Raw genomic sequence first — 55754 nt, 5'->3', positions numbered from 1 at the left:
TGCCCTGTTGCCGACGTTGTCGGACGCCCGCTTGTTGCGCTGTCGTCCAAAACCGCTGCGCACTTTTGGGTGACATGCACCATGTCATGGAGACGACCGTTGAACGACAAGATGTTTCCCCGACCGATCCGGCTGAAATTTGCCCCCGAGCGCGAGCGCGTGGTGCGCAGCGCGTGGGAGGGCCTGGAGTGTCTCGGCGACTGGCCGTCGGGCCAGGGCCGCAGGTATCGGGCGGCGTTGCGCAGCTGCCGGGATGCACTGGATGGCTGGACGCCGCCGCAAAAGGCGATGCAGGCGATGATCGACGCCGCGCGCGAAGCGAAATTCCTCCAATAGTCAGGAACCGGGACATGACCGAGCTGATGCTGTCGACGCCGATGCGGATCAGGCCGCATGGCTCGGACACGATCCGCGACCTCACCACGCTGCAGGATGCCAGCGAGATCCTGATCGACTGGCCGCAGGCCAAGCGTGGCGCCTTCTATCAGGCCGCGCGCGAACAGGTCGAGGCCGCGCTGGAAAACAAGGCCGGTGCTGCCCAGGCACAGGAGGCTTTCGCTGCCCTGTGCAACCACGCCGGCGTGCTGGTTCGGTAGATACTCCTCAGACGATAAAGGACAGGCGAGGCATCCCTGCCTCGCCTGTCCTTCATCGTGCGAAATCGTTTCTGATTATTGCCCGGAACCGTCGGCCTGTACGACCGGGTGGGAGGTCTCGAAGCCAAAACTCTTCGGCGCCATCAGCATCAGGGCGATGACAATGGCGATCGAGGCAAGAAACATGGCAGTGCCGGCGATATCTCTCACGGATCTCTTCCTTCGGTTCGAAGTCGTGACAGAAACGTTTCTGACAAAGCGTGGTTCCTGCCTGGCTGCCGCGCCGTCTACTGCGCCGGCGGCTGGGCCGGCACGTCACCCGGTTTGATGACCGGTGTCTTGCCTTCATCCGGAGCCGGCGTCGCCATCTCCTGGTCGCCGGTAGCGGGCGGTTTCAGCACGCCGCCGCAATCAATGAGCGTGTCCGTCAGATTGTCGCCGCCAGGCTGCTGTTTTGCGTCTTGCTCCGTCTGCACCCGGCATTTGTCGGCCTGCGGCGCTTCCTGCTGCTGGTCCGTCTGGGCCGCGGCCGGCACAGCCAGCGTCAGCATCAGACCGAATGGCACGATGGCGAGGGTTCTCATCTCGGCCTCCTTCTTCCCTTCCCTTCACAGGGACAACGCCCGTCGACGGAAAAGGTTGGCCACTTCCGCCGGCCGTGCCGGGCACAGGACCACACGGAAAAGGTTGGCCGCTTCCGCCCGGCCGTGCCGGGTAGCCACCCAGTCATTGTGAGATTTCGAGCCGGCAGACCCTCAAGGGCCGAAAGACGGCTCGGCGGCAGCCATTTCGGTGCCGAGCTGGGGCACGATGATCGAGTCCAGCGGCGCCGTAAGTGACCAGCTGACATGGCCCGGGCTGCGCTCCAGAACCGCCGAGCCGTTCAGCGATTGCGGCGCGACGCGCTGCAGGACCACGGTGCCAAAACCCTTGCGCGTGCTTTCGTCCCGCCGGTCGCCTTCATGCACCGGCATCGTCTCGTCCCAGACGAGATGGATGTCCCGCCTGCCCGAAGCGCCGGTGGCGATCTGCCAGGTGATCTCGAGCCGCCCGGCCTCGCACGCCAGCGCGCCATATTTGGAAGAGTTGGTGCCGAGCTCATGAAATGCCATGCCGAGATTTTGCACGGCGTTCGGCTGCAAGGTCAGCAGCGGTCCGGACAGCGACACCTGTTCCTCGTGGCCGAACGGCTTGAGCTGCTCCTGGATGAGGTCGAAGAGGCTGGCGCCCGCCCATTCCGAGTTCACCAGCAGGTCGTGCGACCGCGACAGCGCCATGATGCGGGAGCGGATGAGGTCTTCGAATTCGCGCGGTTCGGTCGAGCGCTTGCTGGTTTCCCTGACCATCGACAGGATCACCGCGAACTGGTTCTTAACGCGATGGTTCACCTCCCGCAGCAACAGCCTGATCCGGCGCTCGCTCTCCTTGGTCGCGGTGATGTCGCGGGCGATCTTCGAAGCGCCGATGATCTCGCCCACCGCATTTCTGATCGGCGAGACGGTCAGCGACACCGCAATGATCCCGCCATCCTTGCGTCGCCGGATCGTCTCGTAACTGGCCACCATTTCGCCATTGCGAACCCGGCCGATGATATCGGCCTCTTCATCCCTGAGATGATCGGGAATGAGCATCAGCACCGATCGGCCGACAGCCTCCTCTGCAGTGTAGCCGAACATGCGCTGCGCCGCCCCGTTCCAACTGGTGATGACGCTGTTCAGATCCTTGCTGATGATGGCGTCGAAGGACGAATCGACGATCGCCGCCAGCCTGGCGTCGGCAGTGATTCCGATCAGAGCATTGATGCTCGTCAATCCTGTCATGTCCCACCTTCCCCCATCCCGTCGCCTTCAGGGCCGGCGTGACAGATTCCGCCCATGCCCAGCAATGCGTGGTGGCGCATTTGGTTGCAATGGGCGCGCGGCATTCCGCACCTGCGGTCGAGAGGACTTCGAAGAACCCGAACCCGGCTTCAGGATCCGTTCGGTTTGGGAGTGGTCTCGTCCGGGGCGTCAGGCGGAGGATCGGCATCGGGCTCGCGTTGCGGGCAGTCCTCGTAGCGGTGGTCGCGACCGCCGCAATAGGAACAGCACATGGCCTCGCGATCCTCGTTTCCGGGTGGCCATTGCGGAGTCTCGTAGGGCTTCCTGCCGTCCATTCCCAGCAATGCGCGACGCGGCATTTGGTTGCGCCGCAAGAAGACGGCCGGCTGGCTGTTGCAGAACCGCTGGCCGGAATGCGAGTTTCGCGTGACAAGCTCACTCGACATTCGCGAAACACCGAGGTAACCGCCATGCCCATCCGCCGCCTTGCCTTGACGACAACAGCGATCCTGCTCGCCGCGACCGGCCTCGCCAACGCCCGGCCCGACACCCGCACCATGGATTGCCAGCAGCTTCGGCAGCTGATCCTGAGCCGCCACGCCGTGGTGCTGACCACCGGCCCCAACACCTATGACCGCTATGTCAGGCAATTCGGCATCGAATGCGACTGGCCGGAAGTGCCGATGTCGGCCTATGTTCCGACCCGTGACGGCCGCTGCCCGGTCTACCGCTGCGACCAGCCGATCGGCGATCTCCCGGATTGATGGCGGCGGCTTGCCGCCCATGGCCGTCGCCAGTTGCCTGTCGCACGAGGATCGCGCTGTTGCGAACCGCTGGCCGGGATGCGAGTTTCGCCTGACACGTTTGCGTGGTACGTGAAACGCTGAGGTAACCGTCATGCCCATCCGCCGAACTGCCTTGACGACAGCAGCAATGCTGCTTGCCGCGACCGGCCTCACTGAGGCCCGGCCCGACACCCGCACGATGAGCTGCCAGCAGCTCCAGCAACTGATCCAGAGCCGCCGCGCCGTGGTGCTGACCACCGGCCCCAACACCTATGACCGCTATGTCAGGCAATTCGGCAACGAATGCGACTGGCCCCACGTGCCGATGTCGGCCTATGTCCCGACCCGTGACGGCCGCTGCCCGGTCTACAAGTGCGACGAGCCGGTTGGCCGTATCCCGTGACGTCGGCTTGCCGCCAATGGCCGATCGCCGGTTGCCGATCGCAGGAAGATCGCGTTGATCCCGGCGCGCGAACCGGCTAGGGGTGTCGGCGCAGGTAGCATTATCCCGCTTCGTCTAATGGTAGGACAGCGCCCTTTGAAGGCGTGAATCGTGGTTCGAGCCCATGAGCGGGAACCAGCCAAAGCAACCGCCAAGGCATTTCCGGTCGCCTTTGGTCGAATATCCATCGAATAAACGGGCGCGACATGCGGGCTGACGCCGACGGCAATGCCGATCACGTCGGCGGGCGCTTCTGGCCTTCAGGTCCGGACGGCATCGGGCTTCTTTCGCTTCAGGAGAGTTACAAGCACGGTCCGCATTGACGAGTGCTCCGCGCTATCAAGCTCAACAATCCAATCAGCATTGCGCTTGTGCCAAGGGAACTTCGCGTTTCGCAATGCCTGCAGAAATGCCGTCGGATCAACACCAACGGTCCGAGCCATATCGGCAGCGTTTGTCAGCTTGGCCATGATGTCTCCTATGCTTTCCGCTAGCATAGAGGCGTTTGCACAAGTCGGGCAAAGAAATCGGCCGTCTCCGCAAATTTCGCACGACCTGAGATCACTGGGGAAGCGAGATGTGTGGACCATCGCTACTGTGCAGGCGCCACATTCCGGTTTGAGCAATCAGGGTTTGACCATTCCGCACACGGAGAGGGAGCATCGCCAACACTGCCATAACGTTCCACGAGTTTTGCGAATCCGTAGGCGAAGGCGCAAAGAAGTGCCAGGACAATCGCTATTCTGCCGGCCATATCGGACTGTAGCAGGTAGAGGGCGCAGCAGGCATCATCAAAAGCGACGAGATGCAGGCGCGACTGCGGACTGCATCATTTTAATGCAATCCCCAATTGGTAGACTCGCGCGATGCACCGGCAGTTAGTAGCCCCTCCGCGGGCCAGAGGAGGGAAAACGCCTGCGGAACAGGAGGAAGCGATGTCTGGGCAAAAGGAAGACTATCGAACGAACCGAGCCGACTATGCGATCGCTGCGAAGCATGGAGCGGATGGCGCTCGCGAAGAGCTGCTGGCAAGAAAAAAGATGTCCCTGTGGCTGAGAGACCGGCGATCCGCCAGATTGGCCGCAAACCCCACGGAAAGCAGGCCAGGACCGAAAGCCAGACCGCGCGGCGAATAGCGCCGCTGGCGGCCTCGATCGCGGCGTCTATCCTTGGCTCGCGCCGCCAGCCACCCGTTTTTGGCATTTGACGGCACCGGATTTGTGATCTTAGGTCCAAGGACCATGGTCCAGCTTGCGACTGGGCGGCAACAGGCGCACTCTAGGAATGAACCCGACGACAAGGGCCTGGACCGCAAATCTTTAGCGGCCAGGCCCTTTGTCTTGACGAACGCGTTGCCGCCTAATAGCGACGTTGGGGGGAGCACCGATTTGTTCATTGACTACTACGAACTTCTGGAAATCAGCCCGAACGCCAACTCGGAAACGATAGAACGGATATTTCGTTATTTTGCCATGCGCTATCATCCCGACAATCGGGACACCGGCGACGAATCCCGCTTCAGCGAAATCATAGATGCCCACAATACGCTCAAAGATCCGGTCAAGCGCGCGCAGTACGACATTCAGTATAAAGATAATTTGAATATTCGCCGCGAGCTGACCGAGGAAGCCAGCAACACCAAAGGCGTCGAACGGGATGTCGTCATTCAGGCCAAACTGCTCGCGCTGCTTTATGTCAAACGCCGACAAGACGTCAACAATCCTGGTATTGGCGATTCAGAAATCGAACGCCTGGCAGGCTGTCCACGTGAACATCTGGAGTTTCATCTTTGGTATCTGAAAGCAAAAGGCTGGATATCAAGGATCGAAAACGGGATGTACGCGATCACCGTGGAAGGTATCGATCGCGCCAACAACGAACATCGTCGTGATATCACCACCAGACTGCTGGACCATACAAGCTGAAGTTGGCCACTGTACGACGCCGTCGAAGTGCCTCGTGCATCCCAGCGCTTCACTGAGGCCGCGGGCCAACGTCACAAAGGCCCGGCAGGGCGGGCAATGCGAAGCGGTCTTTTAGCGACGGCGAAACCAAGGCCGCTCTTGCGCGTTGAGGCTCATCCAGCATGGGAGCTCAGGGAATGGATCCGGCAACCGCGGCAGTGATGCTTTTGCTTTCGTGCAGCCCGGGACAGGCTGCCATATGCAGACCCGTCGATATGGCGCCGACAATGTACACGTCGCTTGATCAGTGCCAGGCGTCACTGGCGCACAGGCTGGCAAGCTCTCCCAACGGCGAAATCGTCGGAAGGTGCAAGTCGATCGACCCCAACGTCACCGCATCGCTGCCAGCGCAATACACGACGGTCGTGGTCAAGCGAGGCATTGGCCAAGGCACCGTGACGAGCTATCTCGTGCCACGCGCGACGCAATGAAAAGAGCCGGCGCCCGATGCCCGTGGGCAACAGGCCGCGCTGAAAACAATCTTGCAAAGGCAAGACTGGGCAGGCGGCATCATCGATGATGCGGCAGCTCGCCGGGGCAGCCCCAATGCCCTCCCCAGCGAGCCTGTTGCTCCCGAACATGGAGCAACTGCTGCTCTATACGAACTCAAGCGCCAATAAGTTTCAGCTGCAGCCATTCTGAAACCATTTCGCTGACCCTGCGTTGACGACCGGGGCACCCGTCAGACCCAGGAGACATCCATGACCGTCAACTGCCGCATCTCGATCGACAACCGGCCGGAAGCCACCGATGCCGTTTTCCAGGCTGTTCCCCGGATCGGCGAAAGCGTTTCCCTGTCGATCAACGGAAATGCGCAGGACCTGCGGGTATCGCGTGTCGTGCATGTCACGAATGGCGCGCCGGAAGGCGCGGCGATCGTCGTCGAAGTGACGACCAACATCCTGTAAAGCCGGGAACAGCCGGGTTTCACAAAATGGCTTCGCCTCGAGGTAGATCCAGAATGAGCGCAATTGGCCGGGAGCAGACAGTCCGCTCCTAGGTTCTCAGGCCATCGATCCGGCTGCAGTTCTGATCTGCCGATGTTGCTTTTGATCGATCCAGTGACCACCGCGGCCTCTGCCGAATTGCATCAAGTCCGAGCCGGAGATGAAGAAGAACGGAGCCACCGCCGCACCGCTGTCTGCGTCCGTGGGTCTGGACGGATCACTTCATGCGCAATATGGATGGGATGTGGTCTGACGCGGCGCCGCCAAGGCAGTCGATGAAGACGTTGGTTCAATGACGCTGCGCCGAACGGTTTGGCCTTTCGATTTGCCGCCGCACTCGCAAAAGTGTCGATATCGGGGGATTGGTCATGAGCGACAACAGGCCAGACGTTACCAAGGATTGGCAAGCGACGCAGGGCCAGAAGTCTTCCGCGACGCGGCTGCGCCTTTTCGCTGTGCTCTGCTGGATCGTAGCCATTGGCGGCGAGATCGCCGGGATCTACCTGTTCTACCAGCACAAGTTCGACCACGGCAACATGCCGCTGCTGATCGGCTTGCTGGTCGGAATCGCGGTCTTTGCGATCGTCGGCAACTTGCTGTGGAAGGCGGCCAATAGGCACGATCCGGCCCGCGCATCCGACACGGCCAGATTCTTCTTCCAAAACCAGCTCGGCGCGATCATCACGCTGATTGCCTTCCTCCCCCTGGTTTTCCTGATATTGACCGACAAGAACATGGATCCGCAGACGAAGAAGGTTGCCGGCGGTTTGGGCGCAGCCCTTGCCGTGCTCGCGACGCTGATCGGGGTCAGCTACCAACCTCCGTCGGTCGAGCAATACACCCAGGACATGAACGTGTGCGCGACCCAGATTAAGACGGGGCAGCCAACCACAGCCTGTTCGCCCGACGTCGCCGCCCAGGCGCAAGAGATCTCCACGGACTCCGCCGCGGTAACGGCCGCTACGAAGGACGCCAATCACCCCGCCGGTCAGGATGTTGTTTACTGGATCGCGCCGGAAAATGGCGCCAAAAAGTCCACGGAGCCGCATGTTTTTCACCTCTGCGCAGCCGTGAGTCCGCTGAAAGACAAGACCGTGAACAGCGGCTCCGTGACCGAAGCCTATGCGCAGAACGCCATCCGCATTACGAAGCAGATCGAGATGGAACAGAAGCAGTGTGGGTTCACAGTTTCGCAATAGACCTGCCCACGTTCTATTGCGCCCAGCATGGGTAGGAGCCCCTTATCTGGCCTCTATCCTTAGCGCAGTCAGCGTCTCGGGCGTAATCGTGCCGGTTAAACGCTTCAATGTCCGATATGAGGCACAAAGCGTCCGTTCCTTCAGCGCGCGAAACTGAACGGATCCGTCTCAAAAGGCGACCCATTGCCGGCGGACGATCCATGCTGGCGACCGGGCCACCGCCAGCCAGCCATCATTTATTCCTTGCCGCCGTCGGCGATCCCGTTGCCGTCGGTGGGCAGGATTCCAAAATCCTGCGACTTGACCCCCTGCTCCGCCGTCAGGAACCCGTCCGACGCCAGACCGCGCCGCAGCAGTTCCCTCACCGCTGCCGAACGGCTCGGCATGCGCTTGTCGTATCGCCAGTTTTCCAGCGCGGCCAGTTCGTCGGCCGTCAGCATGATCTGCAGTCGTTCGGGGCGTTCCAGTTCAGCCATGGCGCTTCCTCGCTCAGGACTAAGAATACGTCGAGTTAGTATCTCACTCACTCGGCTTATAATTAGGATAACCCCCATAATGCGTCAAGACCCTGCGATGCGTGAACGCCGCATCCCACACATGATGCGGATCAAGCGCCGGCCACACATTTGTGTAACTATTCTAACTAACTGATTTAATTAGATATTTTGCAGATTTTACTTGCCATTGACCGGCCGCCGGTGCATGCTTCCATTTGACTAGAAAACCGATCGCTTAGGGAGGTTTCGATGCGGTACGATTACTCGGCGCAGCTGCGCGATGACGTCAGTTCAGCGGTCCACACAGCATTCGCGACGGCGGGCATCGTCAACATCACGGTGGTGGCGGAGCAGGTCAGGATCAGGAATCTGGCCGAGAATGTCGCTCTTGAGGACATTGAACATCTGGTCCTGCAGGCGGCACAACTCGTTGGCGCGGCAATCGAATTCGACGGCCTGGCCAGTCTGTTCGTGGATGGCCTGGCTGACGATGACGGCGAGCGCGCGATCGCCCCGCTCGATCTGCCTCACCCGGTTTCGATCCAATAGGCAGACAAACGGTGGCTGGCTGTGAGCGCTGGCGCAATTCGACCATGTCCGGGATGGCGGCGCTCACGAAACGGCCGCGACATTAACCACGTCGCCCATGGGCATGGACCCGGAACGGGCGTCGAACGTTTCCCATCCATGGAAAACCACCTGCACAGATTTTATTGTCACGTCCAGACGGGCGGAACCTGGGCGGTCTGGGATCGTACGACCAATGCTCCGGCGAGCCTCGGAGGGCGGGACCTGCTCGGTTGCACAGCCCAGCGAGCCAACGCCGCGGAAGGCGTGCTGACGCGGATCTATGACAACGGATTGGATGCGCTTGCCGTTCGCATCTCAGGGATAGCGAATTCGCGATCCAACTGACGCCACCGAGCCACGGGTTACTGTGGTGGCCAAACGGCACCCCACCTCCCGTGCGATCGTCTCGATCCAGACCCGTGTCGCCGATCTCTTGACGGCGATGCCCGTCGCTATTCCGCGTCGCTCATACCCACAACCTAATCGGTTCCCGATGGTGCGTTGCCGGTCGCCTGCGGCTCGTTCTTTTGGGCAAGTCGCTGTTCCCTTAGCCTGGCCGTCTTGGCTTCCCTGGCTTTGCGCTCACCATCCAATATCAGTTTGCTCTCGCGGTCCGCTCTTTCGATCTTTTCGCGATCGACGCGTCGTCTCATGACAGCCTCCTTGGTCTGACGGCCAAGAAATTACCGGCGTGAGGAAATGTTCCCGAGAAATCTTCGAGCGCTGTTGAGGGAAGCTTGCCGCCGTGCTGGCCGAACTATTAGAGCGTGCTGCGGTACAGAATTTCTCTGCGATGGAAGGCCGGCCGCCCATTTGCGAAGCGACCGTCCTTGCCCCAGCCGCAGCGACACGGCGCGGCCGTCGGGTCGAGTCCAACCCAGGCTCCGCCTAGTTGCTAGAACCGAAGCACGATCCCGGCCCGCCTGCGGTAGCACCGGACGCGCCGGCGACCATGTCGCCAGTACCTACGGCAGACCCTTCTCCAGCCCCGCCGGCGGTGGTGGCGGCGGTAATAGGGGTCGTAATAGGGGTCGTGGTAGCGCCGATGGTAGACCGGCTCCACTTCCGCCTGAGTACCTTCATCATCGAAGGTCGGTGAGTCTGGCGCGTCGAGTTCATCGAGAATGCCGCTGGCCCCTGGAACGCCGGCCACTGCGTTGATAGGCCGAACCGCGCTTGCAAAGGCCGCGGCCCCTGCAATGCCAAACATTGCTGTCAAGAAGGATCGCCGATCCATAGAAAGCCTCCCAGTGTTACACAACTCTAATGTTACCAACTCTTAAGGCGCGCGGCCGGGAAAGGCAGGCTTTGCGCCCGGTACAATTGGGTTCGCCAACCGCCGTGCGGCTCGCGAACCCTATCAGCACAGGAAGGGACGTAGCTGCGCCGATCTGCAAAAATGTCAGCCAAGCACTATTCCGACCACGAGAAAGATGACGGCGGTCCCGAATAGCGGTGCGAGCAACCAGCGTGCCTGGCTAACACTTCTATCCATCTGATTCCTCCGAGCTTTCCGGAGAAACAATAACCGTCAGCGCATGCTGTTCCACTCAAGGGCACGCATAAGACCATTGCGTTTTGCGATCAGACTTAAGCCCTACGCGCTGCCAGACCGAAGCCCCAACCCCGGAACGTTTGAGGTTATCCCAAGTTCGGCTTGGAGGTCGGCTTAGGATGTCGTGGTGCGCCGGCCGCAAGAGGAGAAAGTCATGAAAATGCATCTTACGGGCGCTGCTGCGGCGTTGTTGCTCTTCGCTGGTGTCGGCGCGGTCGCTGCTGAGGAGGTGATCATCACGCCTGAGCAGGATACGGTCATCCATGAGTATGTGAAGAAGCAGCCTTTGGCATCGGTAAAGGTTCCCGGCGTGGAACTCAATATCGGCACAGCGCTGCCCGACACTGTCGAGCTGCATGAAGTGCCCGACGTCAAATACCGCTATGTCGTAATCGACAATCGGACGGTTCTCGTGGAACCCGGCACTCGCAAGATTATCAAGGTCTATGACTGACCACACCTGTGGCTGCAGCCCGCCGCCTATGTGGTGGCGGGCTCCCCGCCGACGCCAGTTCAAGGGTGAAAGCCAGCTAGGCGCGCGCCGGCCATGCTTTCGCCACCCGGTCGAAGTCTAATTGATATCGTCTGACCCATCGAGTGACCCATCGAGGCTCCCGAGCGGAAGAATGAATTTCCCATGACTTCGACCGCAGCGTTGATCTGGTATCTGGTAATCTCCGGTCCGCAAGGCGGAATAGTCGTGCTGCCCAGCACCTTCGACAAGCGTGAACAATGCGCTGCCGCCATCGCCGAATATCAAAAGCAGCCAACACCGCCCGGTTGGTCGCTGCAGTGCATCCCGAGCGCCTCACCCTTTGCCGACAATGGGTCGGCGGAGTAAGGAGCGTCGCGGCCCCTTAGGGTGACCTTGTAGGGATACCCCACCGAGTGGAGTCTCCATCGCTATGTCCCACCCGCAATTCCTCGACCATCGATTGGAATGCCCCTACTGTCTCACAATAAGGCTGAGAATCCCGCACGACGCTCGCCCGGAGACGCCAATCGTTTGCGATGATTGCGGACAGTACCTCGGCACGTGGGATGAACTGCAGACCGACTTCGAGAAGCAAGGCGGTAACTCCGGGGTCTTCCGCCTCGAAAAGGGCCGTATTAGGCGGATCGATTAGTGACCGTTGCCAGCCCATTGCGGTGCGGCTTCTCAAAGACGCTCACGACGTGTCGCGTTCCTTCATTCGATGCTTCACTTTAGATTAGCAGGAGCGCATAAAGTTTCCAGCCGGCTGCGATGTTCGCGAGCATCCGGTCGGTTAGGCCCGGTGCCCCCGCCCCACCCAACAAGGTGCCGGGCCGCTCCGTCGAAACCCTCAAAAGGCCCGCCGCTCCATTTGGGAAGCGACGGGTCCTCGCCCCAGCCCAATCTGTGGCTATTTAAGCTATTCTCATATTAGAGATAGCTCAACTAAGACTGAAGTCCCTAGTCCGGCTACTCAGCCGCAGCGGCAACACCCCCGTGCCACATAGTGAAGGGGGTAGCCGCCACGCAAAAGCCCGCGCTCTCGGCTTAAGCGCGGGCCGATCGGAGACCCGATCTTCAGCAGGCGATGGAGGGCACCACCTGCCGCAAGCGAAAAACCTTTAGAAGTCGCTAATGTTCCATCATCAAGGTCCGATCGAAAGTCGGCTTCCAACCACTGCCAGGTCGAAGGCCCGCCGACCATTTGCGAAGCGACGGCGAGATCGACGGGCGCGCGCAGGGCGGGATTGTACGAAACTTACAGCCTGAACGAGGCGCTTTGCCGCCGATCGGGGCCAGTCATCAGTCCCACAAGCGTCTGTATCAGAAAATCTTGGATTGACGGCTCTTGGCAGTGGCGCTGCTTTGGCGCGATCTGAGGAAAGGACAAGGCTTGCGCTTAGATCGAGGGTGCCAAGCGTAGTGACCCATTGCGGGCACATGGGCCTTATGCGATCGAGAGTCGGCTTAACATTTTTTCAACATGCCTATCTTAGCATCCTCTAATGCGCTTCTCGGTTCTGCTTTTTGGCTGGGCTGCATTCTTCGGTTGGGACTTTGCCACTAATCAAGGCGAGTTCACCATTGGTCTCGGTATGCGAGTTGCCCACCTAATCCACCTGTCCGGGCTTATGTAACGGTAGATCGAGCGGGCGCTGGATGCTCTGAGGTTCTACCAACAAAACCCACCGCTCGGCTTGTCGGTCTCCCCTGGTCAATGAAAGCCCGCGCCTCTGGCGGAGAACGCGGGCCGATCAGGGCAGTGCGTACCTGATCTACGGCAGGGATGGGGTGAAGCACCCTGCCGTAAGCGAGAAACTTTTAGAGGTTGCTTATGTTCCGTTAAGCCCGCTTCCTGGGCGCTAGCTAGTTGGGCGACATGTCGTTGCCGTCCTCATCCAGATCGTCATCCAGATCGAAAGTGAATGGCAGTACCTCTTCGTAAAGACTGTGGTACTCGATCACAGCGTGGTACTTCCGCAGTAGCAAGCGCGTTTCATCGCTGATGCCGGCGCGCTTCAACTCGTCCTGCGCATCGAGATACGCCTGCCTCAAACTCTTGGCCATGCCGCACTCCATGATCGCGCGTCGCACAGGAGATCCCTGCGGGTGAGGTCGGCGCCCCACCTTCCCGTAGAAAGCCCGCGCCACGGAGGGGACCAGATGACGCGGGCCTCTGCTGATGTATGCCCACCAGCCTTGCGACGGAGCCAAGCAGCGGCATCCGCAGCATCAAATCAACTACTCGAGACGGCTAATGTTCCATCAAGCGTGGCCTGCACCGGACCGAACCGAGCATCCTTGCCGGTAATCATCGCTGCTAGGGGATAGAAGCGATTGGACGATGCTCTTGTGAAGCCGTTCCGCCACCCTCAGAAAGCGGCCGATTTTACCTTGTGAAAGCTGCTTGTGAAGTTTGCTTCTGGCCATAGGCGAACTCCGTTGAAGGTCGCCGCAACGAGAGGATCATCTTCCTGGTATCGAGGGACCTGGCAAGGCGCGGTGCTATGGAAAAGCCCGCCGCCAAGGGCGGTGTTCCCCAAGATCTCCTATTGCCCGGCCCGACCGGGCTTTCTCTGCTCTCAGCCACAAGCCTTTACCTAGCTGAGGGCCTGCGATCTAGGCCGCTGAATGGACCAATGTCGCCACGGCAGTGCGACGAGGCTTCCTGCGGTTGAAGTAGTCCATAAAATCGAGGGCAGAAACTGGTTTCGAAAAGAGCCAGCCCTGTCCGAAGCCAACCTGGTGCTCGACCAGATAGTCGAGTTGTTCCTTGGTCTCTATGCCTTCGGCCACAATCAGCAGGTTGAGCGCTTTCGCCATTTCGATAATGTGTAGGGTGACCGCGCTCGTAGCCGTGTCTTTGCCGATCGTATCAACGAACGATTTGTCGATCTTAAGGGCGTCGAGGGGCAGCTTGGCAAGGTACTGGAGGCTCGAATAGCCCGTGCCGAAATCGTCGATCGCGACTGCGTGACCAAGCGCTCTGGCGCGAGTGATCGTCTGAACTGTAGGCTCCAAATCGAGGCATCCCCTCTCGGTTGCCTCAAGCCAAATCTGCTGCGGTTCGATACCGGTTCCATCCAATGCGGACTGCAGCACGTCAAGAACGCGGCCCGTCTTCATGTCCACAGCGGCAAAGTTGATCGCGATATGGAGGTCACGGTTCTCTATCAGTGCGGCGCCAAGATCGGCGATGACATTGGCGATGACCTGATCTGTGATCGGCAGGATCAGGCCTGTTTCTTCGGCGAGTGGAATGAACAGGTCTGGCCGCACCATTGAGCCGTCGGGACGTCGCCACCGCACCAATGCTTCGGCACCGGTGCAGGCACCAGTCTTGAGCTCCAGAATTGGCTGGTATTGGACCACAAATTCCCTATTCGCGACTGCGAGTGCAAGTTCACCTTCAGGGGACAAACGCTTGCGTGAGAAATAGACGACAATCCCCACTATGATCGCCGCCATTCCTGCACCGATGGGCAGCATAAACAGGAGTTCGCGCCAGAGATGCCGGCGGGTCTGTGCGCGGGGCAGCGCCGCTGCAGCCTGCCATTCGCCGTGCTTTGCGTGGGCTACGATAAAGTCATCGCTGAATGAAGATCGGCGCGCCTGATCGAAAAGGGTCCTACCCGCGTCATCATCAGCAACAACAAGGTTTCCGCTCTCATGAGCCACGGCCAGCTTCACCTCTGGGTCGCCGATGACATCGAACATACGCATCGGGTCGACCAGCACGTTGTAGCTGCCGAGTTGGACAGCCATCATCCGTTTGCCACGGGTGACACGTGGACTCATGTCTGTCGTAACCTCGATATCACCTTTGGTTCTGAAGGTTCCTGGCTCCAGGGCGACGTCGACGGTCGTCAGCCCCCAGGACGTGCAGCGAAGTTTGCCCGCTTCGAAATATCCGATTTCGTCGACGGCTCGTGCGTTCATGGTAAGGCGGCGCATCTCGGCGATGTGGTCGGAGGAGCACGGGATGTATCCGGAGGCACTTATGGTACGAAGCACCTGGGTCGCCTGATTGAACATGAAAACTGTTCTATCGATCGCCTGATCGGCGAGTTGGCTCAGCCGTTCCGTGTCATCTGCCACGGCTGCTTGCCACGAGAGGTAGACCGCGCCTGCTATCGGGACCGCGGTACCGAGTAATCCAAGTCCCACGGCGACAAAAATGACGCTTCTTGGGTGCATCGATACCGACCTCCCGCCGTAAGTCTGCGCCAACAAGCTTAAGAATACAGAAAACAAATAGCTAAATTCAGCGAGCCAGCCCCTTTGCGAATGTTCCGTCAAGCCGGTGGCTTCCGCTCGAAAGTCGGTTCCAGTCGCGGTACCGCTCCCGTAGCTGGCCTTCGTAGTCAGGAATGACGGTGAAGAACACGACCGGCTGGCGGTCACGCCCAGCGGTCTTGCAATCCGGGCGAGCAGCCAGCGAGGGCACGGCAAAAATGTAAGGGCGCATGTCTTTTTTAATTGAAAGACCGATTTCGGCGGACTTATAAAATCGACGTTTCCCATTGCTCTTGGAGGAGAATTGCGATGGACAGCGTAACCATGAAAGGCAAGGTCCACCCTTGCGTTGAAGTGGTCGAAGCCTGCGGCGAATGGCACGTCCGCGTGGTGGGGCAAGACCAAGAAAGAACCCTGACATTCGAACTGGAATCCTGCGCCCTGGCCTTTGCGGAAGGCCAGCGGATACGCCTAGGGCTGGAAAAGTTCGTGCGGCTCTAGTGCCTCGGGTTCAACAGTTTGGCCTCACGCACCAGCGATGGCCAGTTGAGCCCCAGGAAGGCGATTAGCTCGATAGCTTGTGCTTCGGTAATGCCAGTTTCGGCCATGAGGCGTTGCACTACTGTAAAGCCTTGAACCGCGCTCGGCGGCGTTGCCACGGTTTGAATCATGTTGGATGTCCCTTCCTATTGACCCAACGGCAACCGACAGGGATTGGTTCCGGCGCTACCCAGGCGTAGGGCCTACCCTTCGTCTGAATTCAAAGTAGCCGGAACCGGGTCGGCTTTGTGACCACGAGGTCCGTAACACGGACCCATCTGCTGCATCGCCGCGCAGGGTTACTCCGTGCCCAAGCGCCTTCTCTGCCGCCTCGAAATGCGTACGTGCCGTGGAGGGAACACGGTACCAAAACGCGCGGCTTTGAATATTAGCCATTTCTGATATAAGGCTTCCCCGTAGAGTGTGGAGTAAGGCGTATGTCTGACAAGTCTGTGTTCCCGGATAAGGAAGTTCAGGACTATCTCAAGAGCCGCCACGCGGCGACGAACGAGCGGTATGGGCCCGTTGCCAAGATCGAATGCATCCATTGCGGCCAGCCATTCGACCCTATGTCGGCAACTGCTAGCCACCTTGGCCTTTGCAACCACTGCTTCGACAATAGGACTACCCTTTCACTGGCCCTGTCCCGTTCCGCCGGATGAATGGCGCATCCTTGCCGGTGATATCCTTGACCGTCTTCAACAGCGCTTCATGCGTGCGTTGCAGCGCCCGGTAATGATCGCTGCTAGGGGATAGAAGCGGTTGGACAATGCTTCTGTGAAGCCGTTCCGCCTCCGTCAGTGCGCCAGCTTTGACTAGGGTCAGCAGCGGTTTGCTTGGCCCGGCCCCGCGCCCCTTAATTGTGGTTGTCCAACAAGAGGGCGAGCTTTCTGGTCGCGGCGCTTTCTACAATCAGCTCCTCCAGCCACCCATCGCCGGGACAAGTTGTGGGCGCCCGACGTCTAACGACGCGTATCGCGTCCGATATCGAAACTGGTGTGGTTTTCGCGTGATCATCCAGGTAACGGCCGACTTCAATCACGGCATCCGCATCGACGTTAGACGGCAATTCTCGCATGGCACCCCTCCCTGCAACGAACCCTCTGTCTCGGCCCTAAATGAAAAAGCCCGCCGCTCCATTTGCGAAGCGGCGAGGCCCCAATTGCCCCCTGCCGAGTGCGCACCTGATTGAGCTACGAGCGCGAACATCTTGGTAGGCTAAGGGAACAAGTGTCGTTTGATCAACTTGGAGATTGGGGGTAAGCGGCACCTGCAATGGAAGTAGGGCCGCGCATGCCGCATCTGCAGCAGCAATGCCTGTCCGGCCTACAGTCCCAACCTGCGGCCAGTTGGTTGATAGGGGAGACCTTCGGCAAATCATTTGGCATGAGAGGCCCGGACACAAACCGCTCGATCTCGGCCCATGAACGCAAAAAGCCCGCCACCTTGGGTTAGAGGGTGACGGGCTTCCAAAGACGCCAGCAGAGGGACATTAGCTGGCCGAGAACTAACTTTCTGCAGAAACATTAGTTTCATCTAAAATGCCAAAAGCCCGCCACCTTTCGGCAGCGGCAAAGATCTGGGAGTGCTGGGATCAACCAGCGCAGGGTCAACGAGCGGTGGAGGGGTCTATCGCGCTCGGTGTTCACTGGCATGTTACTTGGCGAACATATCTCACACCGCAATGGCATGCTAAGCGGGCTTTAAGGACGCGGTGCGGTGCGGACGGGAGATGGGGGCATCACCCGCACGTGCCAGGCTCAGGCGGGCTACCGCGTCCGATCCATTTCTCCGGAGCAGCGACAGGTAGCTCGAATTGAACGCTTGTCCCGCAGCGCCGGCCAAATAGAGGATTGTTGCCCTGCCGGGAGGATGTTCGAAGCCTTAGGACGAAGCTGTCAGGGACTTGGACCGCCGATAACAGGCACCCCACACTGGCTAAACGCGTGGTGACGCTGAGACCCTTCAGAATCACACCCGCAACGGTATCGACCGCACCGCGCGGGCGAGTTGCGCCATGAGGAACGTCAGATGTCAGAGAAGTCACAATGCAGCCTCGCGTTTTCCCGGACGGCTATGAACTTACCCCGAGGCAGACATGGATCGATGCTCGTTATGAGAACCGCGATTGCTCTGCTCTGCTGCCTGGCCATTTCGGGCTGCGGCATGGCCAAAGCTGCGCGGGAAACCGGGCAGACGTTCGACAAGTATGGATGCCTTGCTCGTGACTTCAAAGGCCAGCCGCCTTGCGAACCTGACAATGCCGCGGCGCCCTGACGGGGGAGGCAGAGCACGGGGCACGTGGTGTCCCCGGTAATGTTTGCTGCACGATCAAGCTCGGACGATCAGGCCTTTTTCAGTGCGGTGCCTCGCCCGCCTTCAAGACGGCATGCAAAGGCGGATGATAAGGACGCGATGTGGTCGTACGGGAGGGCCGTTCATCAGACGGCACGGACGGCGAGTAAAGCCCCTGAAAGGATGATGGCCACCCGCACTTAGCCTTAATTGAGTGACTGCTGATGTTGGATGTAAATTCACCAGCGCGGGACCTCCCGCAGTGGCCGGTGCAAGCTTTGAATCCGGCACCCGCCGTCGACTGCGGATGTACCAGCGACGGCGGGAGCAGGCGTTGGCCCTTACGCTTCCCGAAAATCCTGCACCGACGTCTGGCGTAACCTTTGGCTCGCCGCGCAGGAACTTCACACGTGCCTATGGGTTTGAGCGATCCTTCGCCATGGCGTTGAAAAGCAGCATGCACGCCACCATCGACACGACCCCACCTAACAGGTCGTCCCCCGTCAGGCCGAAAAGATAGACCGTCTCAAACGCCAATACTGCCATTGCCGTGCCCATGATGCTTTCTGAAATCGCCAACACATAGAACCGTTAGAGACCCCTAATGTTCCACTGTAGAATGCACCGGCCGGACGCTTTAGAGCGCAAAAAGCCCGCCACCTTGGGTCAAAGGTGGCGGGCTCCCTTGGTTGCCAGCCCGGGGACGTTATGCTGGCCGGAGGGGTAACTTGAGAAGGCAGCATTAGTTTCATCTAACATACAAAAAGCCTGCCGCCGTTGGCAGTGGGCCGGACCTGTGCAGTGGCCACATGCGAAATGGCGCGCCTCAAAGCACGCCACTTCATCGATCCGCATTGAGCGCGGCTAGTTGGCGCCGCCGAGTTGCTTGGTCATTTTGCAGAAATTGTCATGCTCTTTGGCAATGGCTTCGTCGCCGCATTCCTTCATCATGGCTGCGCGGTCTTCTTCCGTCATAGCCATCCAGGCGGTTTTGAATTCAGCCTCGGACTTCATGGTCTTCATACCGGCATCGGTGAAGAAGGGAGACATCTTAGCCGGGTCATCGAGCGCCGATGTGTTGCCAGCAAGAGCCGAGCCAGTCATGATCGCAAGCGCCATCGCGCCCATCGTGAGCGTTTTCAGGTTCATGGAAAATCCTCCGTTTGAGGCTGCCAAAGCGGCAGCTTGTTGAACAAACTTCGCTCTTCTGAAAAAGTTTCCCGGCCAAAACGAAATCGGCCTGCCTGTGGGCGGCCAGGTCAGCCACCCCGCATAGCGCGCTAGACGTCTGACCAATAGGCGGTAACGAGTGATGCTGGGGCGCTGTTCTATTGGTCAAGGCGAGCGCAGTTCGCGCGTCACCGTCCTTGATGTCGCTGATTTCGGTGACGTCCCCCTGGACGCGTTCCATAGCCGCGACGAGGCCGCCTACCATCGTCTCAAGGCTTTTCGTCACGGACGTTGTGGCGAATTCCGTTGAAGGGGTCGCTGATGGCAACTCGCTTAAATGACCGACGCGGTTGCGGTGAAAGCATTGCCTAAAAAACCGCGTCGGTCACTGCGGCTTCTTGAGGGGTTGCCGCGTGCGGGAGCTAGAGCGCGCCAGCTAGCCGACAACGTGCCCGGCCGCTTGGTTAAAAACGTACAATCGAATCCCATTGAACACGTGAGCGAAGGGGATATGAATCACATCGTCACCGGGCGAGTAGTGGGCTGCATCGGTGCTTGAGAGTTCATTGTGCTCCCGCCCTTCATGGGAGTTGGCATCATGGACCAGCCAGGTATTCAGATATCGGCTTTTGACTGCGACATCATTCGCAGCGCCTTCATAAAATCCGTCCTCGAACAGAACATTCCCGACGACCAATGGCGGGCGAAAGCCACGCTTTTGATCACCGAGTTTATGGGTAGCGCCGACATTGAACCCGAGTTGCTCGAATGGATTGTGCGGAAGTAACTGGCGCTACCAAGCCGTTGACCCGCGTAGTTCATACCCAAAAAGTCAGGCTCCGTCCTTGAAGGCCTAAACTTGCGGAGCCTGTCGTCATTTTAATGGGGGTGGGCGACGCGAAATCGGAACGAAAAGCTGTGGGCTATTGACCTTGACGCTCTGCGCAAGGCTTTCAGGAGATCTGTTCAAGAAAACAAAATCGCGGCTGCGGAATGGGGCGAACACGCCGAGCAGTTCCTCGAAAAACAAAAAGCGAGCGCGCGCAACCCGTCTTGATACGATGGCCGGTGCGGCCTTGGGGCTATCTTGGGGATGCGAAAGCCGCACCGGTCACTGCGGGAAGGGGTTGCGTTCCCCGCGCTGCTTAAATTATGGAATATTAGAAACTGCGCAACTAAGCCTATTGGCGGGACTAAGACTGAAGTCCCAACCCTGCCGTCGGGGCTAGTTCACCGGCGATGTCCCGTTCCATCGAATGGGCGCTAGACACCGCTGCCGGCCGTGGGCAGCGGCGACGCAACCGGGAAGGTATCAAGCTGACCAAATGGCGCTACCCAGCCGTAGCGGAATGGCCGGTGCAGTGGGGGCTCCACCGTGGGGGCAACGGACCACACCGGCCACTGCGGGAAGCGTTAGACGTCCCCCGCGCTGCTTGATTATGAGCATATTAGCAATCGCGCAATTGGCCTAAAGGCGCTACCCAGCCATAGGGGACCCGCCTCGGTCCTGTGGTGTTCCACTGGATGAACTCGACGTTGCCTGTCACTACCCGCAAATCCGCATGGCCCGCTAGGGCTCATAGGTGGGAGATACAAACAGGCGGATAAGCTCCAGCGCTTGCGCTGCCACCAAAAAGCGCTCGATTTCTGCCTGTGAAAGCTTGCCTTGAGGGTCGGCCGCGACGAAAAGGAAGCGGTTCTTTCTAACAGTCCTCGTGGCCGGGTTGCCAAGCCTCGACACCGCACCGGCAGCCCATCCAGCTATTGCCCATCATACCCAAGGCAAGGCGAAGACAGCGATCAGCGCGGTGACCGCCACGCAGACAGGCACGGCCAGGAGCAGGCCCGCCTCCAGAAACCTTGTCTCCTTGTCGGTGAACATTAGGCATCCTCATAAAATTGTGAAAATTGTAACGGAGAAATCTCCGAATGCTGTTTGAGTTCCATTTGCTGGCCAGGCGCCCGAATGCTTCTGACGAGCGCGTCGCGCCGCACACGAGGTGGGGCGCGAAAAAGATGTTCCGGCACGGCAACCGGGATCGATCCGTGTGAAAGCCTCGATTTGCCCGCTTCCCGAAACAGATCGGGAAGCGGGCTGGCCTGCCACAGCAGATTACTCGATGATCTGCACGACCTTGCGTGTATCCGGATCCACGAGAACTGCATGATCTCCGACGACCGTATACTTGTATTTGACGTCGGGGACGTCGATTTGGTGAAGCTCGACCGTGTCCGGGAGCGCGGTGCCGACGTTGAGTTCGACACCAAGCAGGCTGACTGATGCGAGCTTCTGTTTGTGGATGTATTCGCGAACCACCGTCTGCTGCTCCGGCTTGAGAATCACGACGTCTCCCGCAAAGGAAGCACCAACTCCAGCGACGAGCGCGAGGCCTGCGACTGTACTGACAAGATATTTCTTCATGGCAAAATCTTTCTCCGTTGCGTCACCTGGCAGCCAGGTTTTGACTGCCCATCACAGGTGAGCAACGACCCCTGCGGCATTGCGTTCCGCGGGTAAGGCCAAGGTCCGAGGGTGGTACGACTGAAGTCCTAACAGGCAACCTATGCCTGGCAAATGCGTTACAACGGCGCCGCCGAGCATGAGTCCTTGGTCGGCACCCAAACGAGTGTCCATCCACCATTCCCCATAGCGGGGCACCAGATCCAGCGTCCCCGCAGCGGCGGCGAGGCGTTCCCGGCAGCGAGGCGAAACCGTGACCTTTATCCAACCGAGCACGCGCGATGGCGAAAACCGACCCGCGAATGACAACAAGGCTCGTGTCCCGGAGGTTTTGTCCGTCCTTGACCTCATCCCTTCCACTGACGACGCCAAGGTCGATGACATTGTCAGGCGCACAGAGCGCCTAGGCATTGCGTTGGTTATCGGAATGGGGATTTGCCTGATCGTTGGACCGGCGGTCTATGTTGCCGTGACCTACTATAACTACTGAGACTTGAGGGTTCGCCCGCCGCACGGGAGCGGCGAGCGAACCCTACCAGCGCAGGAAGGGACATAGCTGCGCCGATGGCAAAACGCGGGGTCGGTCGGGTCAGCCGAGGGTAATCCCAATCACCAGATAGGTGATGGCCACCGCGAAGATCGGCGCGAGCAACCAGCGCGCTTGATCAACACTCCTGTCCACAGCTTTCCTCCAGCAAATCTGCAGCAGACAACGACCGTGAGAGCTGGCCGTTCCCGAGGCGCGCCTTGGCAAGACCAATGCGTTTCATGAGCGGACTTAAGTCGCAGGTCTTTCCCTCCTTGAGTGACACGGTGAGCACGCAAGAGCGGGTTGCGTTCATCCGCCAGACAGGGCCCTGCCCGCCGATCTGCCAAAGCGCGATAACCCGAACGGGTCCTGGAAGCTTATTGCCGATCGTCCGGAACAAAGGCCGCGGACGCAGATTAGCTCCACGGCACATGTGTGCAGAAACAAGGACATCCCCATGAAAACCCGCCTACTAATGGCCTCACTGGCCACCGCTACAGCTATGGCTTTCGCCCTGCCCGCCCTCGCCGCCGACAGCGCACAAGACTTTGTCGACAAGGCAGCAGCCGGCGGAATGTTCGAAGTGAATTCGAGCAAGATTGCCGAAACCAAAGCGCAGGACCAAAGCGTGAAGGATTTCGCGCACAAGATGATCGACGACCACGGCGCGGCCAACGCCAAGCTCGAGTCGATCGCCGGCGAGCAGAAGCTGACAGTCCCCAAGGAACTGGACGCCAAGCACAAGAGTGATGTCGACACGCTGCAGAATGCCACGGACCCGATCGATGGGCCCTATGTCCAGATGCAGCGCGATGCGCATTCCGATGCGGTCAAGCTGTTCGAAAGCTATGCCAGGGACGGCGACAACCCCGAGCTGAAGACCTTCGCCCAGGAAACCGTTCCGACACTGAAGATGCATCAGGAGATGATCGAAAAGATCGCTTCCACGGTGGGTGACAAGTCAGCGGCAACCACCTCCACGACGCCGGCGGTGACCACGACCGACACCGCGAACCCGTCGGCGCCCGTTCCCGGTGCCAACAGCTTCACCGAGGATCAGGCCAAGGACCGCATCCAGGATGCCGGCTTCTCGGATGTGTCCAAGCTGGCCAAGGACGATCAGGGCATCTGGCGAGGCCAGGCAACGAAGGGCGGCAAGGCCATTGCAGTGTCGCTGGACTATCAGGGCAACGTCGTTGCCGGCACCAATTAATCAACCGACATCAAGGAGATCCAACAGATGAAAACCGTAACCGGCCTGTTTGACAACTATGACGACGCTTCCGATGCCGTTGGCGAACTGGAAGCCACCGGCATTCCGCATTCCGATATCAGCATTGTCGCCAACAACGCCGACAACTGGCACGACAACGACGGATCCAAGGCCGCAGACGATGCCGCGGATGGCGCCGGCCTCGGTGCCGTTGTCGGCGGAGCCGGCGGACTGTTGACCGGGCTTGGCCTCATGGCCATTCCGGGCGTCGGCCCCGTAGTCGCCGCTGGTTGGCTGGCTGCCACGGCAGTCGGCGCCGTGGGCGGTGCCGTGGTGGGTGGCGCTGCAGGCGGCATCGTCGGGGCGCTGACCGATTCCGGCGTGCCTGAGAACGACGCCCACGTTTATGCGGAGGGCGTCCGCCGAGGCGGCACTTTGGTCACCGCCAAGGTCGACGACCAGTTCGAGGACGTGGCCGAAAGGATTCTGGGACAGACGAAGTCCGTGAATCTGGAGGAGCGTCGCAGCCAATATCGGGCCGACGGCTGGACCGGGTTTGACGCCGATGCCGAGAACTACACCTCAAATGAAATCGGCCGCGACGGCGTTCGCAACGTGAACCGACTCTAATACGAGACCTCCCGGCGGCACACCTTCGAGCCATGCCGGGAGGTCCCTTTTCTAGATCCAGCGCTTCGACGCCGGACCGGTGCATTTGCTCAGCAGCGACGCGCTCCCGCCGGCACCGTCAGCGTCCTTCATACCCACGCGGGAACAAGTGCGGCCTTTGGAAATTATCCGGTCGGAGGAGCATGTTGTGAAAGACCTGCGCACTCTCCTTGCCGACCTGTCTGCCAGCTGGCTCAAGCGCCGCAAGGCGCAAGCGCCCCAGAGCCCGAATCCCAAGACCGGGAACCCCCAGACCGTGAGCCCCACACCGAGAAGACGGTCAAAGCCGCTCCCCGCGCCGCCGAGCACCCGACAAGGCAGCGTCCGGCCCACAAGCCCAAGCCACTGTCTTCCCGCGACGTCGCCTCGAACATGTGAGGCTCCCCTCTCGAAATCACTGCGAGACTGGACGTGGCGACGTCGGCGGCGAAAGAGCCTGATTTCACCCCACCGCCCTGACCGTGCCCTCGATCGCGATGCGGCAGAACGGGCTGTGGGAATTGAGCGGGCGGCTGCTATAAGTCTGGCATCCCCCCACCGGAGAACGCCAGCCATGACCCTGAAAACACGCAAGCTCGGCAGCCAGGGGCTGCACGTCTCGGCGATCGGCCTCGGCTGCATGGGCATGAGCCAGTCCTACGGCCCGGCCGATGAGGCCGAATCCATCGCAACGCTGCACCGCGCCATCGAACTCGGCTGCACCTTTCTCGACACCGCCGAGGTCTATGGCCCTCATACCAATGAGGCGCTGCTGGGCCGGGCGCTGAAGGGCAAGCGCGACCAGGTGACCATCGCCACCAAATTCGGCTTCCGCATCGAAAACGGCAAACAGCTCGACGGGACCGATAGCCGGCCCGAGCATATCCGCGCGGTTGTGGACGCTTCGCTGAGCCGGCTCGCCACCGACCATATCGACCTGCTCTACCAGCACCGCGTCGACCCGGCCGTGCCGATCGAGGATGTCGCCGGCACGGTCGGCGAGCTGGTCGCGCAAGGCAAGGTTCGCTTCTTCGGCCTGTCCGAGGCGGGTGCGGCCAACATCCGCCGGGCGCATGCCGTCTATCCGGTGTCGGCGGTGCAGAGCGAATATTCGCTGTGGGAGCGAAATCTGGAGCCGGAGATCATCCCGCTGCTCGGCGAACTCGGTATCGGCCTGGTGCCGTTCTCGCCGCTCGGCCGCGGTTTCCTCACCGGTGAGGTCAAGCGCGCGGAGGACTATTCCGAGGGCGATTACCGTCGCAATGACCCGCGCTACCAGGGCGAGAACTACGACGCCAATGTCGAGGCGGCCGCCAAGGTGCGCGACATCGCGGCGAGCAAGGGCGCCAGGCCCGGCCAGATCGCGCTGGCCTGGCTGCTCCACAAGGGCACGGATTTCGCCATCGACATCGTGCCCATCCCCGGCACCAAGCGGAGGAAGTATCTGGAGGAGAACATCGCCGCCGCCGCGACCACGCTCGACGCCGCCGAGATGGCCGCGCTCGACGAGGCGCTCGCGCCGGGAAAAATCTCCGGCCCGCGCTATGGCGAGCGCGGTCTGGCGATGGTCGACCGGTAGAGGGGCTCTGCCATTCAGCGGGGCACGCCAGGTCATTGGGACTCGTTTTTGCGCCGCCTGGCCCAATCGACGCAAATGACGAACCGGATAGCCATTATGGGGAGACTGTTTATAACGGTCGCTGAGATCGTGATGACCAAGGGGAGACGATGCGCTACATACGTCCGCTTTCAATCGAAGATGCCGTCGGCCAGCTGGCCGGGTCGGCCGGTACGGCCGCCATTCTCGCCGGGGGCAGCGACCTGCTGGTGAGAATGAAGGGCGGCTTTGTCGAACCAGACCTGATCGTCGACATCAAGGCGATCGAGGGCTTCAGCGAGATCAGGGAAACGGCCGACGGCTTCAGCATCGGTGCCACGGTCCCCTGCGCCGTCCTGGGAGAGAGCGCTGTCCTGAAGAAGGCATGGCCCGGCGTCGTCGAAGCGGCCAAGCTGATCGGCTCGAAGCAGGTGCAGGGGCGCTGCACAATCACCGGCAATCTCTGCAACGCCTCGCCGGCTGCCGACAGCGTGCCGGCGCTGGTCGCGGCCGGCGCCAGGGCATCGGTCGTCGGCCCGGCGGGCAGGCGCACGATTCCCGTCGAAAGCGTGCCGACCGGGCCGGGCAAGACGTCCTTGGCCAAAGGCGAGATCATCGAGGCGATCCTGCTCGACAAGCGCCCGCCGCGCTCGGGCGATGCCTATCTGCGTTTCATTCCGCGCACCGAGATGGATATCGCGGTGGTCAGCGCCGGCGTGAATTTGACGCTCGATGAGGGCGGGGTCGTCATAGCGGCCCGCGTGGCTATCGGCGCCGCGGCGCCAACGGTGCTTCTGGTTGAGGAGGCCGCGCAGGTTCTCATCGGCTCCAAGCTGGACGAAGCCGCGCTCGAGAGGCTCGCCAAGGTCTGCTCGGGGGCTTGCCGTCCCATCGACGACAAGCGCGGCACCATCGAATTCAGAAGGAAGGTTGCGGGTGTGCTGGCCAAGCGGGCCGCCATTTCCGCCTATGCGCGCGCAGGAGGCAAATGATGGCTGGTGTAGCAGTCTCAACCACAATCAACGGCGACACTGTCGAGTATCTTTGCCAGCCGGACGAGACACTGCTCGATGTCCTGCGCGATCGCCTGGGGCTGACGGGCGCCAAGGAAGGCTGCGGAACCGGCGACTGCGGCGCCTGCAGCATCGTCCTCGACGACCGCCTGGTGTGCTCGTGCCTGGTGCTCGGCGCGGAAGCTGAAGGCCGGCACATCGAGACCGTCGAGGGCATGGCGCATGGCGATCAGTTGCATCCGCTGCAGCAGAAGTTCCTCGAGCACGCGGCACTGCAATGCGGCATCTGCACGCCAGGCTTCCTGATCGCGGCGAAGGACCTTTTGGCCAAGAACCCCGATCCGACCGAGGAGGAAATCCGCTTCGGCCTCGCCGGGAACCTTTGCCGCTGCACCGGCTATGACAAGATCGTGCGCGCCGTCCAGGACGCGGCCACCGTGATGAAGGGAGCCTGAGATGAATTTCGATCCACGTTTTTCGGGGCGCAAATTCACATCCGTTGGCACGCGCCCGATCCGTCCCGACGGCGTCGACAAGGTCACGGGCCGCGCCCGCTACGGCGCCGACTTCAACATGGCCGGCCAACTGGTCGGGCGTGTTCTGCGCAGCCCGCATGCGCACGCGAAAATCAGGAAGATCGACACCTCGAAGGCGGAGAAGCTCCCCGGCGTCAAGGCGGTGATCACCGCTGCCGACCTGCCGGACCTCACCGATGGCGATGCCGCCATGTACGACGTCCTCGACAACTGCATGGCGCGCGGCAAGGCGCTCTATGACGGCCATGCGGTCGCCGCGGTCGCCGCGGTCGACGCCCGCACGGCCAGGCAGGCGCTGAAGCTGATCGAGGTCGACTACGAGCTGTTGCCGCATGTCACCGACGTCGACGAGGCGATGAAGCACTCCGCCCCTCTCATCAACGACGCAATCTTCACCGAAGGCCTTGAGGAAAAGCCGGTAAAACCCTCCAACGTCACCAAGCGCAGCCAGTTTGGCCATGGCGATGTCCATCAGGGTTTCGGCCACGCCGATTTCATCGTCGAGCGCTCCTTCAAGACCGAGCAGACGCACCAGGGCTATATCGAGCCGCATGCCTGCGTGGCGAGCGTCAGCTCCGACGGCACCGCCGACCTCTGGGTCTGCACCCAAGGTCATTTCGTCTACCGCCAGCACTGCGCGCAGCTGCTTGGCATGGAAGCCTCGAAGCTGCGCGTCACCTCCTCGGAGATCGGCGGCGGCTTCGGCGGCAAGACCCATGTCTGGGCCGAGCCGGTGGCGCTGGCGCTGTCGCGCAAGGCCGGCCGACCGGTCAAGCTGGTGATGACCCGCGACGAGGTGTTCCGCGCCTCGGGCCCGACCAGCGCCACCTCGATCGACATCAAGATCGGCGCCCGCAAGGACGGCACCATCACCGCGGCCGAAGCGACGCTGCGCTATAGCTGCGGCCCGTATGCCGGCTCCTGGGCCGAGATCGGCGCCATGACCGCGTTTGCCTGCTACAAGCTCGATAACGTCAAGACGGTCGGCTACGAAGTGCTGGTCAACCGGCCGAAAACCGCGGCCTATCGCGCGCCGTCGGCGCCGATGGCGGCGTTCGCGGTGGAAAGCGCCGTCGACGAGCTGGCCAAGGAGATCGGCATGGATCCGGTCGAGTTCCGGATCCGGAACGCCGCGCAGGAAGGCACCAGATCGTCCTACGGCCCGGTCTATGGCCCCATCGGCATCGGCCCGACGCTCGAAGCGGTGAAGAACCATCCGCACATGAAGGCGCCGCTGGGCAAGAACCAGGGCCGCGGCATGGCTTGCGGCTTCTGGTTCAACTTCGGTGGCCAGACCTGCACCGACCTCAACATCGGCATGGACGGTTCGGTCTCGCTTGCCGTCGGTACCGTCGATGTGGGTGGTTCCCGCGCATCGCTGTCGCTGGTGGCGGCGGAGGAACTCGGCATCGCCTATGAGCAGGTCAAGGCGATCGTCGCCGACACCTCCAGCCTCGGCTACAACGACATGACGGACGGCAGCCGGGGCACCTTCTCGTCCTCCATGGCGACCATCTCGGCCGCGCGCAACGCGATCAAAATCCTGCGCGAACGCGCCGCGCAGATGTGGGACATTTCGGTCGACGACGTCGTCTGGGAAAAAGGCCACGCGATTGCCAAGGGCGAGAAGCACGGCAATCTTGGGCAGCTGTCGCTGAAGGAGATCGCGCTCGCGTCGGGCACGACCGGCGGACCGATCGCCGGCCACAGCGAGCTCGTCGCCGATGGCGCCGGCGTCTCCTTCGCCACCCATATCTGCGATATCGAGGTCGATCCCGAGACCGGCGCCACCAGGGTCATTCGCTACACGGTGGTGCAGGATGCCGGCAAGGCGGTGCACCCGACCTATGTCGAGGGCCAGTACCAGGGCGGTGCCGCGCAAGGCATCGGCTGGGCGCTCAACGAGGAGTATATCTACGGCAAGGACGGGCGGCTGCAGAACCCCGGCTTCCTCGACTACCGCATCCCGGTCTGCTCGGACCTGCCGATGATCGACACGCAGATCCTCGAGATCCCCAACCCCAACCACCCCTACGGGGTGCGCGGCGTCGGCGAGACATCGATCGTGCCGCCGCTGGCGGCGATCGCCAATGCGGTGTCGAACGCCGCCGGCGTGCGGATGACGCATATCCCGATGTCGCCGCCACGCATCCTGGCGGCGATCGAGACGAAACGGGCAGGCTGATGGTCGAAGTGACGCTCTGGGGATCGCTTGGCGCGGCCGCCGGAGGCAAGAACAAGGTCGAGATCGAGGCCAAGGACATAAGGGAGCTGTTCAGGAAGCTGGCTGAACAGTATCCCGGCATAGAGCCCTTGATCGACCGCGGCATCGCCGTAGCCATCGACGGGACGATCTATCGCGACACCTGGTCGAAGGAATTGCCAAAAGGCGCTGAGATTTTCCTGCTGCCGCGTCTTGCCGGGGGGTAATCGGACAAGCGTCTCGCTGCCATCGACGGCAAAGACGTGGCCTGCCAAAATCACCGCTGCTGGGAGAGCAACCGACAGGTGACCGCCGCGTTCATGTCGGTTGAGGCCGCTCGCCCACAGTGGCCGCCACATTTCTCTAGCGTGCGGTAATTACCTTGGCCTGGGGAGAAGCAGAGAGAGCTTGACACGGGGTGCGAAAAAGCAACGCAGATACAGCTGATTGGTTACGACGTAGGTATTCTCGCAGATGTGGAATTGATCATCTTGGGATTCCTGTACACGGTCCCGTGGGATGATGAAATTGTGCGGCAAGTAAATATAGCCGCCATCGATCCTTAACCGCACCGAAGAGCGAGGTATGGCGCGGCAATCAGAGCCACCGCAACACTTGAATTTCGTCTGCGGGTCAATCTTGTCTTCGTACCAATCATGGGCGCTGGCAGCTGTTGCGGCGGCGATACATATTGCCGTGAAGATGAATCTTCGCATGGCATTCCTCAGTATCTGGCAGGCGCTGCTCCTTCGACCGTCTATGTATATTAGCGTTCCATTGAAAATACCATTGGCCTCCCCCGCCGGGTAATTTCCCCTTAAGCCTGAGCCTGTAAGAAGGCGGGATGGATGAGATTTCCAGCAAGCTTCTCCATCTCTACCATCACACGCCGGTGTTGGTGGCGGCGTATGACAGTTTCGATCGCCTACGCTACGCAAATGAAGCATTTCGTTCGGCATTTTTCGTTGACCCCGACGAGACGCCGTTGTGGCCGGATCTCATGCGCCGCAATTTTTATGCGGGCAGAGGAACCGTCATAAAGGAGCGGGATTTCGAAGCCTGGTTGATCCCCACGCTGTCGAGACGTGGCAAGATCGGGTTCAGGGCATTCGAGACGGATCTTGTCGAAGGACGCTGGCTCTGGATGACGGAGACTGTTGACCGTGAAGGCTGGATGCTTTGCATCGCCAACGACATCACCAAATTGCGGGCCAGCGGACGATCGGTTCGGCAAGACCGGGACGTAGCTATAAAGGCCTCTAATACGGATGAGCTCACCGGGGTTGCCAATCGACGCTTTGTGACCGCCCGTTTGGAAGAAATGCTCCGGCGATCGGAATCGCGCGATGAACTTGGCTGCGTCTGCGTGCTCGACCTCGACAACTTCAAATATGTCAACGACAGGTTCGGACATCAGGCGGGTGACACTATCTTGCGGGACTTCGCAACGCGGATCCAGCGGGAAGTAAGACGGAGCGATTGTTTTGGCCGCGTCGGAGGTGAGGAATTTCTGTTGGTGCTGCCGAACACATCAACGGACGCGGCTGAGCTGATCGTGGCGCGCATGCTAGCCGCTATTCGCAGCTCAAGACCCCTCAGAGATCGCCCTGATTTTGGATACACTTTCTCGGCAGGTATCGCGACGGCCCAGGTGAGCGACATCGTTGCCGACGTGCTGGCGCGGGCCGACACTGCCCTCTATTCCGCAAAAATAGCCGGCCGAAATCGCATCCATTTGGCAGCTTGATAGGTCTGTCGCACAGCACCCGATCATCGCCAGAATGGCTTTGCAAGTTCAGACTCCACTTCGTCCTTCGTCAAGCCAATATCGTCGATCATGTGTGGCGCTACGCTGGATAGTCGCGCGAGGTCACGGCGGTAGAAATGCCGCTCCCGCCATCTTGAGACACAGCCAGTTAATTTGATTGCTCGAACCGCCCAGACCGAGTGCTGTAACGTCGACGCCAGAAGATTGTTGCCCACCGTCAGGCCTCCGTGCCAAGCTCGCGCTTGCAGATGACAGCGTAGGCAGGCAGCGTACCGGCTACAAACCAGTCTTTCTCCGGGGTAGGCTCAGAATTCCTGAGGCAGTGACAGTCGATGCGTCTCCCTTCACTCAATGCTCTTCGGGCGTTTGAAGCAGCCGCGCGCCATGAAAGCTTTGCGCGCGCGGCCGAGGAGCTATGCGTGACTGAAGGAGCGATCAGCAGGCACGTCAAGCTCTTGGAAGAAGCATTGCAAGTGGAATTGTTTCGACGATTGCCGCGCCGGTTGGTCTTGACCGATGCGGGCCGCAATTTCCAACCCATCCTGGCGGCCGCGTTCGAGAGCATTGCCGCGGGTGCTCAAGACCTTCAACGCCAGCCTCGGCATCTCAAGGTCATCTGCCCGCCCACCTTCTCCATTCGGTGGTTGCTGCCGCGACTTGACCGTTTCAAGCAGCAATGGCCTGCAATCGGTGTCCGGTTAACGACCGCTGAGTATGACTGGGAAATTTTCTTCGGAGGTGAGTTCGATCTGGCCTTTGACTGCGGTAATCCAAATCGGCCGAAAGATATCGAGGCGGTGCTGGTGTTGCAATCGTTCGGCACCCCAGTTTGCTCTCCAAAGCTACTGGAGAGAGGCGTGCCGCTGACCTCTCCTGCCGACCTGGTTCACCACAATCTGCTGCATGAAACGCCTGACCGGCACGATTGGAAAGTTTGGGCCGGGCGATTTGCGCCGAACCTTCTTGACTTGAACTCGGGTGAGGTCTTGCCCAGTGCCGATATGGCCTATCGCGCCGCGGCCATGGGCCAGGGCGTCGCGATCGGAGACCTCTCGGTGCTCCACGAAGAGATCAGCAAGGGAGAACTGGTCCTGCCGTTCAAGGATATGCAGATCTGTGACGACACGGAGGCCTACTACTTGTGTTGCAGAAGAGATTGCTGGACCGACCCTCGAATCGCCGCGTTCCATAAGTGGGTTTCGGCCGAGGCGACGGGGTCCTGAAGGCCGCCGCACCGGCCACTCACATGCCGACACGCTTGGCGCCCACCATCTCGCCTGCGCCACCTTTGGCCAAAAGGAAGATGGCCAAAGCCGACTTTGTATTGAGCACAGTGGGCCGACTGCAGGCACGACGACCCTTACTTCACCGTGATGGCCATACCGCTGAGATCCGCGTTGACTTGCATGCCTACCTGCTTGCCCGTGAGTTCGAGTTGGGCGCCCTTGTCATTGGTCATGACAATCACCTGGGCCCCTTTGCCCAGCGCACCGCCACCGCCCGCCGCACCGTAGACCCCCGTCACATCCCGGACGCGGCTGATATGGCGCACGGTACCTTTGAAATAGGTCTTGGAGACCCCGAAGGCGAGGCCGCCCGAGATGCCGCCGACAGAGATGGGATAGCGGCGACCATGGAAGGTCAGCGTGCCCTCGCCTCCAGAGCCACCCACAAAGAACGCAGCCTTGTAGACGGCGAAGCGGATCGTACCGCTGTCGGCATGCGCGGCGCTGGCAACGCTGGCTGCCCCTGCGGCGACGACGGCAAACGCGATTGAACGAAATGTGGACGAAATCTTCATGATGAGAACTCCTCAAGAGCGCCGCTTACCCAGCCGGCACGGCGGGTCAGCGTCGTGTCAAAGTTACAACTGAACAGTCTCGCCCGTCATTGGTTCCAAGCACGCGGACTGAATCCGGCTGCGAGAAAGCAGCCACGAAACGTGGCGGAGGCAAACATAGTCCCGGTGCCAGGGCGGCCGGTGGCAGCCAACGCTCGGCTGACCCAGGATCGCCTGCACGCAATCTAGAGCCCCGAAAGCGGGGGGATGCGCAAGCTGTGAACATTCAACAACCCAAACAGTCCCCTGACAGCGAGGTGCTGGCGGGACGTTTGGCGTGGCAAAGTTTTGCGCTCGCAACCAATGCAAATTGGGCGTATCGTCGAAATATCGTCGGCTGCTAATACATGAGCCGGCGACTGAGAGCGCAAGACTCCCGCAGCGGACTGGGCGCGATAGAATCCACAACTACTCGTCGCACCCACGAGACCATCTGCCTCCGCCGAAACCTCTTTTGCTCGGTTCCGGCCAATTGCCCTTTGCGATTCGGAAGAGGAGCGTACGGATGCAGATCATGCAAACCCGCCGCCGATTCCTGGCCGGCGCTGCGATGGCAGGCGCTGCCGGTATCGTCGGTCTTCCCGAGTCACTCCACGCGGAGCCGCCGCTGGAAACAACGACGGTTCGTCTGCCGCTGAAGATTGGTGGTTCCTACTGCTGGGCAGGCGCGTACATCGCCGGAGAACTGATGCGCGCAGAGGGCTTCACCGACATTCGCTATGTGGAAGCCGACAAAAGCGTCGACCAATCGGAATGGATTGCACGCGGTGAGACGGATTTCTCTGTGAACTTTCCGCCCAATCAGATCGTGTCGATCGACGCCGGCGTGCCGATCAAGGTGCTGACCGGGTTGCACTCGGGATGCCTCGAACTGATCGCCAAGGAGAGCATCCGCAGCGTCGCGGAACTGCGGGGCAAGAGGGTGGGCGTGGATGGCTTCAACAACTCGCGACACATGTGGCTGACCCTCATGTCCGCGTATGTCGGGCTCGATCCCGTGAACGATATCCACTGGGTCCTGACCAAGGACGTCACGCCGACGGAACTCTTCATCCAAGGAAAGATCGACGCATTCCTCGGCACGCCGCCCCAGCCGCAGGAGCTGCGCGCCAAGAAGATCGGTCACACGATCCTCAACAATGCCGTCGACCGCCCATGGTCACAGTATTTCTGCTGCATGATCTCCGCCACCACGGACTACGTGAACAGGTACCCGGTGGCGACCAAGCGGGTCTTGCGATCCATCCTCAAAGCCGCCGACCTATGCGTGTCGGATCCGCAACGGGTGGCGCAGCAGATGGTCGATCGCGATTTCGTCCCGTCGTACGACTACGCGCTCCAGACGCTCAAGGACATCCGGTACGACCGCTGGCGGGAATTCGATCCTGAAGACTCCCTGCGGTTCTACGCACTGCGCATGCAGGAGACGGGCATGATCAAATCGAGCCCGCAACAGATCATCGCCAACGGAACGGACTGGCGCGTCCTCGACGAGTTGAAGCGTGAGCTGAAAACCTGATCCCATTTGTCTCAAGGGGAGACGTGGAGATGCAAATCATCCAGAGCCGCCGGCGCTTCCTGGCCGGCCTTTCGGCAACCGGCGCCGCGAGTCTCGTTGGGGTCGGGCAATCGTTCTCCGCAGAGCCACCGCCAGAGACGACGCGGATCCGGCTCATCCGGATTCCCAGCATCTGTCAGGCCCCCCAATATGTAGCCGAAGAACTGCTGCGCAGCGAAGGGTTCACCGAGGTGCACTACCTCCAAAAGAGGGGGACCGCAGACATCGCGCCGGCTCTCGCCTCTGGTGAAGCCGACCTCAGTGCGCATTTCGCCGCCCCGCTCCTTCTCCACCTGGAGGCTGGGGATCCCATCGTCATCCTGGCTGGACTCCACGTCGGCTGCTTTGAGCTGTTCGGCACCGATGGCGTGCAATCGATCCGCGACCTCAAGGGGAAGACCGTGGCTGTGCCGTCGCTGGATTCCAGCCGATACGTCTTTCTCGCCGCTATGACGGCGTATGTGGGCCTGGACCTCCATAAGGACATACACTTCGTCACGCATCCGGGCCCCGAGTCCATCCGGCTCCTCAGTGAGAGGAAGATCGACGCCTACCTGGGCTTTCCCCCCGAACCGCAGGAGATGCGGGAGCAGCAGATCGGCCATGTGGTGATTAGCAGCACCGTGGACCGGCCCTGGTCGCAATACTTCTGCTGCATGCTGGCTGGGAACCGGGAGTTCGTCCGCACGAATCCGGTGGCCACCAAACGTGCCCTCCGCGCCATCTTGAAAGCGGCGGATTTCTGCACCAGCGAGCCCGAGCAGTCCGCCCAGTTCTTGGTGGAGCAGGGCTATACCAGGCGCTATGACCATGCCCTCCAGGTCATAAAGGGGCTCCCCTACGGTTGGCGTGAGTATAGCGCTGAGGACACCCTGCGCCTCTACGCCTTGCGCCTGCACGAGGTCGGGATGCTCAAGAGCACCCCCCAGAAGCTCTTGGCCCAGGGCACCGACTGGCGGTTCCTCAACGAACTGAAGAACGAGTTGAAGACGTAGGCAATCGCCAACACGCCGTGCGCCCTATCGAGGAAGGAGATGCTTATGCAGATCATCCAGAACCGCCGGCGCTTCCTGGCCGGCGCTGCGTCAGTCGGCGCCGCGAGCCTCGTTGGGGTCCAGCAATCGCTCTCCGCAGAGCCACCGCCGGAAACCACCAGCGTCCGCCTTGCAAAGATCAGGGGCATCTGCATCGCGCCTCAATATGTTGCCGAGGAGTTGTTGCATGCGGAGGGCTTCACCGAAGTTCGCTATGTAATGACTGAGTCAGCCGCGGGGACATCTGACGCTGTCGCGAGTGGCGAGGTGGACTTTACTTTGAATTTCGCCGCGCCGCTTGTGGTGGTGATGGATGCAGGGGGGCCGATCTCGGTGCTGGCCGGGGTGCACCCTGGCTGCTTTGAGCTATTCGGAAACGAGAATATCCACGGGATTACGGACCTGAAGGGCAAGAGTGTCGGCGTCCAAGGCTTGGGCTCGAGTCCGCATGTATTTTTGACGGGCATGGCGGCCTATGTCGGGCTGGATCCAGTCAAGGACATAAATTGGGTCACCAGCCCGACCATCAAGCCAATAACGCTCTTCAAGCGAGGGCAAATCGATGCGTTCCTCGGCTTTCCGCCCGAACCTCAGGAACTGCGCGCCCAAAACGTCGGCCACGTAGTCGTCAACAGCGCCGTCGATCGTCCCTGGTCGCAGTATTTTTGCTGCATGCTGGCCGGCAACGCCGACTTCGTTCACACCAACCCGATCGCGACCAAGCGCGTCGTCCGCGCCATTTTGAAAGCCGCCGACCTTTGCGTCTCTGAGCCACAGCGCGTCGCACGACAGATCGTCGATGACGGCTACACGGCCAACTATGACTACGCACTGCAGACGATGACCGACGTGCCTTACAACAAGTGGAGAGAATACGATCCGGAAGACACGATCCGGTTTTACGCGCTGCGACTTCAAGAGGCAGGCATGATCAGGTCGGCCCCCCAGAAGATCATCGCGGACGGTACCGATTGGCGGTTCCTCAACGAGTTGAAACGCGAGTTGAAGACGTGAGGGGCAGGCAGCCTCGTGCCATTTTCAATGGGAGGGAGAACCCCATGCAGATCATCCAGAACCGCCGCCGCTTCCTGGCCGGTGCTGCGGCAGCAGGCGCTGCAGGTCTCATCGGCGCAACGACTGACGCTTGGGCCGAGGCACCCCCTGAAACGACCTCCGTCCGCTTGCCGCGGTGGATCGATGGTGCCTACTGCTGGGCGGGGATGTACCTGGCCGGAGAGCTCCTCAAAGCGGAGGGCTTCACCGACGTCCGCTACGTGCAGGGCGACGAGAAAGTCGATCAGGCGGTGTGGATTGCACGCGGCGACACGGATTTCAGCATGAATTACGCGCCGGTCCATGTCGCCTCGATCGACGCCGGCGTGCCAATCAGGGTGCTTGGCGGTCTGCACTCCGGGTGCCTCGAGCTGATCGCCAACGACAGCATCCAAGGCATCCCGGACCTCAAGGGCAAGCGGGTGGGCATGCACGACATCGATGCGCCGTCGCGCGTGCTGGTCGCCCTGATGGCCGCCTATATCGGACTGGACCCCGTCCAGGACATCGAATGGGTCCAGGAAAGCAAGCCGGTGGAAGCCTTCGCCGACGGGAAGTTCGATGCATATCTCTTCACGCCGCCGGAGACGCAGCAACTGCGCGCCAAGAAAATCGGCCCCACGATCCTCAACACGACCCTCGACCGCCCTTGGTCGCAGCACTTCTGCTGCATGACCTCGGCCGCTGCGGACTACGTGAACAGATACCCGGTGGCGACCAAGCGCGTGCTCAGGGCCATCCTCAAGGGCGCCGACCTATGCATTTCGGATCCCGCATGGAGTGCAGCGCAAATGGTCGACCGAGGTTTCGTCCCCAGCTACGAAATCGCGCTGCAAACGCTGAGCGACACGCGGTACGACGTATGGCGAGACTACGATGCCGAAGCCTCGATGCGCTTCTACGCGCTGCGCATGCAGGAGACGGGCATGATCAAGTCGAGCCCACAGCAGATCATCGCGGACGGTACCGATTGGCGGTTCCTCAACGAGCTGAAGCGAGAGCTGAAGACGTAGACCTATCGCCGACACGCTATGTCTTTTTCAAGGGAGGAGAGGCTCGTGCAGATTATCCAGAACCGTCGCCGGTTCCTCACAGGCCTGTCGGCGCTCGCAGCAGCGGGCCTTGCCAACGGCCGCAATGCGGCAGCAACCGAGGCCCCACCTGAAACCATCACCGCTCGCATGGCGGCGGGACCAGCCATCTGCATCGCTCCGCAATATGTCGCCGAGGAGTTGATCCGGGCGGAGGGCCTATCGGATTTTCGCTATGTCGCAATGGAGCCCGGTATCGCACAGACCGAGATGCTGGCGCGCGGCGATATCGACTTCGCCATCAACTTTGCAACCGCGCTCGTCATTCCGATCGGCACCGGCGCCCCGATCAAGGTGATCTCCGGCGTGCATGTCGGCTGCTACGAATTGTTTGGGCGCGAGGACATCAAAAGCATCACGGATCTCAAGGGCCGCAAGGTCGGCGTCGGCTATAACCTGACATCGGATCCGCACATCTTCGTGAGCGCCATGGCGACTTACGTCGGGCTCGATCCGCAACGCGACATCGAATGGATCGTCGGCGCGGCAAAGCCGGCGGAGCTCTTCGCCGAAGGCAAGGTCGACGCCTTCCTGGCTTTTTCGCCTGAGGCTCAAGACCTCCGCGCCCGCAAAGTCGGCCACGTCATACTCGACAGCGCGAAGGACCGGCCGTGGTCGCAGTATTACTGCTGCATGCTGGCGGTCAACGCTGGCTATGCGGAGAAGAATCCGGCTGCCACCAAGCGGGTCGTCCGTTCCATACTAAAATCGGCCGACATCTGCGCGGCCGAGCCGGAGCAGGTTGCGCGCCTTCTGGTAGATGGCGGACGCACCAAACACTATGACTACGCTGTGCAGTCGCTCCGCGAGCTCCCGTACTCCAGTTGGCGCGACTTCGATCCCGAGGACACGATGAGGTTCTTCTCGTTGCGGCTGCATGAAGCCGGGATTGTCAAGTCGAGCCCAAACGAGATCATCGCGAATGGCACCGATTGGCGCTATTTCAACGAGATCAAGCGCGAGTTGAAAACGTGAGCGAGTGGCCGGCGCGCATCTTGCTGCTGGCGTTGATGGCCGGGCCGGCACACGCGCACGACGCGCCGCACGATCAGCGATTGCCGGCAATCGGACCGGCTCCAGACTTTACGCTGACATCGCAGGACCGGGCGCGCGTCTCGCTGCACGACTTTCGCGGCAAGGTGGTCGCCGTCTCATTCATCTATACGTACTGTACCGACGTCTGCCCCATGCTGACCGCCCATATGGCCAGCGTGCAGGAAAAGTTGGGTAGTGCGTTCGGACCCCAAATCGCCTTTGTTTCGATCACCGTCGACCCGGAGCGCGACACGCCCGACGTTTTGAAGGAATATGCGCAGAATTTTGGTGCCGATCTGAAGGGCTGGTCGTTTCTTACCGGTGATCCGGCGACTGTCCATGAGGTTGGACAGAAATACGGGGTCATCGCGAAGAAGGCGGCGAACGGAGATGTCGATCATACATTGTTGACGTCGCTCGTAGACCCCAATGGCATCTTGCGAGTACAGTATCTCGGCGTCCGGTTCGACTTGGAGGAGTTCCGGGATGACCTTGTCAGCCTCTTGGACGAATCCAAATAGCATAACGAACCGGCTCGTTGGCTGGGTTGCCCGGCTGCCGGCGCGCGTCCAGACCAAGCTCTTGATCGCGTTCCTGTCGATCGTCGGCCTGCTGATCGTGCTCGGGGCCGTCGGGTTGCAGGTGCTGAGTGGGGTCAACGATCAAACCAACGAGCTGATCAAGCTGCAGCGCAGGATCGCGGCCTACCGCCAGGTACAGCACGATACGACCACCCAGCTCTACGGCATCTCCACCGGTCTGTTGCTTCAGGACGACCGGATGCTGGATGCGGCGCTGCGCCAGCTCAATCAGTTCGGCTACGACCTCGACCGCATGGAGTTCGTCGCCAAAGCCGAGGTGGACGTGCTTGGCCAGGTTAGGCAAGAGTACGAACGGCTGACAGCCGGGGTGACGCACGTGGCAGAGCTCGTCCACGCCGGCCGCACTGAGGAGGCGCGCAAGGTTCAGCTTGATGAAATCATACCGTCGGCTGATCGCCTCGAGCGGCTGACAAACCAGCTGGTCAACATGGCCGAAGCCGACATGGTCGCGGCCATCGAAACCACCGAGGGTGCGTACGGCACGTCCAGACTGATCGTGGTCTCGTTTGCGGTGGGCAGTATCCTGCTGGCGTTGGGGCTCGGCTACATCATCTCCTGGTCGTTGATCGAACCGGTCAAGAAGATCGAAGCGCGTCTCAGCCAGATAGCGGCGGGCGACTTCGCCCAACAGGTTGCCGTCGCCAATCGCGACGAGCTTGGAGTGCTTGCCGCCAACGTCAACCAGACCTCCGACCAGCTGGGGCGCCTGTATCAGGAGATTGAGACGCGCACCCAGCAGCTCGACGAAGCCCTTCAGCAGCAGACAGCCACTGCAGACGTTCTCAAGGTCATCAGCCGCTCTACCTTCGATCTGCAGGTCGTGCTCGATACGTTGGTGGAATCGGCTGTCAGGCTCTGCCGTGCCGACAAGGGTGGCATCGTGCAGTTGCTGGATGGCGTGTTCCGCTATGTGTCGACGCATGGCTACCCGCCCAGTTTCCGTGCTTATGTCGACGCCAATCCGGTTCCAGCGCTTGCCGCAGGCCGAGGCTCCGCCGTAGGGCGCGTAATCGAAGAACGGCGGATCGTGCAAATCGAAGACGTGACCGCCGATCCGGACTACCGCGTTGCGTTGATCGCTGAGGCAGGCGGATTCCGCACCGTCCTCGCTGCCCCGCTGTTGCGGGAGGGTGATCTCGTTGGCGTATTCGTCATGACGAGGGTTGAGCCGCAAGCTTTCAATCCCAAGGAGATCGCGCTCGTCGAGACATTCGCCGACCAGGCCGTGATCGCCATCGAGAATGCGCGGCTCTTCGAGGCGGTGCAGTCACGCACGCGCGAGCTTGCCGCGTCTGTTGGTGAGCTCGAGGCGCTTGGTGAGGTGAGCAAGGCGGTCAATTCGACGCTGGATCTCGACACGGTGCTGAAAACGATCGTCGCCAAAGCGGTCCAGTTGTCGGAGACGGATGCTGGAACCATCTACGTGTTCAGCAGCACGCGGCAGCAATTCCGCCCGCGCGCAAACTTCGGTATGAGCGATGAGCTTATCGCCGCCGTCTCAAACCAGACGATCGGCCTGGCCGACATGGGGATCGGCGACGCACCCGGGCGCTGCATGCCGGTGCAGTTTCCCGACCTCAGCGCGGCGACCTCATCCTTCCTTGTAAGAAAGACGATCGTCGACGCGGGATATCGCGGTATCCTGATCGTTCCGCTGCTGAGGCCCAACAAGATCGTCGGTGCGCTGGTCGTCAGGCGCCACAAGCCAGGTGCCTTCCATGAGCAAGTTGTCCACCTGCTGGAGACCTTCGCAGCCCAATCGGTGCTCGCGATCCAGAATGCCAAGCTGTTCCGCGAGATCGAGGAGAAAGGCCTGGAGCTGGAGGCCGCTAGCCGCCACAAGTCCCAGTTCCTCGCGAATATGAGCCACGAGCTCAGGACACCGCTCAATTCGGTCTTGGGCTTCACGGAACTGCTGGTCGACGGCATCTACGGCGAACTCCCGGACAGGGCAAAGACGACCGTCGCGCGCGTGCAGGCAAACGGCCGTCACCTCCTCGGGCTCATCAACGACGTACTCGACCTTTCCAAGATCGAAGCCGGCCAGCTCACGCTGGCGATCGAGGACTACTCGGTCGCGCAGATTGTTCGATCGACCGTTGCGGCCATCGAGCCGCTGGCACGAGCGAAGGGTCTTGAGCTTTCAACGACTGTTGCCGCGAACCTTCCAATCGGCCGCGGGGACGAACGCCGTTTGACGCAGGTCCTGCTCAATCTTGCAGGCAATGCAGTCAAGTTCACCGAAACGGGTGCAGTCGACATTCTTGCCGACGCGGTCGACGGGCACTTCGAGATCACCGTGCGAGACACCGGTCCCGGCATCGCGTCCAAGGATCAGGCTCTCATCTTCGAAGAATTCCAGCAGGTCGACAACAGCAGCACCAGGCAGAAGGGTGGCACAGGTCTTGGCCTGGCGATCTCGAAGCGCATCGTCGAAATGCATGGCGGAACCATAGACGTCGAGTCCGTGATCGGGTCAGGGTCGACATTCCGTTTCAAGGTACCAATCCGGGTGAATAAGGACGTGAGGGCCGCATGAGCAAACGAATCCTGATGGTGGAAGACACCGAGGACAACCGCCAGATCATCCGCGATCTCATTGCCACCACCGAATACGAACTGATCGAGGCGGCGGACGGCGCCGCCGGCATCGCTGCAGCCGCAGCGCACAGGCCAGACCTGATTCTTATGGACATTCAGCTCCCGCTGATCGACGGGTATGAAGCGGCCCGCCGCATCAAGGCCGACCCGGCGCTCCGGCACATTCCGATTATCGCCGTCACCTCCTACGCGTTGTCGGGCGATGAGGCGAAAGCCCTTGCTGCCGGGTGCGATGGTTACATTGCCAAGCCATTCAGTCCGCGCCAGTTGCTTTCCGAGATTCGCGGGTTCCTTTCCTAGGGGAGGCAGCGCCTTGCACGATCCGCCACGCATTCTCGCGGTCGACGATACTCCGGAAAACCTCGAGATCCTGCGCATGCGCCTCGAGGCGAACGGCTACGAAGTTGCAACCGCCGCCGATGGTGAAGAGGGGCTTGCGAAAGCCCGCGAACTCACGCCGGATCTGATCCTGCTCGACATCATGATGCCGAAGCTCGACGGCATCAGTGTGGTACGCATGCTCAAGCAGGACACCTCCCTGCAGGCCATTCCGGTCATCCTCGTCACCGCGAAGGCCGACACGCGCGATGTGGTCGAGGGGCTGGACGCCGGGGGCGACGACTATTTGACAAAGCCCTTCGAGCACCAGGCGCTGTTGGCGCGGGTGCGCTCGATGCTGCGCCAGAAGGCGCTTCACGACACTGTCGCGAGCCAGGCCAAGCGCCTTGAGGACCAAGCCGCGCAACTTTCCGACTGGAACCGCGCGCTCGAGCAAACGGTGGCCGGCCAGGTGACGGAGCTCGAGCGAATGGCGCGGCTCAGGCGGTTCCTGCCCGAACAGGTCGCCGACCTCATTGTTGCGGCGGGCAATGGAGACGCGCTCTTGCAGAGCCACCGTCGCGAGGTGACCGTTGTCTTTTGCGATTTGCGCGGCTTTACGGCCTTCGCGGAGACCGCCGAACCCGAAGAAGTCATGACAGTTCTTGCCGAGTATCATTCCTGTCTTGGTGAACAAATCGTCAGCCACGAGGGAACTCTCGAGCGGTTCGTGGGCGACGGTATCGTCGTGGTTTTCAACGATCCACTGCTATGCGCCGACCACAGCGAGAGAGCCGTCTCGATGGCTGCTGCGATGCGCGACGCAATTGCCGAGCATTCCGAGCGATGGCGCAAGCGGGACTATTTGCTGGGCTTCGGGATCGGCATTGCCAGGGGCCACGCAACCATAGGGCGCATCGGTTTTGATCAGCGCTCGGACTATGCCGTCATCGGCACTGTGTCGAACCATGCCGCCCGATTGTGCGAGGAGGCCAAATCCCGCCAGATTCTCGTTAGCCAACGGGTCCTCGGCGCTGTCGAGTCGATGGTCGAATCCGTTCTTGTCGGCGAACTGACGCTGAAGGGTTTTCGCCGCCCGATGCCGGCCTATGAAATCGTGCGGTGGATCGGTCGGACAAGCTAGCGTTGGGCGCAGGCTGGTTTCTTTCGAACGGCGGCACAAAGCAGCCCAGCCACCGACCGATCTCAAGATCGCCGCACGGGGAGAAAGCGGTCATTTCGCGATTAACAACCAATGACAGCCCCTGGCACCGCGCCTTCTCGCCTGTTCGCTCGGAAGGTCATTCGTTGCGCCAGTATGGGTGGGAACAGCTGAACCGGCGCGAGCCGATCAGCTGGCGTTCGGTCCCCGACATCGTTCCTTGGACATGCAGATCATTCGCGGTCATGTCGGGTAAGACAGTGTAACCCTGATCGACAAGCTGCAGTTTCAGTTCTGCGAGGTGGCGCTTGAATCCGCTTTCGATGTGGCTGCGAGGATACCGCCATCCGTTCCTGCATGCACGCACGAGGATGTCGGAATACAGTAGAGCGCTGGCGGCTTTCACCGCATCTTCGGGAATCAGCTTGCCGTTGGTTTGTGCGCCTTCAGACAAGCATGGCCCCGCCGATACGGACAGCACCAGCATTGCGGCCAAGACAGACAATTTTGTCATGGATCCCTCCGTGTTTCCGAGTCTGCCAAGCGACCAGACCCTGCCGGCCTGCGGAGGCTAGAATGCTGCCCCGTTGGATGGAATCGTGCAAATGCAGTGTTTTCGATGACGCATCTGTAGTATTTTCGCCCTGACGCTGGAGTTCTTGGCCACAGGTCGGCAGCGGATGGGAAATTTGAAACGATGCTTGGCGACGTAGGCAATCGTCTCGCCGGCCTGTCGGATCGGGAGCTGGTGGTCGCGGCAAAGTTCGCCGAGGGGATGACCTATCGCGAAATCGGCGAGACACTCTTCATAGCGCCTACCACCGTTCGGACCCATCTTTCGGCCATCTACCGGAAACTCGATGTTCGCAGCAAAGTGGCACTTGCTGCGTTACTTGCCGATCACGCCCAGCAGGACCTCGGCCAAGCACCACCCGACAGCCTTTCGATGGACGAGTCGGGGCCGCCAGTCGTCGCGGTTCTCCCGTTCGACAATCTAAGCGGAGAAGAACGCTGGACTCGTATCGCTGATGGTTTGTCGGCGGACATCATAGTTGATCTCGCCCGTTATCGCGACCTCGCTGTGATCGCCCGCCAGACAATGCTTTCTTACAAGGGACGGCGCGATGACGTGCGATCCATCGGACGAGAGTTGAATGCCGACTATGTGATAGAGGGAAGTTTTCAAGTGGACGGGCAGCGGGTGCGCATCCGCGTGCAACTCGTCGACGCCCACACAGGGGTTGATGTTTGGACGGTGCGTTACGATCGGTCCGCGAACAACCTGTTTGCGATGCTGGACAGCGTGACCGAAAACGTCATCAATGTCCTCGCAACTTGCCACGGTCAGCTCGCCAACCTGCGACGCGATGCATCGCGTCGGAAGCCTCCAGCAAGTTTGCAGGCCTATGATTGCTACCTGCTTGGCCTTGAGCAGAAGCACCTTTTCACCCGTGCGTCGAACAAGGAGGCGATACGGCTACTGGCGCGTGCAGTCGAACTCGATCCGGGTCTTGCAAGAGCCTGGACCGCGCTGGCTCTTGCGCATGCCGTGGATGCTTGCAACGGGTTTACCAACGACGTTTCTGCCTCGATCGAGAGCTGGAGCACATGTGTCAAGCAAGCGCTGGCGCTCGATCCGGCCGACATTTACGCCCGCATAATGCTTGCTGATCTTCGGGCGTTGCAGGGCGATATCGACGCTGCTGTCGAAGAACATGACCGAGTCTTGGCGGAGGCTCCCAACAACGCTGACTCACTTGCCTTGCTTGCGGGTAGCCTAGCTCTTGTTGGAAGCGACCCGAAGCGGGGCTACGAATTGGCCAAGCGAGCGGTCCGGCTAAATCCCCATGTTCCATGGTATTATGGAATGCTGGCGCGATGCAGCTACGTTCTTGGCCTTCACCGGGAATCGCTGGTCGCGCTACGTCAATCTGCGCCAGACTCACCCGCCGCACTTCTATTTCTGGCAATGGCTCATGCGATGCTCAATGAAACGCCTCAGGTCGCCAGGATCAATGCGCGACTGAAGGACGAATTCCCGGACTTCACGGCCGAAGTGTTCATCAGCACCTATCCGGTAACCAATCCTGTCGCCATTGCTGCGATCAGGGAAGGCGCCCGTCGTGCGGGTTTGGCATAGCTTCAATCCCAGTCGCCCGCGCGCGGCTCTACTGGTCCGAAAACCTCACGCTCACGCCGCGCTGCCGAAAATATGCCTGCATCAACTTCCTGCCCGAGCGGTTGTTCTGTGCCAACTTGGTCGGGTCGAACACCGCCTGTTTTATCCCTTCTCGTGTCAGAGCCGCCTTAAGCGTCGCGATATGTGCGTCGATGTCGGCATTGTCCGCCCGGAGGGAGGCATAGATACTTTCGGTAGCCTGGGCCACGGTCGGTTCGCTCACAGGTGTCGTCCTTTGGTTGGTTGAGCGGCGGCTTACCACAGATTCGCGGCTCCGCCGATACCGATGAGACCGTTAGTCGTCTACCGGCATAGCAGGTTCCTGGCGCGAGCCGACCCCCAGTTGGTCGCTGGAGGTGTCTGCTTTCGGATAACCGCAAAATTGCCGACTTCCGCTCCCACCTGCGATGCGTGGTCGCGAAAGCGAACCGTTTCTTATGGGGCTTCGTAGAGCTCCAGCGGCAATCCATCCGGGTCACTGAAAAAGGTAAACCGTTGGTTTGTATATGGGTCGATCCGGATTGGCTCAACGGCAACGCCGGCGGCTTCCAGGCGCATGATTGCGGGATCAAGATTCGCCACGGCAAATGCCAGATGTCTCAGGCCTGTCGCCTCCGGATAGGACGGCCGCATCACGGGTGCAGGGAAGGAGAACAATTCCAGCTGGACGGAGCCGATCCGCAGATCCGCCTTCCATGACTGCCGCTCCTCCCGATAGACCTCCCGGATCAGATCGAGGCCGAGGAGTTCGACATAGAACCGTCGCGACCGGTCGTAGTCGGTGCAGATGAGCGCGACGTGGTGAATGGCGTTCAGCATGCTACGAACTCTAGCCAAGCTGGGATCTGAGGCCAAGGTCATACGGATTTCATCTGCGCCTGATCGGCGACATGATGTTGCCGCCAGAGCGCAACCAGGCAACACATGTCTTGAGCCTCTCCCATGTTTTAGCTTGATAGGGTAGATTGTTGCACCGGAAGGGGGCGATGCACCACTCATTTGGACAATTCGAACTCGATGAAGCTGCTCGCAAACTGTCGCTGAGAGGCGTTGGGCAGAAAATCCAGCCGCTTGTTTTTGACTTGCTGGTGTACCTGGTCCGCAACGCGGGCAGAGTCGTCCCCAAAGACGAACTGATGGACGCTCTTTGGCCCGATGTCATTGTGACTGAAGCTTCGCTTCAGCGCGTGGTCAGCCTCACCCGCAAGGCGCTTGCAGCAGGCGGGTTGCAGGACGCGATACACAGCTACGTTCGCCACGGTTATCGCTTCGCCATCGATGAGCCGGGGCTGGGATATGCACAGCCTGCCTCGTTCCAAGGGGCCGACGATCTCGCTGAGGCTCGCAGGCTGGCCGCCGCACGCGATTGGAGCGCGGCTGCAAAACTCTTCGCCAATCTTGCAGAGATTGAAGCTCTCTCTTCGGCGGACATCGACCTTTGGGCTCTGGTCGTCGAATGTGGCGGGCGGCCAACCGAGGCGATCCCTGTGCTGGCTCGCGCTGTAGCGGCTCATATCGAAGCTGGCGATTTCGCGCGCGCCGCGAGATCTGCCGTCACGCTCGCCAAGATCCAGGCCGAACGCGGATCGGGTGCCGTTGCGGAGGGATGGCTGGAACGTGCTGCTTCGCTTCTGTCTCAGTCGCCGGACGATAGTACGCAATCATATCTGCTCTGGATGAGATCGCGCCTTGCATCCTCGGGCGGGCGCCCGGAGGAAGCGCTTCAACTGGCATCAGCCGCCCACGCGATAGCTGAAAATTGCGAAGATCCTGGCCTGCGAGCGCTGACCCTGACGTACAAGGGATTTTTCAATCTGGCCCTCGGCAAGATCGATGAGGGCAGCGAGCAGCAAAACCATGCGGCGGCGATCGCGTTGTCGAGCCAAGTCGACCCCATCACCGGTAGCCTGGTTTACTGCAATATCCTCTGGAGTTGCAGGACTTTTGCCGACTGGCCGCGTGCCCGCCAGTGGAGCGAAGGCTTTGAAAGCTGGTGCACCGCAAGTTTTGCGCAAACATCAGGAGCCTGTGACCTTCATCGCGCGGAAGTCGTCGCGGCGCAGCAGATACTGCCTGAGGCCCTCACCTGCATAAACGAGGCGCTTCCCAAACTCTCCGCGGAGGAATCCTGGTCGCTTGGCGAAGGCTTTCGCGTCCGTGGTGATATCTTCGCCATGATCGGCGATCTCGCAGCGGCGCGCGCCGACTACGATCAGGCCTATGCACTTGGCTGGGATGCGGAGCCGGGCAACGCCCAGCTGTTGTTCGAAACCGGCGATCTGGACGGTGCGCTGGCCGCACTTGATCGGGCTTTACAGGGGATGTCGTGGTTCCATCTTCAGCGACGCGGAAACCTGTTGGTGAACGCGGCCTGCATAGCGGCGCGCGGTGGGCGCTCAGCCCAGGCATCAATCTATCTCGCTGAAATCGATGCACAGCCAGAGCGCTGGCGACAGCCGGCTACGCAGGCTTTGATAGCCGAAACCAAGGCTGCGCTTTGCGAGCCCGGCGACCCGAACGGAAATCGGCTTCTGCTACTGGCCCGGCAACTCTGGACCAGCACAGGCGTCGATTATCATGCGGCGAGGGTTCGGCTACAGCTAGCAAAGGCATTGCTGAACTCGGGCGACATCAGTGGGGCGAAGGTGGAAATCACCGCGGCGGAGAGATCGGCTCGCCACCTGGGATCGCAGCGTTTGGCAGAGGAAGCCGCGATGCTTCGCCATAGCCTTTCGCAAGATAGCCAGTCGCCTGGCGACGGCTCTATGCAAGCGCTGACTGCTTGACCCCTGCCCTCCTGCTTGCCTGGATGATCTGCTGATACGGTTGTCAGCCGGCGATCGGAAAGATCAGCCAGAGATCAGCCCTGGATAAGGACGATCAGTCCCCCAAGACGTATTTTTTCCCAGCCATGCAGACACGCGTGGCCATCAGCGGCGCCGGCGAAGGGTCGGCGCGAAAGTGAAAGGGAAAATCATGAACCTCTTTGTCATCCGTCGCCCGAGCGCGTGGGCATCTCTGCAGGAACTCGAAGCCGCCGGCGCGAAATCGGCAAAGGTCGCCAAGGAGCAGATGTCGGGCACGGTCAACTGGATCCGCAGTTACGTTGTGCATGAACCCGATGGGCGCATCGGCACCTTCTGCATCTACGAGGCCAAGGACGGTGAGGCCATCCGGGATCACGCCAAGCGCGTCGGCATGCCTGGCGAGGAATTCTACCCGGTTGCCGACACCGTCATCCTTCGGAACGATCCGATTTCGACGGCGGCCGCCTGACGACCTCCAGTCGCTGCCTCGCGTGGTCAACGTGAGGCAGCGTCATCCAACCAGCAAGCAATGATCAGAACGGCGCCTGGAGCGGCCTGCCCGCATTCTCTGGCGCCACGATTCCTGACCAGTGGAGAAAACGATGTTTCACTACCTAAAGCGCATTTCGATCGGGCTGAGGGCGCGCAGAGCCGAAAGGGCTTTGCGCGAACTACCTGACCATATCCTGAAGGACATTGGCATTCGCCGCGCTGCGATCTCCTACGCCGTTCGAGAGCATCTCAAGGAAGATTGCGTCTGAGTGCTCGCCCTCAAATGGAACCAAAGACATGGAAATTCTCATAAACATGGCGAATATCATGTATGTGGTCGCCTACTTCACCTTGGATATTCTGCGGTTGAGAATCCTCACCACAGCGGCCGCAATCTGCCTCGCCGTGTATTTCTACAGCCAGCCGACGCCGCTCATGAACGTCGTCGGCTGGAATGTCTTCTTTGTGCTGCTGAACCTGGTCCAGATTGGCCGAATCTTGAAGTCTCGCTACAGCTGAAGCAAGGCTCGCCGACACGCTGAATGTCGGGTCGAATGCAGCCGCAGCCTGCTCCAAGTTGCCAGAGCAATTCCAGGAAAGTGTGAACGGTTTCCGCCCGGAATTGCGTCAAAACAAGGGGTAAGGCAGTTTGCCACGGACATTTTGGGGGGCGTAGGCATCGTCGTGACCTGACCCAATCCGAACATTGCTTTGGCGCATGGAAGCGGCGCGCGGACGCAATGCCCTGGGTTCAGAAACAGAACCGCGCGAGGCTGCCTTTCCCATCTAGAGCAAAGAATCTCCTGGAGCGCATTGCCGATTACCCTTTGGTGAAATGACGGAATCCATAGCCCCCGCGCGCCGAATGGAGTAGAGTATCTCATAAATCGGTCTGCGAGCGAACGTCGCCCGGAGGTTTGTCGTGACCGTCACCAAGCGAATACGGTTGCTGATGGCCTCACTGAGGGTCACGCCCCTCGGAATAGGCCCGGATCGGCTTGTCTGCATTGCTGCGCTCGTTGCGTGCATTTCCTGGCTCGGAATTGCTGGTGGTGCGTCGACCGCAGGGCCGCTTCATGACGCTGCGCGGGAGGGCGACGCCGGAAAGGTTGCCGAACTCCTGGCACAAGGCGCCAATGTGAACGATCGCGACGAGAGCCGTCAGACCCCGCTGATCGATGCGGCGCTTGCCGGCAAGACCGAGGTCGCCATTGCGTTGATCGAGGCCAAGGCCGACATCGAAGCCCGCAACGATCGCGGCTTCACGGCGCTACATGCGGCAGCCTACTCAGGAAGCCTGGACATTGCAAAATTGCTGCTCGACCACGGGGCCGAGGTCGACGCGTTGAGCACGCACAAGATCACGCCGCTGCATGTGGCAGCAGAAGAGAACCAGACGGCCATCGCGGAGCTGTTGATCGCGCGCGGCGCACAGGTCGAGGCAATCCAGGAATACGGGTACACGCCTCTCAGCCGCGCGACATTCTATCAGAGCACCGACGTGATGGTTTTGCTCAAGAAGCACGGCGCAAAATGCCAACCCAAGGAAACGATGGGGTCGTCGTACAAGGTGTGCATCGCCCTCGGCAACTGACATCGAGAAAGGTTACTGGAGGAGAACATGACAGAGAACCGTTCCAGAAGGTTTGACAGTTTGCTTTGCGCGGGAGTAGCCGCCGCCTCCCTCCTCCTCTTCGGCACCGGTGGATCCCACGCCGGCGACGGAGTGAACACCGGATACTTCGGCAACGTCGCCATCCTGGGTTATGATCCGGTAGCATACTTCACCGACGGTCGCGCGACGATGGGTTCGCCCAACATCTCGAGGAAGTGGCTCGGAGCGACTTGGTACTTCGCCAGCGTCCAACACCGGGATGCCTTTGTTTCCGAGCCGGTGCGCTATGCCCCTCAGTTCGGCGGCTTCTGCACCGGGGGAATGTCAGTTAAGGAGGCATCCGCGAACCTTGACCCGGAAGCCTTCCGCATCGTCGATGGCAAGCTCTTCCTGTTCTCCGGAAAGGAGGGCCTGGAGGAAGACTTCGATGCCAACCCGGCGCCTGTCATTGCGAAAGCGGAAGCCGAATGGCCCGCAGTGGAGGCCAAGGAACTCGAGGCTAGAGCGGCCGCCAACTAGCTCCGGCGCGATGTCGTGAGCCCGCAAGTTGAATGGCGCCCGTCACGGAGACACCGAGAAATTCCAGACTGTGACGGAGTCCGGCCAAGCGTACTCGTCCTGCGTATCGCTGCTCCCGTTGGGATTGCGGTAGACCGGGCTGCAGAATTTGCGGCCGAGCAAAGTCGCTGAGGATCGCGTGCAGAACAGGTTGTCCTCTAGAGTGAACGCGCCGGCGATCATACTGTTTTGAGAGCTCAGGGCGAAGTCGCCGTTTGCATTCAGCTCCATCACAAACGGCGCACCATTATGTTGATGCCCGATCCATGTGTGGTTGATAGTCAGGGCCTGTATAGCAGAGGCGTCGAGGCGGTCCTCCGCCCGCCCGCGGAAGTCGTAGCTCCACTCCGGCATCCCCGCGGCGCGAAGAGCATCCAGCCGGTGATCGAGATCCTGTTGCCGCCGATGATGGGCGTACACGACGCGAAGGCCGGCGAGGTTCTGCTCGTGGGACCTTTCCAGCATTGCTGCGACCGCGTTGTGCGCTTCCGCCATTCGGCCCAGACGCGCGTTTGTCATGGCCAGCGTTTCAAGGCCGAGGTCGCTCCGCTCTTCCGGCTGGAGTTCGTGCAGCGCCTGGATGGCCTTCTCGTATTGCCGGTTCATGTAGAGCACTAAGGCATAATAATCGAAGACCTGCGCCCGCGGCTTGGGATCGAGTTGCAGCACGCGTTCCATGGCCGCTAGCGCCTCCGGGTTCTGACCGGCGTAGGTCAGTACGATCGCCAGGTTGAGCTCTGCCTCGGCACCATTCGGATCGAGTGCCACCGCCTTCTGGACCGACACGATCGCCTCGTCCATTTCGCCGTCGAGCATCTGCAGGATGCCGAGCACGGCATAGGCGCGCGAAGACTGGGGGTTGAGTTCCAGCGCTCGCCCCGCCGCTTCATAGGCGCGCTGGCGAGCGACGGCGCTCAGCATGATGAGCTGGTAGTCGAAACCCAGCACGTCCACGGTAGCCCGGGCGTAGCCCGAATAGGCGTCTGCGAACCCAGGATCGAGCTTGATCGCGCTTTGATAAAGGGCGAGAGCCTCCCCGAGAGACTTGTAGTCGAGTGCATACACTTTCTGCTCGGCTCGGATATAGAAGTCGTAGGCTTCCAGATTTCGGGTCGGGAGGCGCGCAATCTGGGTTCTCTCGCCCTCCGTCAACCGTACCGAGAGGGCCTCGACGATGCGTCCGATCAGTTCGTCCTGCAGCGCGAATATCTTGGAGTAGTCGCGGTCATACCGCTCTGCCCAAACGTTGCTTCCCGTCGTCACATCGATGAGCTGCACGTTGATGCGAACTGCGTCCCCCTCACGGCGAACGCTGCCCTCGAGCACGTAACGGACGTTCAATTGCTTCGCGATCTGCCGGACGTCCAGGGTTCGATCCTTGAATGAGAATACGGAAGTGCGAGCGATAACGAGCAGCCCGGAAATCTTCGATAGATCAGTGATGAGATCGTCCGTGAGCCCTTCGGCGAAATAGTCCTGCTCGGATTTGTCGCTGATATCACCGAACGGCAATACGGCGATGGAGGGCTTGCCCGCCGCCGCGCCGACAGTGGTGGGACTGTGGTCAGGAAGAAGTGCAGTCGCCTGCGGCCAAAGGAATAACACAACGCGGCCGACCGCTAGGAACACGAACAGTGCCGCGGGGATCATGAACCATCGCCGGGAACGCAGCTTCTTGGGGATTGCGGTCTGCTCCAACAGGACCCGATAGACGCGGACTGGCTCGGCGATGTTCTTGAGGTGCTGTTCGCCCAACGACTTGAAGGCCAAGCCAAGCTTGTTCCTGGCTTGATCGTAAGCAGCTCCCGAGATGACTACGCCGCCTGGATCGCTGAACCCCTCCAGCCGGGCAGCGATGTTGACGCCATCGCCATAGAAGTCATCCCCATCGATGATCACGTCACCCAGATTTATCCCCATTCGGAAAACGATCCGGGAGTCCTCGGGAACATTAAGGTTCTGCTGCGCGGCAATTTGCTGAATTTCGACAGCGCATGCCACGGCATCAACGACGCTGGTGAACTCGACCAACGCCCCGTCGCCCATGAGCTTGACGACGCGGCCGTGGTACCCATTGATCAAAGGTTCGATGAATTCGCGGCGAAATTCTTTGAGCCGAGAAAGGGTGCCTGTCTCGTCCAGGCCCATCAGGCGGCTGTACCCCACCACGTCGGCGGCGAGGATCGCGACCAACTTTCGTTCCAGATGTTGACCCTGTTCCATTTCAGGCAGAACTATAAGGAAAGCGTAGTGGCAAGACCATACGCACTGGCTAGCGAGAGGTAGCAGCAAACAGTCCCTTCTCCGATGCGGTACGTTACAAAATCGGCTGCGAGCGTTCGCCTTGAATTCCGAAAAGGTGATGTTCGACGGAATATCGGCTCCTGACGCAACCGCGACCTCCATCATGGTCACCCGCGATGTCTGCTTCCGGGCGCGGTTTGCCTCTATGGCCGACATAGAGGCGCATTGCTGCCATTCGCAACGCGGACAATGAAGGTCACCGTTGGGTCACATTGCATCATCCGACGCTAGCAACTGAACCTCCGCAACGGGCCGAACCCGGTCGTTGGAGTGACCGGGTTCGGCCCTAGCTCGAAGCCGCTGCCGAGACCTTTTTGGGCACGGCCCGCTGCCGGCGCGGGCGGCGTTTGGCGGTCAGCTTGAGGGCAACCGGCGGCTCTTTTGACAGCGCGCCCAGCACGGCGGCTACCATGTCATGCGCGACGAAATCGGCGTTCATGTCATGGGCCAGCTTGGCGGCCGCTTCCTTGTCGTCATTGCCGGTCTCCGACCAGAACACGATGCCCACCCGCAGCGACGCCTTCGCACGCTTCAGCCGGCGAACCAGAAAACGGGCGTGCTTGACGGAATCCCGGTTGAGGAAGCCGACCACGACGCTGTCGATGGTCTCGAGCTCGAGGCGGCGGATGCTCGCCGGTTCCATCTCGGCGAAGCCTGCCTTCAACGCTGTCGCGCCCTGCACTTCCAGCACCTGCGCCAGCATCGCGGCTGCGGCATCGTCGAGTTCGCCACGCCCGCCGGAGCAAAGCACCGACATGCCGGTGCCATCGGGCAGCTCCGGCTCGTCCTCGCCGGCGGTATCGCCATCGTCGGCCGCTTCCCCCGCTTCGGTCGGGTCATCCTCTTCGGCCGCTTCCTCATGTGCGCTGTCGTCGAGGTTGGCCACCAAGGTCAGGGCACTGGCCGCCACCTGCCGCCTTTGTGCGTCACCCATGACGCCGCGCACCCGGTCCCGCTCGCCCAGCAGAAGTGCCGGAATGGCCACCTTGTCGTAGAATTCGACCAGATATTTCTCTTCCAGCATCTCCTCGGCGTGGTCGGTGGCTTCCTCCGGATCACCGGCCAGCAGCCGCTGGTAGAGGCGTGCGTGCGGTTCGAGCACGGGCTCGTTGCCGAACAGCACGTCAAGGAATTCGAACTGCGGCACGTGCCTGCCCAGCACCACCAGGCAGACGGTGAGCGGCGTTGACAGCACCAGTCCGAGCGGCCCCCACAGCCAGGTCCAGAAGATGGCGGCAACGATGATCGCCAGCGGCGACAGCCCCGTCCGCGACCCGTAGAGCCAGGGTTCGACGACATTGCCGGTGACCAGTTCCATCACCACGAACAGGGCGGCGGTCCACAGGACGAGCGACCAGCCGGGTGCCACGGCCAGCGCCAGGAACAGCGGCAGCAGCATGCCGATGGCCGGGCCGATATAGGGAACGAAACGCAGCGCCAGCGCGAGCAGCCCCCACAGCAGGGCGTTGGGAATGCCGAGGATCCACAGCCCAGCTGTAATCGGTATGGCGTAGACGATGTTGACGACCAATTGCATCAGCAGATAGAGGCCCACCCGCTTGCCGGCATCCCGCAGCGCCTCGGTGGTGCGGTGAAGGTCGCCGTAGCCGACAAGCCGGATGAAGCGGTCGCGCAGATCCTCCCGTTCGAGCAGCATGAAAATGACCACGACGATGATCAGGCCGGCCGATCCGAGCGGGCTTATCAGCGGGCCGACTATGTTCTGCAGGACTTCGAGCGGCCGTTCGCGCGCGACGATCTCGACGGGCACCGGCTCGCGCACCGGCTTGTCCGGCGTGGCGGCCGGCAGCGAAGCGTCCTGCCTGTTGATCTCCTGGCCGACGCGCTCGACCACGCGGCTCAATTTGGCGATGATGCCTCCCCCGACGCCGGTTTCCTTGAGCGAACGGATCTTGGTCAGGATGTTGGTCTGGTAGACCGGGATGTTTTGCGCCAGTTCGCTGACCTGGGTGACGACGATGAAGCTGAACAGGGCAAGTGCAGCGAAAGCGCCGAGCACGCTGGCAATGACAGCCGCAATCCTGGGAATGCCGACCCGTTTGAGCGCCGCGACAAGCGGCGCCAGCGCGAAGGTCAGCAGCAGCGCGATGGCGATCGGCAGGAAAACCTCGCGCCCGAAATACAGCGCCGCCACCGTCGTGACGGTGGTCGCTACGTTGGGCAACGACGTTCGCGGATGGGGCGCCGCGGCCGCAAGAATGTCCTCCAACCCATGAGCCGGAGACGCCGTGCCGTTTCGACGATTGGCCGCCACTTGGTCTCTCCCCCTACCAACCACCATGATCGGGCATATTGAGCCGGCGTGCAACTTTTGCCGCGGCGGGGTAGTGGGTCGGTTTTTAGCGTTTTCCAGCTAGAATGCGGGCTTCCCGCAACAGCGATGCCCAGTTGCGCCCAAGGAAGGCAACAAGCTCTGCGGCTTGTG

General features: G+C 60.8%; 58 protein-coding genes and 1 tRNA gene (1 of these 59 cut by a window edge). 40 read left to right on the top strand and 19 right to left on the bottom strand.

Annotated elements, in window-relative coordinates:
* Positions 1-99: 99 nt before the first annotated feature.
* A complete protein-coding gene (locus AC1RZR_RS16400) occupies positions 100-336 on the top strand; it encodes a DUF982 domain-containing protein (RefSeq protein WP_477274176.1) in 237 nt (78 codons plus the stop codon).
* A 14-nt stretch (positions 337-350) separates the two neighbouring features.
* Entirely contained in the window at positions 351-596 is a 246-nt protein-coding gene (locus tag AC1RZR_RS16395) for a DUF982 domain-containing protein (protein WP_481828947.1), read from the top strand.
* Positions 597-671: 75 nt separating this feature from the next.
* On the opposite strand, the gene AC1RZR_RS16390 is transcribed toward AC1RZR_RS16395, so the two are convergent.
* The 3 genes from AC1RZR_RS16390 to AC1RZR_RS16380 form a co-directional block, all read right to left on the bottom strand.
* Positions 672-806 (bottom strand): hypothetical protein, encoded by a 135-nt coding sequence (locus tag AC1RZR_RS16390; RefSeq protein WP_481828946.1) that lies wholly within the window; start codon positions 804-806, stop codon positions 672-674.
* 77 nt (positions 807-883) lie between these two features.
* Positions 884-1180, bottom strand: coding sequence for a hypothetical protein (locus tag AC1RZR_RS16385; RefSeq protein WP_481828945.1), 297 nt, complete (start codon positions 1178-1180; stop codon positions 884-886).
* A gap of 171 nt (positions 1181-1351) precedes the next feature.
* On the bottom strand, positions 1352-2416 hold the full coding sequence (locus AC1RZR_RS16380) for a PAS domain S-box protein (protein WP_481828944.1): 1065 nt from the start codon (positions 2414-2416) through the stop codon (positions 1352-1354).
* Between the two features lie 470 nt (positions 2417-2886).
* Here AC1RZR_RS16380 and AC1RZR_RS16375 point away from each other — a divergent pair, with 470 nt between their 5' ends.
* The 3 genes from AC1RZR_RS16375 (at position 2887) to AC1RZR_RS16365 (ending at position 3781) form a co-directional block, all read left to right on the top strand.
* Positions 2887-3180, top strand: coding sequence for a hypothetical protein (locus AC1RZR_RS16375; RefSeq protein ID WP_477274166.1), 294 nt, complete (start codon positions 2887-2889; stop codon positions 3178-3180).
* 133 nt (positions 3181-3313) lie between these two features.
* Complete coding sequence (locus AC1RZR_RS16370) at positions 3314-3604, top strand: hypothetical protein (protein ID WP_477274164.1); 291 nt, start codon at positions 3314-3316, stop codon at positions 3602-3604.
* Positions 3605-3707: 103 nt separating this feature from the next.
* Positions 3708-3781: transfer RNA gene (locus AC1RZR_RS16365), tRNA-Gln, on the top strand.
* 122 nt (positions 3782-3903) lie between these two features.
* Here the strand turns inward: AC1RZR_RS16365 and AC1RZR_RS16360 are convergent.
* Positions 3904-4113 carry a hypothetical protein gene (locus AC1RZR_RS16360; protein WP_481828943.1) on the bottom strand — a complete coding sequence of 70 codons (210 nt, stop codon included), beginning with the start codon at positions 4111-4113 and terminating at the stop codon, positions 3904-3906.
* A gap of 918 nt (positions 4114-5031) precedes the next feature.
* Between AC1RZR_RS16360 and AC1RZR_RS16355 the strand changes: the two genes are divergently transcribed.
* From AC1RZR_RS16355 to AC1RZR_RS16340, 4 genes are all read left to right on the top strand, one after another.
* Positions 5032-5568 (top strand): DnaJ domain-containing protein, encoded by a 537-nt coding sequence (locus AC1RZR_RS16355; protein WP_477274993.1) that lies wholly within the window; start codon positions 5032-5034, stop codon positions 5566-5568.
* A 266-nt stretch (positions 5569-5834) separates the two neighbouring features.
* Positions 5835-6038, top strand: a complete 204-nt coding sequence (locus tag AC1RZR_RS16350; RefSeq protein WP_477274160.1) for a hypothetical protein — start codon at positions 5835-5837, stop codon at positions 6036-6038.
* Positions 6039-6308: 270 nt separating this feature from the next.
* Entirely contained in the window at positions 6309-6515 is a 207-nt protein-coding gene (locus AC1RZR_RS16345) for a hypothetical protein (RefSeq protein ID WP_477274158.1), read from the top strand.
* Positions 6516-6922: 407 nt separating this feature from the next.
* On the top strand, positions 6923-7753 hold the full coding sequence (locus AC1RZR_RS16340) for a hypothetical protein (RefSeq protein WP_379098926.1): 831 nt from the start codon (positions 6923-6925) through the stop codon (positions 7751-7753).
* A gap of 236 nt (positions 7754-7989) precedes the next feature.
* Here AC1RZR_RS16340 and AC1RZR_RS16335 read toward each other — a convergent pair whose 3' ends face one another.
* Positions 7990-8229, bottom strand: coding sequence for a hypothetical protein (locus tag AC1RZR_RS16335; protein WP_379098929.1), 240 nt, complete (start codon positions 8227-8229; stop codon positions 7990-7992).
* Between the two features lie 270 nt (positions 8230-8499).
* Between AC1RZR_RS16335 and AC1RZR_RS16330 the strand changes: the two genes are divergently transcribed.
* A complete protein-coding gene (locus AC1RZR_RS16330) occupies positions 8500-8799 on the top strand; it encodes a hypothetical protein (RefSeq protein WP_481828942.1) in 300 nt (99 codons plus the stop codon).
* A gap of 500 nt (positions 8800-9299) precedes the next feature.
* On the opposite strand, the gene AC1RZR_RS16325 is transcribed toward AC1RZR_RS16330, so the two are convergent.
* On the bottom strand, positions 9300-9473 hold the full coding sequence (locus AC1RZR_RS16325; protein ID WP_477274153.1) for a hypothetical protein: 174 nt from the start codon (positions 9471-9473) through the stop codon (positions 9300-9302).
* Between the two features lie 1056 nt (positions 9474-10529).
* On the opposite strand from AC1RZR_RS16325, the gene AC1RZR_RS16320 reads away from it, so the two are divergent.
* On the top strand, positions 10530-10829 hold the full coding sequence (locus tag AC1RZR_RS16320; protein WP_477278645.1) for a DUF1236 domain-containing protein: 300 nt from the start codon (positions 10530-10532) through the stop codon (positions 10827-10829).
* 183 nt (positions 10830-11012) lie between these two features.
* The gene (locus AC1RZR_RS16315) at positions 11013-11216 is read left to right on the top strand and encodes a hypothetical protein (protein ID WP_477278644.1); all 204 of its coding nucleotides are present in this window, start codon (positions 11013-11015) and stop codon (positions 11214-11216) included.
* A gap of 1500 nt (positions 11217-12716) precedes the next feature.
* On the opposite strand, the gene AC1RZR_RS16310 is transcribed toward AC1RZR_RS16315, so the two are convergent.
* Positions 12717-12917: a hypothetical protein gene (locus AC1RZR_RS16310; RefSeq protein ID WP_477278643.1), complete on the bottom strand. Its 201-nt coding sequence runs from the start codon at positions 12915-12917 to the stop codon at positions 12717-12719.
* 552 nt (positions 12918-13469) lie between these two features.
* Positions 13470-15149 (bottom strand): EAL domain-containing protein, encoded by a 1680-nt coding sequence (locus AC1RZR_RS16305; RefSeq protein ID WP_481828941.1) that lies wholly within the window; start codon positions 15147-15149, stop codon positions 13470-13472.
* 246 nt (positions 15150-15395) lie between these two features.
* On the opposite strand from AC1RZR_RS16305, the gene AC1RZR_RS16300 reads away from it, so the two are divergent.
* Positions 15396-15587, top strand: coding sequence for a hypothetical protein (locus AC1RZR_RS16300; protein ID WP_481828940.1), 192 nt, complete (start codon positions 15396-15398; stop codon positions 15585-15587).
* Here AC1RZR_RS16300 and AC1RZR_RS16295 read toward each other — a convergent pair.
* From AC1RZR_RS16295 to AC1RZR_RS16285, 3 genes are all read right to left on the bottom strand, one after another.
* Entirely contained in the window at positions 15584-15757 is a 174-nt protein-coding gene (locus AC1RZR_RS16295; protein WP_477278640.1) for a hypothetical protein, read from the bottom strand. The genes AC1RZR_RS16300 and AC1RZR_RS16295 overlap by 4 nt on opposite strands.
* Positions 15758-18335: 2578 nt before the next feature.
* The gene (locus tag AC1RZR_RS16290) at positions 18336-18500 is read right to left on the bottom strand and encodes a hypothetical protein (protein WP_477278639.1); all 165 of its coding nucleotides are present in this window, start codon (positions 18498-18500) and stop codon (positions 18336-18338) included.
* Between the two features lie 285 nt (positions 18501-18785).
* Positions 18786-19070 carry a hypothetical protein gene (locus AC1RZR_RS16285; RefSeq protein WP_477278638.1) on the bottom strand — a complete coding sequence of 95 codons (285 nt, stop codon included), beginning with the start codon at positions 19068-19070 and terminating at the stop codon, positions 18786-18788.
* A 619-nt stretch (positions 19071-19689) separates the two neighbouring features.
* Here AC1RZR_RS16285 and AC1RZR_RS16280 point away from each other — a divergent pair.
* A complete protein-coding gene (locus AC1RZR_RS16280) occupies positions 19690-19878 on the top strand; it encodes a hypothetical protein (RefSeq protein WP_477278636.1) in 189 nt (62 codons plus the stop codon).
* 1326 nt (positions 19879-21204) lie between these two features.
* On the opposite strand, the gene AC1RZR_RS16275 is transcribed toward AC1RZR_RS16280, so the two are convergent.
* Positions 21205-21513 carry a DUF1236 domain-containing protein gene (locus AC1RZR_RS16275; protein WP_477278635.1) on the bottom strand — a complete coding sequence of 103 codons (309 nt, stop codon included), beginning with the start codon at positions 21511-21513 and terminating at the stop codon, positions 21205-21207.
* A 292-nt stretch (positions 21514-21805) separates the two neighbouring features.
* Between AC1RZR_RS16275 and AC1RZR_RS16270 the strand changes: the two genes are divergently transcribed.
* The 10 genes from AC1RZR_RS16270 (at position 21806) to AC1RZR_RS16225 (ending at position 32282) form a co-directional block, all read left to right on the top strand.
* Positions 21806-22042 (top strand): hypothetical protein, encoded by a 237-nt coding sequence (locus tag AC1RZR_RS16270; protein WP_481828939.1) that lies wholly within the window; start codon positions 21806-21808, stop codon positions 22040-22042.
* 496 nt (positions 22043-22538) lie between these two features.
* The gene (locus AC1RZR_RS16265) at positions 22539-23294 is read left to right on the top strand and encodes a DUF4142 domain-containing protein (protein WP_477278634.1); all 756 of its coding nucleotides are present in this window, start codon (positions 22539-22541) and stop codon (positions 23292-23294) included.
* Between the two features lie 27 nt (positions 23295-23321).
* Positions 23322-23924, top strand: a complete 603-nt coding sequence (locus tag AC1RZR_RS16260) for a general stress protein (RefSeq protein ID WP_477278633.1) — start codon at positions 23322-23324, stop codon at positions 23922-23924.
* Between the two features lie 592 nt (positions 23925-24516).
* Positions 24517-25521, top strand: coding sequence for an aldo/keto reductase (locus AC1RZR_RS16255; protein WP_477278631.1), 1005 nt, complete (start codon positions 24517-24519; stop codon positions 25519-25521).
* 149 nt (positions 25522-25670) lie between these two features.
* On the top strand, positions 25671-26531 hold the full coding sequence (locus tag AC1RZR_RS16250) for an FAD binding domain-containing protein (protein ID WP_477278630.1): 861 nt from the start codon (positions 25671-25673) through the stop codon (positions 26529-26531).
* Entirely contained in the window at positions 26531-27007 is a 477-nt protein-coding gene (locus AC1RZR_RS16245; protein ID WP_379098996.1) for a (2Fe-2S)-binding protein, read from the top strand. Before AC1RZR_RS16250 ends, AC1RZR_RS16245 begins: the two co-directional genes overlap by 1 nt.
* Position 27008: 1 nt before the next feature.
* Positions 27009-29273 carry a xanthine dehydrogenase family protein molybdopterin-binding subunit gene (locus tag AC1RZR_RS16240; RefSeq protein ID WP_481828938.1) on the top strand — a complete coding sequence of 755 codons (2265 nt, stop codon included), beginning with the start codon at positions 27009-27011 and terminating at the stop codon, positions 29271-29273.
* On the top strand, positions 29273-29518 hold the full coding sequence (locus AC1RZR_RS16235; protein WP_379099002.1) for a MoaD/ThiS family protein: 246 nt from the start codon (positions 29273-29275) through the stop codon (positions 29516-29518). The genes AC1RZR_RS16240 and AC1RZR_RS16235 overlap by 1 nt, the downstream gene beginning before the upstream one ends.
* 617 nt (positions 29519-30135) lie before the next feature.
* On the top strand, positions 30136-31038 hold the full coding sequence (locus AC1RZR_RS16230; RefSeq protein WP_481828937.1) for a GGDEF domain-containing protein: 903 nt from the start codon (positions 30136-30138) through the stop codon (positions 31036-31038).
* Positions 31039-31391: 353 nt separating this feature from the next.
* Positions 31392-32282 carry a LysR substrate-binding domain-containing protein gene (locus AC1RZR_RS16225; protein ID WP_481828936.1) on the top strand — a complete coding sequence of 297 codons (891 nt, stop codon included), beginning with the start codon at positions 31392-31394 and terminating at the stop codon, positions 32280-32282.
* Between the two features lie 137 nt (positions 32283-32419).
* Here AC1RZR_RS16225 and AC1RZR_RS16220 read toward each other — a convergent pair whose 3' ends face one another.
* Complete coding sequence (locus tag AC1RZR_RS16220; protein WP_477278626.1) at positions 32420-32860, bottom strand: lipid-binding SYLF domain-containing protein; 441 nt, start codon at positions 32858-32860, stop codon at positions 32420-32422.
* Positions 32861-33404: 544 nt separating this feature from the next.
* Between AC1RZR_RS16220 and AC1RZR_RS16215 the strand changes: the two genes are divergently transcribed.
* Genes AC1RZR_RS16215 through AC1RZR_RS16175 form a run of 9 tightly spaced genes read left to right on the top strand, consistent with a single transcriptional unit; the run spans position 33405 to position 43335 of the window.
* Positions 33405-34418 (top strand): ABC transporter substrate-binding protein, encoded by a 1014-nt coding sequence (locus AC1RZR_RS16215; protein WP_477278625.1) that lies wholly within the window; start codon positions 33405-33407, stop codon positions 34416-34418.
* 29 nt (positions 34419-34447) lie between these two features.
* On the top strand, positions 34448-35452 hold the full coding sequence (locus AC1RZR_RS16210) for an ABC transporter substrate-binding protein (protein WP_481828935.1): 1005 nt from the start codon (positions 34448-34450) through the stop codon (positions 35450-35452).
* A gap of 45 nt (positions 35453-35497) precedes the next feature.
* Positions 35498-36505, top strand: coding sequence for an ABC transporter substrate-binding protein (locus AC1RZR_RS16205; RefSeq protein WP_477278623.1), 1008 nt, complete (start codon positions 35498-35500; stop codon positions 36503-36505).
* 44 nt (positions 36506-36549) lie between these two features.
* Positions 36550-37557 carry an ABC transporter substrate-binding protein gene (locus AC1RZR_RS16200; protein WP_481828934.1) on the top strand — a complete coding sequence of 336 codons (1008 nt, stop codon included), beginning with the start codon at positions 36550-36552 and terminating at the stop codon, positions 37555-37557.
* Between the two features lie 45 nt (positions 37558-37602).
* Entirely contained in the window at positions 37603-38610 is a 1008-nt protein-coding gene (locus tag AC1RZR_RS16195; protein ID WP_481828933.1) for an ABC transporter substrate-binding protein, read from the top strand.
* Positions 38607-39191 (top strand): SCO family protein, encoded by a 585-nt coding sequence (locus AC1RZR_RS16190; RefSeq protein WP_481828932.1) that lies wholly within the window; start codon positions 38607-38609, stop codon positions 39189-39191. Before AC1RZR_RS16195 ends, AC1RZR_RS16190 begins: the two co-directional genes overlap by 4 nt.
* Positions 39157-41811, top strand: a complete 2655-nt coding sequence (locus AC1RZR_RS16185) for a GAF domain-containing protein (RefSeq protein WP_481828931.1) — start codon at positions 39157-39159, stop codon at positions 41809-41811. The genes AC1RZR_RS16190 and AC1RZR_RS16185 overlap by 35 nt, the downstream gene beginning before the upstream one ends.
* Positions 41812-41825: 14 nt before the next feature.
* Positions 41826-42173 carry a response regulator gene (locus tag AC1RZR_RS16180; protein ID WP_245445640.1) on the top strand — a complete coding sequence of 116 codons (348 nt, stop codon included), beginning with the start codon at positions 41826-41828 and terminating at the stop codon, positions 42171-42173.
* Positions 42174-42186: 13 nt separating this feature from the next.
* Positions 42187-43335: a response regulator gene (locus tag AC1RZR_RS16175; RefSeq protein ID WP_481829072.1), complete on the top strand. Its 1149-nt coding sequence runs from the start codon at positions 42187-42189 to the stop codon at positions 43333-43335.
* A 157-nt stretch (positions 43336-43492) separates the two neighbouring features.
* Here the strand turns inward: AC1RZR_RS16175 and AC1RZR_RS16170 are convergent, their stop codons facing one another.
* Positions 43493-43867, bottom strand: a complete 375-nt coding sequence (locus AC1RZR_RS16170; RefSeq protein WP_481828930.1) for a hypothetical protein — start codon at positions 43865-43867, stop codon at positions 43493-43495.
* A gap of 183 nt (positions 43868-44050) precedes the next feature.
* Here AC1RZR_RS16170 and AC1RZR_RS16165 point away from each other — a divergent pair, with 183 nt between their 5' ends.
* The gene (locus AC1RZR_RS16165; protein WP_481828929.1) at positions 44051-45493 is read left to right on the top strand and encodes a LuxR C-terminal-related transcriptional regulator; all 1443 of its coding nucleotides are present in this window, start codon (positions 44051-44053) and stop codon (positions 45491-45493) included.
* Positions 45494-45521: 28 nt separating this feature from the next.
* Here the strand turns inward: AC1RZR_RS16165 and AC1RZR_RS16160 are convergent, their stop codons facing one another.
* Together AC1RZR_RS16160 and gloA2 are read right to left on the bottom strand one after the other, a co-directional pair.
* The gene (locus AC1RZR_RS16160) at positions 45522-45755 is read right to left on the bottom strand and encodes a hypothetical protein (RefSeq protein WP_477278614.1); all 234 of its coding nucleotides are present in this window, start codon (positions 45753-45755) and stop codon (positions 45522-45524) included.
* Positions 45756-45967: 212 nt separating this feature from the next.
* The gene (gene gloA2, locus AC1RZR_RS16155; protein ID WP_481828928.1) at positions 45968-46351 is read right to left on the bottom strand and encodes an SMU1112c/YaeR family gloxylase I-like metalloprotein; all 384 of its coding nucleotides are present in this window, start codon (positions 46349-46351) and stop codon (positions 45968-45970) included.
* A gap of 167 nt (positions 46352-46518) precedes the next feature.
* Between gloA2 and AC1RZR_RS16150 the strand changes: the two genes are divergently transcribed.
* From AC1RZR_RS16150 to AC1RZR_RS16125, 6 genes are all read left to right on the top strand, one after another.
* The gene (locus tag AC1RZR_RS16150) at positions 46519-48318 is read left to right on the top strand and encodes a winged helix-turn-helix domain-containing protein (protein ID WP_481828927.1); all 1800 of its coding nucleotides are present in this window, start codon (positions 46519-46521) and stop codon (positions 48316-48318) included.
* A gap of 190 nt (positions 48319-48508) precedes the next feature.
* A complete protein-coding gene (locus AC1RZR_RS16145; RefSeq protein WP_477278611.1) occupies positions 48509-48808 on the top strand; it encodes a nickel-binding protein in 300 nt (99 codons plus the stop codon).
* Between the two features lie 133 nt (positions 48809-48941).
* The gene (locus tag AC1RZR_RS16140; protein ID WP_477278610.1) at positions 48942-49100 is read left to right on the top strand and encodes a YjiS-like domain-containing protein; all 159 of its coding nucleotides are present in this window, start codon (positions 48942-48944) and stop codon (positions 49098-49100) included.
* 28 nt (positions 49101-49128) lie between these two features.
* Positions 49129-49350: a hypothetical protein gene (locus AC1RZR_RS16135; RefSeq protein WP_477278609.1), complete on the top strand. Its 222-nt coding sequence runs from the start codon at positions 49129-49131 to the stop codon at positions 49348-49350.
* Positions 49351-49753: 403 nt separating this feature from the next.
* Complete coding sequence (locus AC1RZR_RS16130; protein WP_481828926.1) at positions 49754-50425, top strand: ankyrin repeat domain-containing protein; 672 nt, start codon at positions 49754-49756, stop codon at positions 50423-50425.
* Between the two features lie 27 nt (positions 50426-50452).
* Positions 50453-50965 (top strand): YHS domain-containing (seleno)protein, encoded by a 513-nt coding sequence (locus AC1RZR_RS16125; protein WP_477278607.1) that lies wholly within the window; start codon positions 50453-50455, stop codon positions 50963-50965.
* Between the two features lie 42 nt (positions 50966-51007).
* Here AC1RZR_RS16125 and AC1RZR_RS16120 read toward each other — a convergent pair whose 3' ends face one another.
* The 3 genes from AC1RZR_RS16120 to AC1RZR_RS16110 form a co-directional block, all read right to left on the bottom strand.
* Positions 51008-53197, bottom strand: coding sequence for a tetratricopeptide repeat protein (locus tag AC1RZR_RS16120; protein WP_481828925.1), 2190 nt, complete (start codon positions 53195-53197; stop codon positions 51008-51010).
* 397 nt (positions 53198-53594) lie between these two features.
* Positions 53595-55583 (bottom strand): AI-2E family transporter, encoded by a 1989-nt coding sequence (locus AC1RZR_RS16115; protein WP_481828924.1) that lies wholly within the window; start codon positions 55581-55583, stop codon positions 53595-53597.
* A gap of 85 nt (positions 55584-55668) precedes the next feature.
* On the bottom strand, positions 55669-55754 hold the 3' portion of the coding sequence (locus tag AC1RZR_RS16110) for a hypothetical protein (RefSeq protein ID WP_481828923.1). It continues 82 nt past the right edge of the window; 86 of the gene's 168 nt are visible here — the last part of the coding sequence; its start codon lies beyond the right edge, outside the window; it ends in the stop codon at positions 55669-55671.

Source organism: Mesorhizobium bavaricum, assembly GCF_056781655.1.
The sequence above is the reverse complement of the archived record's forward strand: the minus strand, read 5'-3'. Positions and strand labels throughout refer to the sequence as shown.

Excerpts from the sequence above, each read along its gene's own strand:
- AC1RZR_RS16395 (WP_481828947.1), top strand. The coding sequence starts at position 351 with ATGACCGAGCTGATGCTGTCGACGCCGATGCGGATCAGGCCGCATGGC.
- AC1RZR_RS16385 (WP_481828945.1), bottom strand. The coding sequence starts at position 1,180 with ATGAGAACCCTCGCCATCGTGCCATTCGGTCTGATGCTGACGCTGGCT.
- AC1RZR_RS16380 (WP_481828944.1), bottom strand. The coding sequence starts at position 2,416 with ATGACAGGATTGACGAGCATCAATGCTCTGATCGGAATCACTGCCGAC.
- AC1RZR_RS16375 (WP_477274166.1), top strand. The coding sequence starts at position 2,887 with ATGCCCATCCGCCGCCTTGCCTTGACGACAACAGCGATCCTGCTCGCC.
- AC1RZR_RS16370 (WP_477274164.1), top strand. The coding sequence starts at position 3,314 with ATGCCCATCCGCCGAACTGCCTTGACGACAGCAGCAATGCTGCTTGCC.
- AC1RZR_RS16360 (WP_481828943.1), bottom strand. The coding sequence starts at position 4,113 with ATGGCCAAGCTGACAAACGCTGCCGATATGGCTCGGACCGTTGGTGTT.
- AC1RZR_RS16350 (WP_477274160.1), top strand. The coding sequence starts at position 5,835 with ATGTACACGTCGCTTGATCAGTGCCAGGCGTCACTGGCGCACAGGCTG.
- AC1RZR_RS16345 (WP_477274158.1), top strand. The coding sequence starts at position 6,309 with ATGACCGTCAACTGCCGCATCTCGATCGACAACCGGCCGGAAGCCACC.
- AC1RZR_RS16340 (WP_379098926.1), top strand. The coding sequence starts at position 6,923 with ATGAGCGACAACAGGCCAGACGTTACCAAGGATTGGCAAGCGACGCAG.
- AC1RZR_RS16335 (WP_379098929.1), bottom strand. The coding sequence starts at position 8,229 with ATGGCTGAACTGGAACGCCCCGAACGACTGCAGATCATGCTGACGGCC.
- AC1RZR_RS16330 (WP_481828942.1), top strand. The coding sequence starts at position 8,500 with ATGCGGTACGATTACTCGGCGCAGCTGCGCGATGACGTCAGTTCAGCG.
- AC1RZR_RS16325 (WP_477274153.1), bottom strand. The coding sequence starts at position 9,473 with ATGAGACGACGCGTCGATCGCGAAAAGATCGAAAGAGCGGACCGCGAG.
- AC1RZR_RS16320 (WP_477278645.1), top strand. The coding sequence starts at position 10,530 with ATGAAAATGCATCTTACGGGCGCTGCTGCGGCGTTGTTGCTCTTCGCT.
- AC1RZR_RS16315 (WP_477278644.1), top strand. The coding sequence starts at position 11,013 with ATGACTTCGACCGCAGCGTTGATCTGGTATCTGGTAATCTCCGGTCCG.
- AC1RZR_RS16310 (WP_477278643.1), bottom strand. The coding sequence starts at position 12,917 with ATGGCCAAGAGTTTGAGGCAGGCGTATCTCGATGCGCAGGACGAGTTG.
- AC1RZR_RS16300 (WP_481828940.1), top strand. The coding sequence starts at position 15,396 with ATGGACAGCGTAACCATGAAAGGCAAGGTCCACCCTTGCGTTGAAGTG.
- AC1RZR_RS16295 (WP_477278640.1), bottom strand. The coding sequence starts at position 15,757 with ATGATTCAAACCGTGGCAACGCCGCCGAGCGCGGTTCAAGGCTTTACA.
- AC1RZR_RS16285 (WP_477278638.1), bottom strand. The coding sequence starts at position 19,070 with ATGAACCTGAAAACGCTCACGATGGGCGCGATGGCGCTTGCGATCATG.
- AC1RZR_RS16280 (WP_477278636.1), top strand. The coding sequence starts at position 19,690 with ATGGACCAGCCAGGTATTCAGATATCGGCTTTTGACTGCGACATCATT.
- AC1RZR_RS16275 (WP_477278635.1), bottom strand. The coding sequence starts at position 21,513 with ATGAAGAAATATCTTGTCAGTACAGTCGCAGGCCTCGCGCTCGTCGCT.
- AC1RZR_RS16265 (WP_477278634.1), top strand. The coding sequence starts at position 22,539 with ATGAAAACCCGCCTACTAATGGCCTCACTGGCCACCGCTACAGCTATG.
- AC1RZR_RS16260 (WP_477278633.1), top strand. The coding sequence starts at position 23,322 with ATGAAAACCGTAACCGGCCTGTTTGACAACTATGACGACGCTTCCGAT.
- AC1RZR_RS16255 (WP_477278631.1), top strand. The coding sequence starts at position 24,517 with ATGACCCTGAAAACACGCAAGCTCGGCAGCCAGGGGCTGCACGTCTCG.
- AC1RZR_RS16250 (WP_477278630.1), top strand. The coding sequence starts at position 25,671 with ATGCGCTACATACGTCCGCTTTCAATCGAAGATGCCGTCGGCCAGCTG.
- AC1RZR_RS16245 (WP_379098996.1), top strand. The coding sequence starts at position 26,531 with ATGGCTGGTGTAGCAGTCTCAACCACAATCAACGGCGACACTGTCGAG.
- AC1RZR_RS16240 (WP_481828938.1), top strand. The coding sequence starts at position 27,009 with ATGAATTTCGATCCACGTTTTTCGGGGCGCAAATTCACATCCGTTGGC.
- AC1RZR_RS16235 (WP_379099002.1), top strand. The coding sequence starts at position 29,273 with ATGGTCGAAGTGACGCTCTGGGGATCGCTTGGCGCGGCCGCCGGAGGC.
- AC1RZR_RS16230 (WP_481828937.1), top strand. The coding sequence starts at position 30,136 with ATGGATGAGATTTCCAGCAAGCTTCTCCATCTCTACCATCACACGCCG.
- AC1RZR_RS16225 (WP_481828936.1), top strand. The coding sequence starts at position 31,392 with ATGCGTCTCCCTTCACTCAATGCTCTTCGGGCGTTTGAAGCAGCCGCG.
- AC1RZR_RS16220 (WP_477278626.1), bottom strand. The coding sequence starts at position 32,860 with ATGAAGATTTCGTCCACATTTCGTTCAATCGCGTTTGCCGTCGTCGCC.
- AC1RZR_RS16215 (WP_477278625.1), top strand. The coding sequence starts at position 33,405 with ATGCAGATCATGCAAACCCGCCGCCGATTCCTGGCCGGCGCTGCGATG.
- AC1RZR_RS16210 (WP_481828935.1), top strand. The coding sequence starts at position 34,448 with ATGCAAATCATCCAGAGCCGCCGGCGCTTCCTGGCCGGCCTTTCGGCA.
- AC1RZR_RS16205 (WP_477278623.1), top strand. The coding sequence starts at position 35,498 with ATGCAGATCATCCAGAACCGCCGGCGCTTCCTGGCCGGCGCTGCGTCA.
- AC1RZR_RS16200 (WP_481828934.1), top strand. The coding sequence starts at position 36,550 with ATGCAGATCATCCAGAACCGCCGCCGCTTCCTGGCCGGTGCTGCGGCA.
- AC1RZR_RS16185 (WP_481828931.1), top strand. The coding sequence starts at position 39,157 with ATGACCTTGTCAGCCTCTTGGACGAATCCAAATAGCATAACGAACCGG.
- AC1RZR_RS16180 (WP_245445640.1), top strand. The coding sequence starts at position 41,826 with ATGGTGGAAGACACCGAGGACAACCGCCAGATCATCCGCGATCTCATT.
- AC1RZR_RS16170 (WP_481828930.1), bottom strand. The coding sequence starts at position 43,867 with ATGACAAAATTGTCTGTCTTGGCCGCAATGCTGGTGCTGTCCGTATCG.
- AC1RZR_RS16165 (WP_481828929.1), top strand. The coding sequence starts at position 44,051 with ATGCTTGGCGACGTAGGCAATCGTCTCGCCGGCCTGTCGGATCGGGAG.
- gloA2 (WP_481828928.1), bottom strand. The coding sequence starts at position 46,351 with ATGCTGAACGCCATTCACCACGTCGCGCTCATCTGCACCGACTACGAC.
- AC1RZR_RS16150 (WP_481828927.1), top strand. The coding sequence starts at position 46,519 with ATGCACCACTCATTTGGACAATTCGAACTCGATGAAGCTGCTCGCAAA.
- AC1RZR_RS16145 (WP_477278611.1), top strand. The coding sequence starts at position 48,509 with ATGAACCTCTTTGTCATCCGTCGCCCGAGCGCGTGGGCATCTCTGCAG.
- AC1RZR_RS16140 (WP_477278610.1), top strand. The coding sequence starts at position 48,942 with ATGTTTCACTACCTAAAGCGCATTTCGATCGGGCTGAGGGCGCGCAGA.
- AC1RZR_RS16135 (WP_477278609.1), top strand. The coding sequence starts at position 49,129 with ATGGAAATTCTCATAAACATGGCGAATATCATGTATGTGGTCGCCTAC.
- AC1RZR_RS16125 (WP_477278607.1), top strand. The coding sequence starts at position 50,453 with ATGACAGAGAACCGTTCCAGAAGGTTTGACAGTTTGCTTTGCGCGGGA.